General features: G+C 70.1%; 55 protein-coding genes, 1 tRNA gene and 2 pseudogenes (1 of these 58 only partly in view). 9 read left to right on the forward strand and 49 right to left on the reverse strand.

Annotation, left to right across the window (positions count from 1 at the left end):
* The 32 genes and pseudogenes from ACXJLU_RS13580 to ACXJLU_RS13735 form a co-directional block, all read right to left on the reverse strand.
* The coding region (locus tag ACXJLU_RS13580; RefSeq protein WP_457331675.1) for a LysM peptidoglycan-binding domain-containing protein at positions 1-12,526 on the reverse strand (12,526 nt) is incomplete at its 3' end.
* Between the two features lie 110 nt (positions 12,527-12,636).
* The gene (locus tag ACXJLU_RS13585) at positions 12,637-13,758 is read right to left on the reverse strand and encodes a tetratricopeptide repeat protein (protein WP_457331676.1); all 1,122 of its coding nucleotides are present in this window, start codon (positions 13,756-13,758) and stop codon (positions 12,637-12,639) included.
* 13 nt (positions 13,759-13,771) lie between these two features.
* Positions 13,772-14,137 carry a hypothetical protein gene (locus tag ACXJLU_RS13590; protein ID WP_457331678.1) on the reverse strand — a complete coding sequence of 122 codons (366 nt, stop codon included), beginning with the start codon at positions 14,135-14,137 and terminating at the stop codon, positions 13,772-13,774.
* A 7-nt stretch (positions 14,138-14,144) separates the two neighbouring features.
* Positions 14,145-14,711 carry a tetratricopeptide repeat protein gene (locus ACXJLU_RS13595; protein ID WP_457331680.1) on the reverse strand — a complete coding sequence of 189 codons (567 nt, stop codon included), beginning with the start codon at positions 14,709-14,711 and terminating at the stop codon, positions 14,145-14,147.
* 54 nt (positions 14,712-14,765) lie between these two features.
* Positions 14,766-15,527 (reverse strand): sigma-70 family RNA polymerase sigma factor, encoded by a 762-nt coding sequence (locus ACXJLU_RS13600; protein ID WP_457331682.1) that lies wholly within the window; start codon positions 15,525-15,527, stop codon positions 14,766-14,768.
* 11 nt (positions 15,528-15,538) lie between these two features.
* A complete protein-coding gene (gene fliP / locus ACXJLU_RS13605) occupies positions 15,539-16,291 on the reverse strand; it encodes a flagellar type III secretion system pore protein FliP (RefSeq protein ID WP_457331684.1) in 753 nt (250 codons plus the stop codon).
* The gene (locus ACXJLU_RS13610) at positions 16,288-16,656 is read right to left on the reverse strand and encodes a flagellar biosynthetic protein FliO (RefSeq protein ID WP_457331686.1); all 369 of its coding nucleotides are present in this window, start codon (positions 16,654-16,656) and stop codon (positions 16,288-16,290) included. The genes fliP and ACXJLU_RS13610 overlap by 4 nt, the downstream gene beginning before the upstream one ends.
* Positions 16,653-17,021: a FliM/FliN family flagellar motor switch protein gene (locus tag ACXJLU_RS13615; protein ID WP_457331688.1), complete on the reverse strand. Its 369-nt coding sequence runs from the start codon at positions 17,019-17,021 to the stop codon at positions 16,653-16,655. Before ACXJLU_RS13615 ends, ACXJLU_RS13610 begins: the two co-directional genes overlap by 4 nt.
* Positions 17,022-17,031: 10 nt before the next feature.
* Entirely contained in the window at positions 17,032-17,826 is a 795-nt protein-coding gene (locus ACXJLU_RS13620; RefSeq protein WP_457331690.1) for a FliM/FliN family flagellar motor switch protein, read from the reverse strand.
* Positions 17,827-19,002, reverse strand: coding sequence for a flagellar hook protein FlgE (locus tag ACXJLU_RS13625; protein ID WP_457331692.1), 1,176 nt, complete (start codon positions 19,000-19,002; stop codon positions 17,827-17,829).
* Positions 19,003-19,018: 16 nt separating this feature from the next.
* Positions 19,019-19,414 (reverse strand): flagellar hook assembly protein FlgD, encoded by a 396-nt coding sequence (locus tag ACXJLU_RS13630; RefSeq protein ID WP_457331694.1) that lies wholly within the window; start codon positions 19,412-19,414, stop codon positions 19,019-19,021.
* Positions 19,404-20,225: a hypothetical protein gene (locus ACXJLU_RS13635; protein WP_457331696.1), complete on the reverse strand. Its 822-nt coding sequence runs from the start codon at positions 20,223-20,225 to the stop codon at positions 19,404-19,406. The genes ACXJLU_RS13630 and ACXJLU_RS13635 overlap by 11 nt, the downstream gene beginning before the upstream one ends.
* Positions 20,212-20,688: a PH domain-containing protein gene (locus ACXJLU_RS13640; protein WP_457331698.1), complete on the reverse strand. Its 477-nt coding sequence runs from the start codon at positions 20,686-20,688 to the stop codon at positions 20,212-20,214. The genes ACXJLU_RS13635 and ACXJLU_RS13640 overlap by 14 nt, the downstream gene beginning before the upstream one ends.
* The gene (locus ACXJLU_RS13645; RefSeq protein ID WP_457331700.1) at positions 20,685-22,007 is read right to left on the reverse strand and encodes a FliI/YscN family ATPase; all 1,323 of its coding nucleotides are present in this window, start codon (positions 22,005-22,007) and stop codon (positions 20,685-20,687) included. The genes ACXJLU_RS13640 and ACXJLU_RS13645 overlap by 4 nt, the downstream gene beginning before the upstream one ends.
* Positions 22,004-22,654 carry a FliH/SctL family protein gene (locus ACXJLU_RS13650; RefSeq protein ID WP_457331702.1) on the reverse strand — a complete coding sequence of 217 codons (651 nt, stop codon included), beginning with the start codon at positions 22,652-22,654 and terminating at the stop codon, positions 22,004-22,006. Before ACXJLU_RS13650 ends, ACXJLU_RS13645 begins: the two co-directional genes overlap by 4 nt.
* Entirely contained in the window at positions 22,651-23,181 is a 531-nt protein-coding gene (locus ACXJLU_RS13655; RefSeq protein WP_457331704.1) for a hypothetical protein, read from the reverse strand. The genes ACXJLU_RS13650 and ACXJLU_RS13655 overlap by 4 nt, the downstream gene beginning before the upstream one ends.
* A complete protein-coding gene (fliF, locus tag ACXJLU_RS13660; RefSeq protein ID WP_457331706.1) occupies positions 23,181-24,671 on the reverse strand; it encodes a flagellar basal-body MS-ring/collar protein FliF in 1,491 nt (496 codons plus the stop codon). Before fliF ends, ACXJLU_RS13655 begins: the two co-directional genes overlap by 1 nt.
* Positions 24,672-24,680: 9 nt before the next feature.
* Positions 24,681-24,989: a flagellar hook-basal body complex protein FliE gene (fliE, locus tag ACXJLU_RS13665; RefSeq protein WP_457331708.1), complete on the reverse strand. Its 309-nt coding sequence runs from the start codon at positions 24,987-24,989 to the stop codon at positions 24,681-24,683.
* Positions 24,986-25,426, reverse strand: coding sequence for a flagellar basal body rod protein FlgC (flgC, locus tag ACXJLU_RS13670; RefSeq protein WP_457331709.1), 441 nt, complete (start codon positions 25,424-25,426; stop codon positions 24,986-24,988). The genes fliE and flgC overlap by 4 nt, the downstream gene beginning before the upstream one ends.
* The gene (locus ACXJLU_RS13675; RefSeq protein WP_457331711.1) at positions 25,426-25,794 is read right to left on the reverse strand and encodes a flagellar basal body rod protein FlgB; all 369 of its coding nucleotides are present in this window, start codon (positions 25,792-25,794) and stop codon (positions 25,426-25,428) included. Before ACXJLU_RS13675 ends, flgC begins: the two co-directional genes overlap by 1 nt.
* A gap of 25 nt (positions 25,795-25,819) precedes the next feature.
* Positions 25,820-26,899 (reverse strand): flagellar basal body P-ring protein FlgI, encoded by a 1,080-nt coding sequence (locus ACXJLU_RS13680; protein ID WP_457331713.1) that lies wholly within the window; start codon positions 26,897-26,899, stop codon positions 25,820-25,822.
* 67 nt (positions 26,900-26,966) lie between these two features.
* A complete protein-coding gene (locus ACXJLU_RS13685) occupies positions 26,967-27,566 on the reverse strand; it encodes a flagellar basal body L-ring protein FlgH (RefSeq protein ID WP_457331715.1) in 600 nt (199 codons plus the stop codon).
* Positions 27,563-28,216: a flagella basal body P-ring formation protein FlgA gene (locus ACXJLU_RS13690; protein ID WP_457331717.1), complete on the reverse strand. Its 654-nt coding sequence runs from the start codon at positions 28,214-28,216 to the stop codon at positions 27,563-27,565. The genes ACXJLU_RS13685 and ACXJLU_RS13690 overlap by 4 nt, the downstream gene beginning before the upstream one ends.
* A 30-nt stretch (positions 28,217-28,246) precedes the next feature.
* Positions 28,247-29,011 carry a flagellar basal-body rod protein FlgG gene (gene flgG / locus ACXJLU_RS13695; RefSeq protein WP_457331719.1) on the reverse strand — a complete coding sequence of 255 codons (765 nt, stop codon included), beginning with the start codon at positions 29,009-29,011 and terminating at the stop codon, positions 28,247-28,249.
* Positions 29,012-29,014: 3 nt separating this feature from the next.
* Positions 29,015-29,737, reverse strand: a complete 723-nt coding sequence (locus tag ACXJLU_RS13700) for a flagellar hook-basal body protein (protein ID WP_457331721.1) — start codon at positions 29,735-29,737, stop codon at positions 29,015-29,017.
* 14 nt (positions 29,738-29,751) lie between these two features.
* Entirely contained in the window at positions 29,752-31,812 is a 2,061-nt protein-coding gene (locus ACXJLU_RS13705) for a flagellar biosynthesis protein FlhA (RefSeq protein ID WP_457331723.1), read from the reverse strand.
* Positions 31,809-32,888 carry an EscU/YscU/HrcU family type III secretion system export apparatus switch protein gene (locus ACXJLU_RS13710; RefSeq protein ID WP_457331725.1) on the reverse strand — a complete coding sequence of 360 codons (1,080 nt, stop codon included), beginning with the start codon at positions 32,886-32,888 and terminating at the stop codon, positions 31,809-31,811. Before ACXJLU_RS13710 ends, ACXJLU_RS13705 begins: the two co-directional genes overlap by 4 nt.
* Entirely contained in the window at positions 32,888-33,646 is a 759-nt protein-coding gene (locus tag ACXJLU_RS13715) for a flagellar biosynthetic protein FliR (protein ID WP_457331727.1), read from the reverse strand. Before ACXJLU_RS13715 ends, ACXJLU_RS13710 begins: the two co-directional genes overlap by 1 nt.
* 10 nt (positions 33,647-33,656) lie before the next feature.
* Entirely contained in the window at positions 33,657-33,923 is a 267-nt protein-coding gene (locus ACXJLU_RS13720) for a flagellar biosynthetic protein FliQ (RefSeq protein WP_457331729.1), read from the reverse strand.
* A gap of 387 nt (positions 33,924-34,310) precedes the next feature.
* A pseudogene (locus ACXJLU_RS13725) lies at positions 34,311-34,532 on the reverse strand (IS110 family transposase); the annotation flags it as partial.
* 60 nt (positions 34,533-34,592) lie between these two features.
* A pseudogene (locus tag ACXJLU_RS13730) lies at positions 34,593-34,886 on the reverse strand (IS3 family transposase); the annotation flags it as partial.
* Between the two features lie 282 nt (positions 34,887-35,168).
* Positions 35,169-35,244 (reverse strand) — tRNA-Arg (locus tag ACXJLU_RS13735).
* A 127-nt stretch (positions 35,245-35,371) separates the two neighbouring features.
* Between ACXJLU_RS13735 and ACXJLU_RS13740 the strand changes: the two genes are divergently transcribed.
* The gene (locus ACXJLU_RS13740) at positions 35,372-35,983 is read left to right on the forward strand and encodes a c-type cytochrome (RefSeq protein ID WP_457331731.1); all 612 of its coding nucleotides are present in this window, start codon (positions 35,372-35,374) and stop codon (positions 35,981-35,983) included.
* Between the two features lie 46 nt (positions 35,984-36,029).
* On the opposite strand, the gene ACXJLU_RS13745 is transcribed toward ACXJLU_RS13740, so the two are convergent.
* From ACXJLU_RS13745 to purU, 4 genes are read right to left on the reverse strand one after another with little or no spacing between them, the layout of a single operon-like run.
* Positions 36,030-36,563, reverse strand: coding sequence for a DUF2946 family protein (locus tag ACXJLU_RS13745; protein ID WP_457331733.1), 534 nt, complete (start codon positions 36,561-36,563; stop codon positions 36,030-36,032).
* Between the two features lie 20 nt (positions 36,564-36,583).
* A complete protein-coding gene (locus ACXJLU_RS13750) occupies positions 36,584-37,573 on the reverse strand; it encodes a YheT family hydrolase (RefSeq protein ID WP_457331735.1) in 990 nt (329 codons plus the stop codon).
* 10 nt (positions 37,574-37,583) lie between these two features.
* Entirely contained in the window at positions 37,584-38,033 is a 450-nt protein-coding gene (locus ACXJLU_RS13755; RefSeq protein ID WP_457331736.1) for a YybH family protein, read from the reverse strand.
* Positions 38,034-38,047: 14 nt separating this feature from the next.
* A complete protein-coding gene (gene purU / locus ACXJLU_RS13760; RefSeq protein ID WP_457331738.1) occupies positions 38,048-38,932 on the reverse strand; it encodes a formyltetrahydrofolate deformylase in 885 nt (294 codons plus the stop codon).
* Positions 38,933-39,048: 116 nt separating this feature from the next.
* Here purU and ACXJLU_RS13765 point away from each other — a divergent pair, with 116 nt between their 5' ends.
* Both ACXJLU_RS13765 and ACXJLU_RS13770 read left to right on the forward strand, forming a co-directional pair.
* Positions 39,049-39,693, forward strand: a complete 645-nt coding sequence (locus tag ACXJLU_RS13765) for a sigma-70 family RNA polymerase sigma factor (protein ID WP_457331740.1) — start codon at positions 39,049-39,051, stop codon at positions 39,691-39,693.
* Positions 39,693-40,394, forward strand: coding sequence for an anti-sigma factor (locus ACXJLU_RS13770; RefSeq protein WP_457331742.1), 702 nt, complete (start codon positions 39,693-39,695; stop codon positions 40,392-40,394). Before ACXJLU_RS13765 ends, ACXJLU_RS13770 begins: the two co-directional genes overlap by 1 nt.
* On the opposite strand, the gene ACXJLU_RS13775 is transcribed toward ACXJLU_RS13770, so the two are convergent.
* The 11 genes from ACXJLU_RS13775 to ACXJLU_RS13825 form a co-directional block, all read right to left on the reverse strand.
* Positions 40,370-41,893, reverse strand: a complete 1,524-nt coding sequence (locus tag ACXJLU_RS13775) for a sensor histidine kinase (protein ID WP_457331744.1) — start codon at positions 41,891-41,893, stop codon at positions 40,370-40,372. The genes ACXJLU_RS13770 and ACXJLU_RS13775 overlap by 25 nt on opposite strands.
* Positions 41,894-41,918: 25 nt before the next feature.
* A complete protein-coding gene (gene waaF, locus ACXJLU_RS13780; RefSeq protein WP_457331746.1) occupies positions 41,919-42,920 on the reverse strand; it encodes a lipopolysaccharide heptosyltransferase II in 1,002 nt (333 codons plus the stop codon).
* Between the two features lie 9 nt (positions 42,921-42,929).
* Positions 42,930-43,136 carry a zinc-finger domain-containing protein gene (locus tag ACXJLU_RS13785; RefSeq protein WP_457331748.1) on the reverse strand — a complete coding sequence of 69 codons (207 nt, stop codon included), beginning with the start codon at positions 43,134-43,136 and terminating at the stop codon, positions 42,930-42,932.
* A gap of 7 nt (positions 43,137-43,143) precedes the next feature.
* On the reverse strand, positions 43,144-44,067 hold the full coding sequence (locus ACXJLU_RS13790) for a branched-chain amino acid transaminase (protein ID WP_457331750.1): 924 nt from the start codon (positions 44,065-44,067) through the stop codon (positions 43,144-43,146).
* Between the two features lie 41 nt (positions 44,068-44,108).
* A complete protein-coding gene (locus ACXJLU_RS13795) occupies positions 44,109-44,507 on the reverse strand; it encodes a hypothetical protein (protein ID WP_457331752.1) in 399 nt (132 codons plus the stop codon).
* A complete protein-coding gene (locus ACXJLU_RS13800) occupies positions 44,504-45,301 on the reverse strand; it encodes a metallophosphoesterase family protein (RefSeq protein ID WP_457331754.1) in 798 nt (265 codons plus the stop codon). The genes ACXJLU_RS13795 and ACXJLU_RS13800 overlap by 4 nt, the downstream gene beginning before the upstream one ends.
* Before the next feature lie 24 nt (positions 45,302-45,325).
* Positions 45,326-45,589, reverse strand: coding sequence for a DUF6587 family protein (locus ACXJLU_RS13805; RefSeq protein WP_457331756.1), 264 nt, complete (start codon positions 45,587-45,589; stop codon positions 45,326-45,328).
* 15 nt (positions 45,590-45,604) lie between these two features.
* Positions 45,605-47,458, reverse strand: coding sequence for a ferrous iron transporter B (feoB, locus tag ACXJLU_RS13810; RefSeq protein WP_457331758.1), 1,854 nt, complete (start codon positions 47,456-47,458; stop codon positions 45,605-45,607).
* Positions 47,455-47,715, reverse strand: coding sequence for a FeoA family protein (locus ACXJLU_RS13815; RefSeq protein ID WP_073468805.1), 261 nt, complete (start codon positions 47,713-47,715; stop codon positions 47,455-47,457). Before ACXJLU_RS13815 ends, feoB begins: the two co-directional genes overlap by 4 nt.
* 136 nt (positions 47,716-47,851) lie before the next feature.
* Positions 47,852-49,210: a DNA repair protein RadA gene (gene radA / locus ACXJLU_RS13820; protein WP_073468806.1), complete on the reverse strand. Its 1,359-nt coding sequence runs from the start codon at positions 49,208-49,210 to the stop codon at positions 47,852-47,854.
* Positions 49,207-49,518: a DUF2917 domain-containing protein gene (locus ACXJLU_RS13825; protein WP_457331760.1), complete on the reverse strand. Its 312-nt coding sequence runs from the start codon at positions 49,516-49,518 to the stop codon at positions 49,207-49,209. Before ACXJLU_RS13825 ends, radA begins: the two co-directional genes overlap by 4 nt.
* Positions 49,519-49,695: 177 nt before the next feature.
* Here ACXJLU_RS13825 and ACXJLU_RS13830 point away from each other — a divergent pair, with 177 nt between their 5' ends.
* The 6 genes from ACXJLU_RS13830 (at position 49,696) to ACXJLU_RS13855 (ending at position 55,014) form a co-directional block, all read left to right on the forward strand.
* Positions 49,696-51,159, forward strand: a complete 1,464-nt coding sequence (locus tag ACXJLU_RS13830; protein WP_457331762.1) for an aminotransferase-like domain-containing protein — start codon at positions 49,696-49,698, stop codon at positions 51,157-51,159.
* 44 nt (positions 51,160-51,203) lie between these two features.
* Positions 51,204-51,827 carry a LysE family transporter gene (locus ACXJLU_RS13835; protein WP_073468809.1) on the forward strand — a complete coding sequence of 208 codons (624 nt, stop codon included), beginning with the start codon at positions 51,204-51,206 and terminating at the stop codon, positions 51,825-51,827.
* A gap of 114 nt (positions 51,828-51,941) precedes the next feature.
* Positions 51,942-53,438 (forward strand): methyl-accepting chemotaxis protein, encoded by a 1,497-nt coding sequence (locus ACXJLU_RS13840; protein WP_457331764.1) that lies wholly within the window; start codon positions 51,942-51,944, stop codon positions 53,436-53,438.
* Positions 53,439-53,495: 57 nt separating this feature from the next.
* Positions 53,496-53,759 carry an AbrB/MazE/SpoVT family DNA-binding domain-containing protein gene (locus ACXJLU_RS13845; protein ID WP_457331766.1) on the forward strand — a complete coding sequence of 88 codons (264 nt, stop codon included), beginning with the start codon at positions 53,496-53,498 and terminating at the stop codon, positions 53,757-53,759.
* Positions 53,760-54,049: 290 nt separating this feature from the next.
* Entirely contained in the window at positions 54,050-54,502 is a 453-nt protein-coding gene (locus ACXJLU_RS13850; protein ID WP_457331768.1) for an IS110 family transposase, read from the forward strand.
* Positions 54,499-55,014, forward strand: a complete 516-nt coding sequence (locus ACXJLU_RS13855) for a transposase (RefSeq protein WP_457331770.1) — start codon at positions 54,499-54,501, stop codon at positions 55,012-55,014. The genes ACXJLU_RS13850 and ACXJLU_RS13855 overlap by 4 nt, the downstream gene beginning before the upstream one ends.
* Before the next feature lie 15 nt (positions 55,015-55,029).
* Here the strand turns inward: ACXJLU_RS13855 and arfB are convergent, their stop codons facing one another.
* Together arfB and alr are read right to left on the reverse strand one after the other, a co-directional pair.
* Positions 55,030-55,431: an alternative ribosome rescue aminoacyl-tRNA hydrolase ArfB gene (gene arfB / locus ACXJLU_RS13860; protein ID WP_457331772.1), complete on the reverse strand. Its 402-nt coding sequence runs from the start codon at positions 55,429-55,431 to the stop codon at positions 55,030-55,032.
* Positions 55,428-55,518 carry the end of an alanine racemase gene (alr, locus tag ACXJLU_RS13865; protein ID WP_457331774.1) on the reverse strand. 1,010 nt of this gene lie beyond the right edge of the window, so 91 of the gene's 1,101 nt are visible here — the last part of the coding sequence; the start codon falls outside the window, past its right edge; it ends in the stop codon at positions 55,428-55,430. Before alr ends, arfB begins: the two co-directional genes overlap by 4 nt.

Genomic DNA, 55,518 nt, shown 5'->3' on the forward strand with positions numbered 1-55,518 from the left:
GGTCGTACGGCCTGAACACATCCGCGGCGTTGCTGTTGCCCGCCACGCTCGGGATCATCAGCGACTGCCCCATGCGCAGGTCGTCGTCCCCGCCCAGCCCGTTGGCCTGCGCGATCTTCCACCACAGCTTGCTGTCGCCGTAGGCCGACCTCGCAATGCTCTGCAGCGTGTCCCCTGAGACCACCACGTAGCTGCCGCTTCCCGGCTTCGGGTACGAACCGCTGATGCTGCGGAAGCTGCTGTCGAACTCCCCGATCTCCGCGTAGATCGGGTTGCCGTTGCCGTCCCTCGGATTGTTCTCGTCCGGCCCCACCCCATAGCGGCCCAGCACCTGGCCATCCACCACCAGTTCGCGCAGCACCCTCGACTCCTGCTGCGTCTGCAGGATCACCCCGTTCGCGTCGTTGACGAACTTCTTGCTGTTGGCCGCCTTCTGGCTGTCATTGGTCCCCACCAGCCGCCCGTTCGCGTCGAACAGGTAGTCGGTGTGCCCACCGATCACGTCAGCGCTCTCCTGCTGGTACCCCTCGTAACGCTTGAGCCGGTACTCGAAGAACTCGTTGTGGCTGTCCGAGTTCACGAAGTTCTTCATCTTCACCACATTGCCCGCACCGTCGTAGGTGTAGTGCTGCCGCGTCTCCAGCCCGTTCGTCTTCGCGTTGTCGTTGTCCTGGTGCTCCAGCCGGCCCGCGCCGTCGTAGTAGTACTCGCGCACCATCGCGCGGTCGCTGTTGCCGCCGATCGCGCTCCAGTAGCTGTCGTCGATGTTCCAGATGCCCCAGCTCGGCCCGTTGCGCTTGATCCGGCTCGCCGCGTCGTACTCCCGGTGGTCGATTTCCTTGGTCCCTGCGCTATCGGCCAGGTACACGCTCGTCAGACGGTCTACGCCGTCGTAGGCATAGGTCTCGTGCACCAACCCCTGCACGCCCGCGTACGTCACCGGCTCGCCGCGCGGCTCTCGCACCACGTAGAACCGGGATTCGTCCGCGCTGCCGCCTTCGGCCGTCGGGCCATGCGTCGTGCGGCTGATCACGTAGTACAGCCCCACCGTCGTGTCGAAGCCGAAGTCGCTCTCCGGTACCAGGATCTCGGCGCCGGAATCGTCCGTCAGCCACGGACCCAGCCCCTCGTCGGGCGACTGTGGGCTCACCGTCCGCACCGCATAGCCCAGAAAGCCCCCCCCTTGTTGCTGCGCCACCAGCCCGTAGTGCAGGTCGCTGGTGCGGTTGCCCGAGGCATCGTAGGTGACGCGGTGGCCGTGCGCCTCCTGCCCGGTGGCGCCTGCAAAGATGTCGATCACGCCATAGGCTGTCTGAACCGCCGTTTCGCTGTTGCCCGTCTGCCCGGCAGCCAGCTTCACCCCTTCGGCCACGATCTGCCGGTTCTGCACGTCGTACGCCGACCAGTAGTCGAAGTCCGTGGTCTGCACCGTCCCCTGACTGTCTACCGACGTCTTGTTGAAGCGCCCCCACTGATGGATGCGGTTGCCGTTGGCGTCATACGCATACTCGATGCGCGCGCCCCCCAGCCCCGTCACCAGCCGCAGTTGCCCTGCCGCGTCGTACGACAGGCGGTTGTCCTGGTAATACTGCCCCACCGTCGGCGTGCCCGCGGTCGCCTGCCACACGCGCTCGCCCACGCGATGCCCCGCGAGGTCGTACTCGAAGGTGCTGACCTGGTGCAGCGCCTTGTCCTCGATGCGAACCACCTGGCCCGCACCGTCGTACTCGTAGTTCAAGTCCTGCCCATTGGTGTTGGCCTGCCGCTTCAGCAGCCTCAGCCCGTCGTAGGCGTAGGTGTAGACGGCGCCGCCCAGGTCGGTGTGCGCCGTCACCTGGCCGAAGTAGTCGTAGGACCAGGTGGTCGAGAAGCCGTTGCCGTCGATCTCCGCCGTCTTGTGGTGATTGGCGTCGTAGATGCTGCGGCTCGTCAGCAGGCTCGACAGCTTCTGCAGCGCCTGCCCCGGCGGCAGCGGGCCCACGAAGTTCCAGTCGCGCACGACCGCCTCTTCGGTGCGCACCAGGTTGCCCGCCACGTCGTACTGGTACTCGGTGTGCTCGCCCGCGGCGTTCACCAGGCTCAGGCGGTGCCCCGCCTCGTCGTAGGTGTAGCGCTCGGTCAGCACCTGGCTCGCCGTCACCTGCCGGGCCATGGTCACCAGGCGGCCGACACGGTCGTGCGTGTAGCGCGTCGCGAAGTGGTTCAACCCCACCACCTCCACCTGCTCGCCGAAGGCGTTGTAGCGCGTCGTGATGTGGCCCTCGCCGGCCGTCGCACCCGCCACGCTCTCACCGACCCGGTTACCGCCGGCGTCGTACTCGTAACTGTGCACGTTGCCCAGCGCGTCGATGCTCGCGCGCAGTTGCCCCAAGCCGTCGTACACCGCGCGGCTTTGTGCACGCACGCCGCCGAAGCCGTCGCCGATCGGCTTGTCTTCCACCAGCACGTGGTTCGACCAGTCGTAGGTGTAGCGCGTGATCCAGTAGGCGCTGCGGGGGTCGCTCAACTCCGTCACGTTGCCCCAGCGGTCCAGCGTCTGGTGCACCGTGGCACGCTCGGTCGCCGGGCGCAGCACATCGGGATGGAACGCGCCGAGCGGGCTCGCGCCGCTGTGCAGCACGTCACCGGCTGGCGTCGACTCGTGCAGGTACGAGGCCTCGTTGCCGGCCACGAAATGCCCCGGGATGTACGGTGGCGTCATGTCCTGCAAGGTGTAGGTCACCGGCGTGGCCGGCACCTGCACCGTCTGCGTCACCATCTGGATCTGCAGTTCCTCGTACGGGATCGACTGGATGTTCCGGAATGGCCGGTTGGGGCTGGCCGGTTCCACCCTGTAGTGCGGGCCGAAGATTTCGAGCCCGTTCTCGTCATACCCCACGACCACCGGCGGGCCGTAGGTGCCGGGTTCATTGAAATCGATGCGGAACAGCTGCGCACTCGGCGGCTTCACCCACACCAGAACCTGCGTCGGCACCTCGCGCGTCTCGGTGTGCGCCGGCTGCGCCGCCGTCACCGTCAGCACGCCGGTGCGCAGGCCGGTCATCATGCCGTCGGGCTGCGGCACGTCGTGGTAGTTGTCGAAGCGCAACTCGTACTCGTAGTGGCCCGGCACCAAGTCGGTCAGCGAGAAGTCGGTATCGGACAGCGTGCCGTCGGCCTGGCCCTGGAAGGCGAGGATCCAGTCGCTCGATCCCTGCAGCCGGTAGCGCAGCGTCATGTCGGTACCGGCGCCCGGGCCGCTCCAGCGCAGCACCGGCTCGGCACTGTCGACGCCGGTATGCCAGACGAACGGGCCGTCCTGGATCTTCGGCTCGCCCACCGGGCCCACGTAGTGCGACCCGTCGAGGTAGGACGTGATGTTGCCGGTGGCATGCGCGAATGCCAGCCGGTCGCTGCCGTGCAGGTAGACCAGCTCGTACTCGTACTGTTGCTCGTCGTCGAGTTGCTTCAGGTCCACCCACGAATGGCCGTTGCCGTCCGACTGGATCGGCAACTGGGTCCACTGCCCCCCACCCACCGTGCGGATGTGAAACTCCTGCAGCACACCGGCTTGCGGCTCGTTCCACTGCAGGATGCCGTGGCTGGGATCAGCCAGCACCGGCCCGGCGGCAATCTCGCTCAGCTGGCTGATGCCCACCTTCAGCGTGCCGCTGGCCTTCACGGCCGATGGATCCTCGATGCTCTGATCTTCCGCGGTGCGGTAGCACACCTGGTATTCGTAGGCACCCGGCTCGAGGTACGAGGTATTCAGCGAGATCGCGTCGTCGAGATCGGACACGTACTCCGAATCGAGCCAGTGCCATTCGGTGGACTGCAGCTCGCGCACACGCACCCGCACCTCGCCGAAGCTGTTGCCCCCCGGGTAGTCGCTGTCGCCGACGGTGGAGGTCGAGCGTGGAATGATCACGCGGCTGGCGAGTTCGCCCTGGTGGTAGTCGATCGCGGTTTTCCAGGTGCCGCTGCCGTCCATCTTCTCGACGCGGACGCTGGTGATCGTCCGGATGCCGGTGCTGTCGGCCCAGGTGAAGCTGGCACCGGTGGCGCCGCTGCCATTGACCATCGCGGTGCGCGAGTAGGCTCCCGAACCGTTCAGCCCCGTATAGCCGAACGTAACGCGCACCGCGCCCCCGCCAAGCAGGCTGATGTCGGGCCAAGTCAGCGAGACGGCGTTGGTGCCGATCCATGGGGGAGCCGAGCTATTGCCGGGCTGGCTGGTGGATGTGACCAGAGTCTCCACGTTGACCGCCGACGAGGTCTCGACACCGCCTGCGAAGCCGAGCGTGCTGCGCTCGGACTGCACGGTGGCCACCACGCGGCCCAGCGCGTCGTAGCGCCGGTCGGTGCGGGTGACGCCCACCAGCAACTGCGCATCAGCGGCGCGCTGCAGCGACTTCACCACGCCGGCCGAGCTGCTGCGGATCTCGGCCGTCAGGTTGCCCTGCAGGTCGTACAGCATCGCCTTGTCGACGCCGTCGCCCTGGTTGGTCTTCCACAGCCGGCCGAACCTGTCGTAGCACATGGTCTCGACGACGCTGCCGTCGAGCAGGCGCCGGTCCACTTCGCCGAAGGCATTGAAGTGCTGCTCGCGGACTGCCTTGCGCGGCGCCGTGGTGGGCACGGTGCCGCTGGCTCTCGGCGCCTCGTTGTACAACTCGACCATGGCGGCGCCCTGCTGCTGCAGGACACGCACCGACAACACGGCGCTCACGCCGCCGACCGGATCGGTCACCGCGGCCTCGGGCCAGTCGAACACGACACCGGAGACGGCGCCGGCCGCGGGAATGTCCATCGTCCGACTGAGCGTCTGCCCGCCCAGCGCGCGGTAGGTCAACTCGACCCGCACCATGCCACCCAGCGGCTGGACCAGACCGCCCCACGCCAGCTCGACGTGGTTGTTGCCCACCCACTGCAGGAAGCTTTCGTCCTGCGTGCTGCCGGTGTTCTCCCAACTCGCGGAGCCGACAGGCCCGGCCAGTTGCACTCCGGTCGACACCAGCGACCCGTCCAGCGGCTCGATGCTGCGCACCTGGCGGCCCAGCTTGTCGTACTCGAAGATCTGGAAGCTGCTGATCTGATGCCGCTCGTTGTCGGTGATCGTCTGCCATTGCTTGGCCAGCCGCCCGGCTTTGTCGTATGACATGTGGCGCACGCCGCCGGCCGCGTCCTGCACGTCCAGCACGTTGCCGCGGCTGTCGTAGCGGGTTTCCGTCGTGCGGCTGCCGCCAATCGGCGACGCGTTGCCGTTCGGCCGCAGCTCGGCTTCCCAATGCTGCGCATCGGTCACCGCCTGCGCATGGTCGATGCGCACGACCACGTTGCCGTAGGCGTCGCGTCGGAACTCGGTGACGGGCGCGCCTTCGCGCGAGATCGCATTGCTGAGCTCCGGCTCCGCCTGCACCCAGCGGCGAGGCGCGGCCACGGCCCGCACGCGACCCATTGCGTCGTAGAAGGACAGCGTCTCGCCGCCTTCGGCGTCGACGGTGCGCGTCAGGTTGCCGACCGCGTCGTACCCGTACTGCGTTTCCACGTTGCGCTGGGCCAGCTGGCCCGAGGCATCGTTGACGAGCGCGTTCATGTGCGTCTCGCGGGTCTTGCGGCCAAGTGCGTCGTACTCGCTGACGCTACTGCGGTCTGCCGCCGACGTGCGGTCATGGCGGTCCCAGCCGTCCAGCGTCACGTCGACCGCGTCGGCATACTCGCTGCTGCCGGTCTGGTTGCCGAGGGCGTCGAACTTGCGCTCGGTCAGGAACCCCATCGCATCGACCGTGCCGGTCTCGCGGCCCAGCCTGTCGAAGAAGTGGGTGGTGTCCGCCCAGATGCCGTTCGCACTGTCGAGCAGCGCCGACTGGCGCCGCAGCTCGCCGAACGCGGTGTAGACCATCTTCGCGATCTTGGTCGCCTGGCCGGCGGTGCCGGCACTGCTGTCGTAAACGTAGTCGGTGCCTTCGTCGACCTGCACGGCGCGACCCATCCGGTCGTACAGCGTCGTCACGGTGCGGTCGGCCCGCGGGTCGCGACCGGCCAGCAAGCCTTCGACGCCCTGCACCGACAGGGCCTGCCCGGCCGGCGTGCCGAGCGAGACCGGCTGCGCGTAGCGGGTGAGCTTCTGCACGTCGCCGAATGCGGTCAGCTCGTACTCGGTGACGTAGCTCTCGGCATCGACGGCATGCCGCACGTGGCCGGCCGCGTCATAGGTCTTGTAGCTCCAGTTGCCGCCGACGTCCTGGTTGGCGACCGCCTCGCCGAAGGCGTTGTAGACGGTCAGCGTGCCGAGCCGGCCGGTCTGCTCCACGCGCGGCAGCGTGGCCACGGTGGTCTGGCCGTCGGCGGCGGCGCCCAGGTAGTACCCGACCGCGGGATAGCGCACCACCACCTGACGCCCGGCGGCGTCGTACTCGTACGAAGTCTCGCGCTGCTCGCTACGCCCTTCGGCCTCGATGCGCGACTTCAGATTGCCCAGCCCGTCATAGACCAGGCGCGTGACGATGGACGCCATCGCAGGCCCGGTGGCATTGAGGTTGCCGTCGGCCTGCATCGCCGTGTTGACCAGCTCCACCTGCGGCGAGGTTTCCTTCACCAGGCGGCCGGCGGCGTCATAGTCGTACTGCCAGAGCGCGCCGTTCTTGTTCGTGAAGGTCTTCTTGTTGCCCAGTCCGTCGTAGGTGAACGACTCGCTGTGGTGCAGCGCATCGGTGGTGGTACGCACCCGTCCGGCGCCGTCGTACTCGAAAGTGGTGACGCGGTCGTGCACCGGATCCGAGGTCACCTGACCCTGCGTGGCCAGCTGGGTCACCACGGTCTGCCGGCCGAGACCGTCGTAGTCGTACAGCGTGATGCAAGACTCCGCATCGACGGTCGCGTGCAGCAGGCCGTTGCTGTAGTAGAAGCTGTAGGTGTGGCGATCGGCGTCGCCGGTGAGGAGCTGCTCGCCGATGTTGCTTTCGGTCGCGTCGGTCTGGCTGCCCAGCGAAACCTTCGATGCGTAAGCAATGGTCTGCGTGGCCTGGCCGTCGGCCTGCAATTCACGCCGTATCACCCCGCCGGCCGCATCCACGCTCAGGATGACGCGGTTGGCCTTGTCGTAGACGACGTGGCTGACGCGGTCGTTCTGCGCATCCAGCGACACCTGCGACAACGTGCGCCCCGCCTGCAGCGGCGTGGCATAGGCGATCTGGCGCAGCAGGTTGCCGTTGGCGTCGTACACCCGCTGCGTCACGCTGCGTGTGGCGTCGAGCACGAAGGTCGCTCGGTTGGCGTGGTCGTACTCGCTCAGCGTCACGCGGTCGCGCGTCGCGTCGGCAGCCACACCGTCCGGCGCCGTGCTCGCACCGATCGGGGTGGCATAGCGCGTCTCGGCGATCACGTTGCCGTTGCCGTCGCGCAGGTAGCCGACGACCGCACCGGTGCCGTCGGCGCTGAAGCTCAGCCGGCCCGCGGCGTCGTAGCTGAAGCGCTCGCGGGCGTCTTCGGCGAGAGGCATGCTGTCCGCCACCTGCTTCAGGTGTTGGAGTGATGCCGATTCGCCAGGTGCGACCAGGTTCGGCCGGGCAAAGCTGCGACGCTCACGCACGCTGCCATTGTCGTTGTAGGTGATCTCGGACAGCGCACCGGTACCGTTCACCGTGTACGCCAGCCGATTCATCGCGTCGTAGGCCTGGCGCACGTGCTCGTCCTGCACCGACGCCTGCGGCTGCGGCCGCCACTGCGGATCGTCCAACCGGGCCAGGTCGGCCAGCGCGACCGCGTAGCCGACCGTCTCAATCACGTTGCCGCGGTTGTCGTAGCGACGCTCCACCACGCCCCCGGAACCGTCGACCGAATACTGCAGCCGTCCGTCCAGGTCGTAATAGCGGGCGTCGACCTGGTCGCCGCCGATGCCACCATGGGTATAGCGCAGGTTCGGCACGACGTCGCGTACGTAGTCCAGACGCGGGGGCAGGCCCTCGGATCCCACCAGCGGCTTCGCCAGCGTGGTCTTCTTTGCCAACCGGCCTTCGGCGTCGTAGGCATAGACCGCCACGCGGTCCGTCGGATCCAGTTCGGCGAGCAGCCGGTTGTCCGCGTCATAGGCGTAGCGCGTGACCTGCTGCATCGCGTCGCGCACCGAGACCACGTTGCCGGCATCGTCGTACTCGTAGTGGCGGCGCAGGTTCAGGTTGTCGGGATCGATGGCTTCGTCGGTGCGGCGGCCGAGCACGTCGTACTCGTAGCGCGTCAGCGTGTGCCCGGGGCTTTCGACGGTGAGCACGCGGCCCTGGCTGTCGTAGCTGTAGCGGGTGGTCAGCGCCAAATGCCTGGCATCGTCTTCCGGGTGCAGCGGATCGGTCGGATCGACGGTCACCGACAGCGTCTGGCCGAGCAGGTCGGTGCGTGTGACGGTGCGGATGCCGTTGGCATCGATCGCCACCACCTCGCGTGCCTCGGGGTGGTATTCCTGGCTGGTGCGGATGGCCATGCCGTCCGGGTCGACGATGCGGTGCAGCAGCCGGTTGACGGCGTCGTACTCGTAGCGCACCACGTGGCCATTGCCGTCCTGCGTCTCGATCGGGCGATTGGCCAGGTCGAAATCGCTGTCTTCGGAAATGACCAGCGCGCCCAGGGCGTCACGCACCTCGGTGTGCGTCAGGTTGCCGTTGCGGTCGTAGCGGTAGACGGTGCGGTTGCCCTGCGCGTCGGTGACGGACGCCGTCTCGCCGTTCGCATTGAAGCTGGTGGTGACGCTGACCTGCTCACGCGTGGTGGTCGTGACGCTGTGAGCAGCGTCATCGTAGGCATAGGTGGTGACGGCCCCGGTCGCATCGGTGACCGTGAAGACGCGACCCAGCGCGTCATAGGCGGTGCGCCGCACGGCATGCGTCGGGTCTTCCACCGTGACGGTGCGGCCGGTGCGGTCGTAGCCGTAGGTGGTGAGGCCGCCGTTCGCATCCACCGATTCCTTCAGGCGCCCGAAGGCGTCGTAGGTCGCGCTGGTGCGCACGTCGCTCTGCGCCTCGTCGCGGATCACCTCGTGAAGGTGACCGCGGCGGTCATAGGTGCTGCGCGTGGCCAGGCGCTCGATCTCGCCGTCGACCTCGGTGCGCAGGTCTTCCTCACCGAAGGCGTTGTAGTGGTGCGCCAGGCCGGTGGTGGACAGCACGCCTTCCTGGTAGAGCCGGTTGCGCGTCTCCAGCGTCACCGCGCCGCGGCGGTCGTGCGTCAGGCTGGTGACCGCATCGATGGCCGGGTCGTGCAACGACGCCACCAGCGCGACGAACGGCGCCTCGGCGAGGCCGCCGTGCAGCCCGGCCAGCGTGGCCGGGGCGATCGGCGTGCCGATGCGGCGCACCTCGGTCAACTGGTTCAGCGCGTCGTAGCTGCGCTCCTCCACCTGCCCGCTCGCGTCGACGGTGTGGCTCAGCAGGCCGTCGGCCCGGTAGAAGTAGAGCGTGGCGTTGCCGTTCGGGTCGGTCTCGCGGACCATGCGGCCGGCCGCGTCGTAGCTGTACTGCGTGGCCGACGACGCCCAGATCGCGTCGATCTGCTCCGGGCTCATCTCCCAGTGCAGGCGCAGGTAGGCCTCGGGCGGCAGGCGCGCGGTCACGCGGCCCAGCGCGTCGTGGCGCGTCTGCGAGGTGCGCTGCTCCGCGGTGCCGTAGGCGCTGACGGTCAGCTCCAGCCGGCCCACTGCGTCGTAGCCGTAGACCGTGGTGACGCCGAACTCGTCGGTCGCCGAATCGAGCTGGTTGAACGCCGTGTAGGTGAAGCTGCGCACTTGGTCGGTCGGCTTGGACGCCGGACGCCACTGACTGAAGTGCAATGCCGGGTCGGCCGTGATCTCGGCGTCGTAGCGGACGATGCTCGACACGTTGCCGCGCAGGTCGTAGGTGGTTTCGGTGAGGTGCCGCTCGCCGTCGAGCACCGCCACCGCCTGGCCGCGGGCGTTGTACCAGGTGTGGACGGTCGAGGCCTTCGGGTCGCCGGCCAGCACCACCAGCAGCTGTGCCAGGCTGCCGTTGGCCCGCAGCGAGGCCTGCGTCTCGCGGGCATAGCTGACGGTCAGCGTGTTGCGGCCCAGCGCGTCGTAGCGGTATTCCACCAGGTAGCCGTCGCCGTCCAGCGTGCCGACCAGCTTGCCGTCGGCATCGTAGAGGCGGCGCGACACGCGGTCGTCGGCCGAGGCCTGCACCGCCACCTGCGACCGGTCGGGCGCATCGCCCAGGCCACCCAGGTAGCGCGGCTCGGCTCGGCGCACCGTCTGCAGCAGGCGCGATGCACCGTCGTAGGTGTATTCGGTCACCCCGCCTTCGGCATCGACCTGCACGGCCAGACGGCCGGCGGCGTCGTAGACGTTCCAGCTGGAGCGGTCGGCCGGGTCTTCGGCCAGCTGCAGCCCGGCAACGTCGATCTCGGCCGGCCGGCCCTGCGCATCCACCAGCAGCGCCACGTTCGCCTTCTGGCCGTGCGCGATGCTGCGCGTCAGGTGGTCGCCGCGGTCGTAGAGGTACTGGACCACCGTGCCGTCGGCATCGATGTCTGCCGACTTGCGGCCGGACGCGTCGTAGAGCACATAGCTGCGCACGCCCGTCGGGTCCTGCGTCATGCGCAGGCGGCCGGCGGCGTCGTAGCTGTAGGTGGTGGTGCCGAGGTCGAGTGCCCCGGCGGAGCTGTTGAACACGCCGACCAGCCGACCGGCCTTGTCGTACGTCGAGGTGGTGACCAGTCCGTTGGCCGCTTCGACGACGATGCGGCGGCCGGCATCGTCGTAGGTGGTCGCCGTGACGCGGCCGCCCCAGGCATCCAGGGCCTCGGTCATCAGGGTCAGGCGGCCCAGCCCGTCGTACACGTACTGCGACAGCACGCCGTCGTCCGGCGAGGCTGCCGACGCGCCGGAGATGGTCTGCAGCAGGTCACCCGCCTGGTTGTAGACGAAGTGCTGCACCGACGCACCGGCGAGCACGCCCACGCCGGCCGCGTCCACCTCGGCGTAGGAGGTGATGCGCGACAGCTGGCCGCGGAAGTCGTAAGCCATGTCGACGCGCTGCAGCACCGACGGGTTCTGCGCCGCAGCCCACGCGGCCAGCGTGGCCTCGGCGGGCGACACCGTGGCGCCCAGTGCGCCGGTGTCGTACAGGCCGGCGTACTGCAGCGTCGCGACGCGCAGCCCCTGGGCGTTGAAGCGGTATTCGGTGACGCGGCCCTCGGCGCTGATCGTGAAGCGCAGGCGATCGGTGGCCGAGTAGACCAGGCGAGCGGTCTGCGCGCCGCCCGGCGCACCCGCGCCGGCACCGTCCGCATCGGGCACGGTGTAGACCGTCTCCGTCAGCAGCTGGTTGAAGGCGCTGCCGAAGCTGCGAGTGATGGTGTTGCCCTGGTCGTCGCGCTGCAGCGTCTGGTTGCCTTGGGCGTCGTAGCCGAACTCGACGGTGCGGCCGTCGCCGTCGTGGACGCGCAGCACGTTGCCGGCCCCGTCGTACTCGAAGCTCATCGACGGCGCCTGGCCGTTGACGGCCGGCGCGGTCACCGCCGTCAGCTGGCGCTGTGCGTCGTACGCGAAGCGCGTCACCCGACCGGTCGCGTCGGTGACGGACGTGGTGGCAGCCGCGGTGTCGTAGCCGAAACGCGTCAGCGCGCCGGTGCCGTCGGTCAAGGTCTCGACGCGGTAGTCGCCGCCCACCTGGACGTAGGTGACGCGCAGTTCGGTGCCGTCGGTCTGCACCATCGACTGCAGCCGCGTGCTGGAGCCGTCGTAGGTGTACGTGGTCTGGTAGACGTAGCCGTCGGTGACCGAGTTGTCTTCCGGCGACAGATCGACGGTGACCTGCTGCAGGCGCTGGCTGCCGTCGTAGACGTAGTGGACGCGGGTCAGGCGCACCGGCTGGCCGTCTTCCAGCACCGTCGTCACCAGGCTCTCGAGCAGGCCGCCGGCATAGACGAACTGCGTGGTCTCGCCGCTCGCATCGGTGACCGAGCTCAAGCGACCGCCGGCATAGCCGTAGGTGACGGTGTTGCCACTGGTGTCGGAGCTGCTCAGCAGACGCCCGCTGCCGCTCGCTTCATAGCGCTCGGTGGCGCGCGTGCTGCCGTCGGTCCAGGTGTAGGTGCCGCTGCTGCCGTCGAACTGCAGCGTGTCGTGCGCGCCGTCGCCCTCGGTGCTGCGGTACAGGCCCAGTGTCGCGTCGTAGTCGTAGATCGCACTGGCACCGTCTTCGTCGGTGCGCACGAGGTGGCTGCCGGCCTGCCCGAGGCTGCCCTGCAGCAGCACCTGCTTGCGCTCGACGCCGGTGGCCCAGTTGCTGCCGCCGAAGCTGCCCTGGCTGTTGTAGGTGCGCAGCGTGCCGGCATTGACGCCGGTGCCGAGCAGGCGCTCGTCGAGGTCCTGCACGACGAGGTTGCCGTTGGCGACGTTCACGTAGGCCCGCTCGCCACTGCGCCCCTGCACCGCCGAGCCGATCACGCCACGCTGCCCCAGCGTGGCCAGCGATGACAGGCTCAGCCCCAGGCCGTTGCCGCTGACCAGACCCACACCCGCTCCGACGTTTGCAACCATCTCTCACGCTCCCGATCACTGGATTCCTGCGCAAAGACAGTTCTCTGCGTCTCGAACAAGTGATCGCGGGTTTCGGCAGCGTGTTTAGGGGTCGGGCGAAATAAAAATGATCAACGCAGGCCGGCCGCTTCGGCCAGGCTGCCACCCAGGGGCGCCGCCCGTCCGCCGAGCAGCCGGCGCGCCAGGCGCTGCAGGGCTTGCGGATCCTGCGCGTCACCGGACAGCACGGCCTGCGCATAGCGGGCGGCGAGGCCTTGCGGATCCAGGCGCAGCGCACGCTCGATCGCGGCCTCCGCCTCGTCGCGCCGGCCCTGCAGCGCCGCCAGCACGGCCAGCCCGCCATGGGTGTCGCCGAAGTTGCGGTCCAGGGCCAGCGCGTGCTCGAAGCTGCGCGCCGCGCCGGCCAGATCGCCGGCGGTCAGCTGGCACCAGGCCAGGCCGTGCCAGGTGCCGACGTGGCCGGGCATGAAGCCGACCGCCTGCTCGAACGAGGAACGCGCCGCCGCCAGGTCGCCGCCGCGCAGCTGGGCGGTGGCGCGCACCGACCACAGCCGGCCATCGCGCGGGCTGCGCGCCAGCGCAGGCTCGATGAGGCCGAGCGCGCCGGCGGCCTCGCCCTGCAGGATGGCCAGGCTGGCCAGCGTCGCGGCGAGTTCGCCGGCCTGCGCGCCGCCGCGCCGCGCCAAGTCGCTCCAGCGGCGGGCGGTCTCGGCTTGACCGGCATCGAAATACAGCAGTCCGGCGACCGCCTGGGCCTCGGGGTCGCTGTCGCGCCAAGCCTCGGGTGCTGCCTCCCAGGCCGCCAGCGCCTGCTGCGAACCGCCCTCGTGCCAATGGGCGCGCAACACCCAGGCGCGCAGGCCGGCCGGGGCATCCGCCCGCTCGACCAGCGGCTGCCAGCAGGCCAGGGCGTCGCCGAAGCGCTGCTGGCGGAACCGCGCCATGCCGAGGTTGAAGAGTGAGCCGGCGGCCAGCGGTCCGTGCTGGGCAAGGCCGAGCAGCAGATCCTCGGCCTCGCGGTAGCTGCCTTCGGCGAGCAGGACGCTGCCGGCCGTGTGCATCATCTCCGGACCTTGCCGTTGGTCGGCGGGCGCCTGTTCGATGATGCGTCGCGCTTCATCGGACGCCCCGAGGGACAGCGCGCATTGCACCGCCTCGGCGCGCAGCGGGAGATTGCGGGGATCCTGGTCGAGGAAGCGCAGGAGTTGCTGGAGAGGAGCGTGGTCGGTCATGGTGCAGAGGAGGTCAGCTCATCGAGAGCAACAGGTCGGTGGCGGATTCCATCTCGCGGCGCAGCGATTCGTCGGCGCTCATCGCACCGATCACGTCGTCGACGAGCTGCTGGAAGCCGGCGTCGTTGACAAGCGCCTGGCCGAACTCGTCGAGCAGGCGCAGCTCGATGAAGGCGCGGAACGCCTGCTGGCGACGCCTGGGGTCGTCCGGGTCGAGTGCCGCCACGCGGCGCAGGATGCGCTGCTCGAGCGTCAACGCGCCGGCCGCCGCCTGCGCCGGGCCGAGCGCCACGCCGGGCGCCACCGGCGCCGCCGGTGTGGCACGGCCTTGCTGCAGCCGCAGCAGCACCTGCGAGAGGGAGCCGAGTTTGTCGATCACGCCGGCCTCAGTGTCGCGTGTTGTTGTAGGCGGACATCGCCAGGCCCAGTTCGGGCTGTGCCTGCGGTGTCGCGCTGCCGCGGTCCGCACGCAACGATGCCAGCAGGCGCTGCATGTCGGCCTGCAGCGGCGCGTTGTCGAACGGCAGCGCCAGGCCGTCGGCCAGCTTGGCCTCGGCCGCCGGCACCTCGCCGCGGGCCAGCGCGACCAATCCGGCCCCGAAATGGAACCAGGCGCTGTCGTGCGGCAGTTGCGACAGCGGCGCCAGCGCCTGCTCCGCATGTCGCGGCGCCTTCAACGTGAGCCACAGCAGGCCCAGCTGCAGGCGCGCCGCGGCGAAGGCCGGATCCTGTTCCACGGCAATCGACAGGTGGACGACGGCATGCTCGTACTGTCGCGCCTGCGCGTATTCGGCGCCCAGCAGGTAGTGGACGCGCGGCAGCTCGTGGTGCAGGGCCACGCACTGGCGCCACAGCGCCAGCGACTGGTCAGTGCGGCCTGCGCGGCTTGCGGCCAGCGCCTGTTCGGCGAGCTGGTCGAGTTGTGCGGTCGCGGTGGAGGAAGGATCGGACATGGGCAGTGCAAGCGGTGGGGTGGCGGGGCAATCGCATCGATGGGCGCGGGCGCACTAGCTGGTGTCGTTTCGCTGCAGGCCGAGCCCGCCGACGCGCAGCCTCGCCAGCGCCCGGTGGTGGATCTGCGAGATGCGGCCCTTGCTCAGATTCTGCTCGGTGGCGATCTGCTCGAACGGCCTGAGCTGCAGGTAGTGCAGCGTGATCACCAGCCGCTCCTGCGCCGGCAACTGCTGCACCGCGTCGCGCACGCGCTGCTGCAACTGCCTGAGCTCGATCTGCTGGTAGGCATTGTCGACGGCCGGCTCGACGCCGTTCGAGTACATGCCGGTGTCCTCAAGCAGCAGGCCGAGCGCCAGCCCGATGGCCACGCCGGCCAGCCGGTCGAGCAGGTCGGCCGGACGCTGCGCCGCGGTTGCGTTCTCGCGCAGGGAGGCGGCACGCTCGCGGCGCAGCGCCTGGCGCGTCGCGATCTGGCGCTGCTTTTCGCTCAACGATTCCACGCCGTCCAGGATGGCCCCGGTGATGCGGCGCGCACCGAAGGCCTCGAAGCGCACGCCGTGGCCGGGATCGAAGCGGTCCAGCGCCTCGAGCAGCCCGACCATGCCGAACTGGAAGTAGTCGCTGAATTCCAGCTCGGCACTGAAGCGCTGCGCGAAGGCCTTGGCGGCCAGCATGCGCACCAGCTTCTCGTAGCGCCGCACCAGGGCGTCACGCAGCGCGCCGTCGGGCGCGAGGCGGTAGTGCCGCCACAGCGCCTCGTCGTCCTGCAACACGGCCGCACCGGCGTCGAGCGGAGGCTTCTCGATCAGCGCCATCGACGGCACTCTCAGGCAAAGGTGCCCATGAGCGACTTGACGACCAGGGCCCAGCCGTCGATCAGCACGAACAGCAGGATCTTGACCGGGATCGCGATGGTCGACGGCGGCACCATCATCATGCCCAGCGCCATCAGCGCGCTGGCGACGACGATGTCGATCAGCAGGAAGGGCAGGAAGATCACGAAGCCGATCTGGAACGCGGTGCGCAGCTCGGACAGCATGAAGGCAGGCACCAGGTGCACCAGCTGAACGTCATCCAGCGACTGCGGCGCCGCCGCATTGGCCAGCTCGACCATCAGCAGCACGTCGGACTCACGCGTCTGGCGCACCATGAACTCCTTCAAGGGTGCCTTGCCGCGCTCGACGGCCTGCTGCAGGTCGGCGCGGCCGGCCGCATAGGGTTGCACGGCCGCCTGGTTGATCTGCTCGATCACCGGCGACATCGAGAACAGGGTCAGGAACAGCGCAAGGCTCACGACGACGACGTTGGGCGGCGTGTCTTGCAGGCCGATCGCATGGCGCAGCATCGACAGCACGACGACGATGCGCACGAACGAGGTCATGCAGATCAGCGCCGCCGGTACCAGGCTCAGCGCGGTCAGCAGCAGGAAGACGCGCAGCGCGGACGACATCTCGTCCTTGCCGCCCAGCGTGATGGGCGCGGCGGCGATCTGCACCGGCGAGACGGCGGCCAGCGCCGGCACGGCCAACAGGCACAGCACGACGGCGCCAAGCAGCCGGCGGCGACCGAGCGGGCTCATGCCGTCTCCACCGGTGCCCGCTCAAGCACCGTCGCCGACGTCGTGGTGACGGCCAGCAGCAGCCGCTGCTGCTCGAACACCACCACCGCCAATTGCACCTGCGGATTCAGACGCAGGCTGGACTGCAGTTGCAGCGTTGCGGCCTCGGCCGCGCCGCGTGGTGCACGCCGCAGGCCCGGCCAGAAGCGGCGGGCCAGCACCAGCAGGGCGACGATCGCGACGCCGCACACCAGCAACGCGCCGACCAGACCCGGCGCCCCCGGGCTGTCGGCCTGCTCGGGCTTGAAGGGCAAGGGCGCGGCGTGGGCCGACACGCCGACGGTGGCCAGCAGCGCGCCGGCGCGGCTTCGGGCACCGGAGGTCACGGCGTGCCGCCTTGCTGCGCCGCGGCGACGACCTGCGTGACGCGCACGGCGAACTGGTCGCCCAGCACCGTCAGCTGGCCACGCGCGACCACGCGGCCTTCGACGCACAGGTCGATCGGCATGTCGACCGCACGGTCGAGCGCCAGCACCGTGCCGTCGCGCAGCGACAGCAGTTCGCCGACGCTGGCATGCGCGTGGCCGACCACGGCCGTCACCTTGGCTCGCACGTCGCCGAACAAGGCCATGCGGCCTTCGAGCACCGGTGGCTCCCCCGACGGTGCCGCCGCCAGTTCGTCGAGGTCGACCATCTGCAGGTGGCCCGGTGCGGGCCGGGCGCCCAGGGCGCCGGAGGAATCGTGGGGCATGGGGGGACTTTCAGGAGGAAGTGGAACGGGCCAGTTGGACCGCAAAGCGATCGCCACGGCGCCCGAGGTGGACTGGCAGCGCCTGGGTGGCGCATTGCAGTCGCAGCGGCTCGTGGATGGACCCGTCGAGCACGATCACGTCGCCGGGCTTCAGCCCCAACAGCTCGGACAGCGGCAGCTCGGTGTCACCGAGCGTGACCTGCGCCTGGGCCGGCAGGCCGCGCAGCGCGGCATCGCGATCCGCCCGACGCAGCGCGGGCAGGGTCGCCGAGGCCGCCTCGGCGGGCGCGTCGGACGGCCACGTCGATGCGGGCGCGCGCACCAGCAGCAGCGGCCGGCGGTGCACGCCCTCGCACAGACGCAACCGGATCCATCCGTCACCGGCCCGCGAGGCCGCGGGGACGGCCGACGTGGTCGGCGCGAGACGCGGGTCGAGCCCGTCACAGAAAGCGAGCCGCAGGGTCTCGCACGCTTCGGCCAGACTGTCGGCGGCGATCGACCCGGCGCCGGGTGCCGAGTCGGCTTGCGGCCCGAACAACAGCGCGGCGCTGCCGGCGCCGAAGCCGCACGCCTGGGCCAGCCAGGCGTGCGGTCCGAGCGCTGTCCAGGCCAGCGCATCGCAAGCCACATCGCTCGCATCCTCGTCGCGCACCGCATCGACCGCGATCAACGCGGGATCGATACCCCAGTCGCGGCACCAGACCTGCAGCGCGGCCACCACGCGTGCCTGCAGGGCACGCAGCCGGCGCTCGGGCACCAGGGTCCAGGCCCGCGGGTCCGCCGGTCCATGCAAGGTCGTGTCCACTCAGCCCCGCCCTTTCATGTCGAACAACTCCTTCAGCATGTCGTTGGCGGTGCTGACGATCTGGCTCGAGGCCTGGTAGCCGCGCTGCATCACGATGAGGTCGCTGAACTCGACGGACAGGTCGACGTTCGACAGTTCGAGCTGCCCCGCCGCCACGTCGCCGCGTCCGCCCTCGCCGGCCCGGCCCAGCCGTGCCGCCAGCGGATCGGGTGTGCTGAATTCGCTGCCGCCGGCCTGCTGCAACGAGCCGGGCACGTCGAAGCGGGCCAGCGCCAGCTGTGCGCCGTCGACCTTCTGGCCGTTGGCATACGACAGCTTCAGCACGCCCTTGTCGTCAAAGGTGGCGCCGGCCAGCGCGCCGGCCGCGAAGCCGTCCTGCTTCTCCACCGCCAGGGTCGACGCGGTGCTGGAGGCGAACGAGGTGGCCTCGGCACCAAGCTTCACGCCGACCGTCATGGCCGACGCTCCGGCCGGCGCATAGTTGAACGAGAAGCTGTCCTTGCCGGCCACTGGGTGGCCGTCGGCAAAGGACAGGCTGCCGGTGCCGACCGAGGTCGTGCCCTCCTGCACGTCGACGTTCCAGGTGGTCGTGGCCGCATTCGGCCGCTTGAACACCATCTTCAGCACGTGCTCGGCACCCGACGCATCGATCACCTTGACGCTGGCCAGCGTGAAATCGGTGATGGTGCTGGCCAGGTTGCCGTTCAGCTGGACCGAGGTGGTGGCCTTGGCCGGGTTGATGCGCAGGCCGCTGAGCGAGATCTCGCCGAGCGTGCCGGTGGCGTCGTAGCCCATCACCTTGTGACCGTTGGTGCTCGACACCAGCACCCCATCGGGCCCGAACTGGAACTGGCCGGCCCGCGTGTAGACGGGGCCGGCCCCGCTGTCGAGCATGAAGAAGCCGTCGCCGGCGATGCTGGCATCCAACGTGTTGCCGGTCTGCCGCACCTCGCCCGCCAGGTAGTTGATCGCGGTGCCCAGCGTCTGCAACCCGGTGCCCAGCTGCGAGAAGCCGCCGCCGCCCTGCGGCTGGTTCTGGTAGAACAGGTCGCCGAACTGCTGGTGTTCGCCCTTGAAGCCGGGCGTGTTCAGGTTGGTGACGTTGTTGCTGATGACGCGCAGCCCCTTCGAGAAGCCTTGCAGCCCGGTGACGCCGACGTAGAGAGAATCGAGCATGAGGATCTCCGGTGACTCAGCGCACGGCCGAGATCTGGGACAAGGTGACGTCCGGAACGACCGTGCCGCCGGACAGCTTGATGCTCAGGCGCGGCTCGCTGCCGCTCAGGTCGAGCTGCGTGACCTGGCCGCTGACGCTGCCGGACGCGAGCTGCACGTCGACGGTACGGCCGATCAAGCCGATCGACTGGCTGGCCGACTGCACCGACAGCAGCGCTTCGAGCTTGGTGTTGAGCTCACGGCTCTGCTCGAGCGAGGTGAACTGCGCCAGCTGCGACATGAACTCGGCGTTGTCCATCGGCTTCAGCGGATCCTGGTTCGTCAGCTGGCTGGTCAGGATGCGCATGAACTGCTGCAGGTTGAGTTGCGAGCTGCTGTTGCTCGTGCTGGATGCGGTGGCATCAATCGCCATGGGGAGTCCTCCTGGGAATCGTGTCGGGTGTGGGGTCGGATGAAAGGGGGTCGAACGCGATGCCGTTCCAGCGCACGCCGGTCAAGCGCATGCCGGCCGAGCGTGCCTGCGCGTCGAGGGCGGTGGCCAGCGTCCGCACTTCGGCACGATCGGCGCGCGCGTCGCGCACCCATGCGACGAGGCCGTGGGCGGTGCGTTCCAGGAACACCCTGGCGCCAGCCACGTCGGCCGTGTCGGCGGGGGCTGCATCGGTCTTGGACGATCCCGCGCTCGAGCGGGCATCGGCGGCCGGCGAGTCCGCCTGCAACGCCGCGATCGGCGCCTGGCGAAGCGCCGGAATCGGTGCCGACATCGGCAGCGACACCGGCATCGGTGGCAGGACGGCAGGCGCCGGCACCCGCGCGTCCGGTTGCAGGCGCGCGGCCAGCCAGGGCTGGGCCAGCGTCGCCGCAGTGCCGGTGCCTGCGCGAACGGCCCCTGCGCCGCCCACGGCTTCGGCGACACGCGGCAACGCGCCGTCCGCTGCTGCGAAGCGCGAGCGTGCGGCAATATCGTCATGCGCTGCGGCCACGCGCACGAACCCATCTGCCGGCGAGGGAGGTCGCGCGTCCTGCGCGCCGGCTTCCGCCGGCGGCATCGCCCCTGTTACCGCCGGCTGCGGCAAGCCTGCGTCCGGCGACGCGGGCGACGCCGCGAGCAACTCGACGAAGGCGCGTTGCAAGGCGTCGCGCCAGCCCGCCGCACGTGCACCGGAGACGGCTCGCGCGGTGCTGTCGCCCGGTGCGACGGGCGACGCGTCAATCCTGTCCATGTGGCGCTCCCGGGACGGCCACACGGGCCGCGACATGTTCATCGAGTTCACGGTATGCGGCCTGCAGCGAGGCCGTCGCCAGCGCGCCACGCACGCGGCCATGGCGTGCCTCGATCGCATCGCGCTCGGCCAGCGAACGCAACAACTGCTGCTCGAGCGTTTCGCGGTGCGCCTGCGCGCGCCGGGCCTCGGTGCAGGCCAGCGCGTGATCGGCCAGGCGATGCGCGCGGTAGCGGCCCAGGGCCAGCATTTCGCCCGGCAGCACGGCTACACCCGGCTGGAGTTGTTCGCGCAAGCGCTGATCGAGCCGGTCGAGTTCCCGCTCGATGCCGTGCTGCGCCGCCGCGGCCTGCATGGCGGCCGCGGCAGCCTCGCTGCAGGCGGCGCGCTGTTCGTCCAGTGCCCAGCCGCGCACCTGCAGCACGCGCTCCAGCACCAGGGCGGTCCGGCGCTGCGCGCTCATCGCGGCGCTCCCGCCGGCGACACCCGCTGCGACAAGGACTGCCAGGCAGCGTCCCAGCCGCAGGATTCGTCGACGCGCTGGCGCAGGAAGGTCTTCAGCTGCGCCGCCAGTTCGCTGGCGCGGTCGAGCTCGGGGTTGGAACCGGGCCGGTACAGGCCCATCTCGATCATCTCGCGGTGGCGCGCGAAGCTGGCCATCGCCGCACGCGCCTGCGCCTGGACCTGGGCCTGGGCCGGCGTGACCAGTGACGAGGACAGCCGGCTCACGCTCTGCAGCACGTCGATGGCCGGGAAGTGCCCTTCGTGGGCCAGTTCGCGCGTCAGCACGACGTGCCCGTCCAGCGTCGCGCGCAAGGTGTCGGCCACCGGCTCGTTGTGGTCGTCGCCTTCGACCAGCACGGTGTAGATGCCGGTGATCGAGCCACCGCCTTCGGCCGTGCCGGCGCGTTCGCACAGCGCGGGGATCTCAGAGAAGACGCCAGGCGTGTAGCCCCGCGCCGTCGGCGGCTGCCCCGCGGCCAGGTCCATCTCGCGGCGCGCCATCGCGAAGCGCGTCACCGAGTCCATCATCAACAGGACCTGCCGCCCCTGCGCACGAAAGTGCTCGGCCAGCGCCGTCGCGGTCAGTGCCGCGCGGGCGCGCACGACCGCCGGCTGGTCCGACGTGGCAACTACCACCACCGAACGCTGCAGCCCTTCGGCGCCCAGGTGGACGTCGATGAACTCGCGCACCTCGCGCCCGCGCTCGCCGATCAGCGCAATCACGTTCACCTCGGTGCGCATGCTGCGCGCCAGCATGCCGAGCAGGGTGCTCTTGCCGACACCGCTGCCCGCGAAGATGCCCACCCGCTGGCCGCGCCCGATCGTCAGGAAAGTGTCGATGGCGCGCACGCCGGTCTCGAGCACGCGCTCGATCGGCGGCCGCGTCAGCGGATTGAGCGCCGGCGGGCGCAACGACACCTCGGCCTCGCCAGCCCAGGCCGGCCGGCCGTCGATCGGCTGACCGAAGGCATCGACCACCCGCCCCGTCATCTGCGCCGCCACCGGCAGCACCGCGCGCGCAGGCAACGGGGTCACGCTGTCGCCCAGGCCGATGCCCGAGGCGCTGCCGAAGGGCATCAGCACCACGCGGCCGGGCTTGAGGCCGATCACCTCGGCCTCGATCGATGCCCCGGCCACGGCGCCGTCGATGCGGCAGCAATCGCCCATGCGCATCGCCGGCCCGCTGCTTTCCACCGTCGGGCCGCCCACCGACAGCACGCGGCCTTGCCAGGCCGTCAACGGATGCGAGCGGGCCACCCGCAGCAGGGCCTCTCTCATGAAGGGGCCTCGCCGGCAGTCCGGTGAACGGCCAGCAGGCCGTCGCGCAGTTGCTGCATCTGGCGATCCAGGCGCGCGTCGAGCGTGCCTTCGCGCGCCTCCAGCACGCACCCGCCGGCACGCAACACCGGGTCGGGCAGCACCTGCACGGCGCCGCCAGCCGGCCCGAGCAGGCGCTGCACCAGTTCGGCATCGCGCGGGTGCACGCGCAGCGTCAATGCCGTCATGTCGCGCGCCTCGGCCAGCGCCGCCTCGGCCATCGCGGCAACACCGGCCGCGGACACCGCGGCCGACCCGACCACGCGCAACGCGACGCCGAAGGCGAACTCGGTGGCGAACTCGACCCATTGCCGCTGCTGCTGCGCCCAGGCCTGTTCGATCTCGCCGCGCAGCCGCGCGAGGCGAACCAGTTCGGCCTCGGACTGGCGCTGCGCCGCCTCCAGCCCCTGCTGGTGACCGGCCTCGAAACCGCGCCTCTCGGCGTCCTCGCGCCAAGCCTGCAGCACCAGCGCGTCGGGCGCCGGTGCAGCGGCGGCCGGCATCGCCATGGACAGCGCCGCTGGCGCGGACGGCTCGTGCCGGCGCGCCGCAGCGCGCAGTGCCACGCGCGGCACGCCCATCGGCACGTCCTTCAGGATGTGCTTCATGCGAAGCGCCTCCACCACCGCGCCCGCGGTGGCGCTGCATGTTCTTTGACGGGCATCGCGGGCACCGAACGCAGGCGCTCGACCACACACCGGCAGGCGTGCGCCTCGAACCGCGGCGCGGCGCACCCGGTGAGGTCCGGCACGGGCAGGCCATGCGCCTGCGCCACCTGCGCCGCCCACGGCCAGTCGCGGCAGGCGAGCAGCTTGGCGACGAAGGCGGGCGGCTCGTCCCGGAGGACCGACGCGACCCGCCCGGCCGGCTGCTGCGCCAGCCAGGCCGCGTCGCCCGGCTCATCCACGCCGCCGGCGTCACGCACAGTCGCGGACAGGTCCGGCACCGCCGGCGGCGGCAACGCGTCGCGAAGCGACGGCAGCAGCGCGGGATCGCGCGGAATGCCGAGCTGCCGCAGTTCCTGCAGCAGGCCGGCCAGCCGCTTGCGCTGAGGGGGCGGCAGGTGCGACAGCACCCATTCGCGATCCGGCGCCGCCAACGCATGGACCAGCAGCGCGGCCTGCTTGCCGTCCATCACCGCTCCCCGCCGCGCAGCGGCGCGGCCTCGTTCGACAGCCAGTCCTGCACGCGCGCCAGCACTTCGTCGCGCTGGCGCACGTCCAGCACCGCCGCGGCCCGGCCGGGGCCGCTCGCGCGCAGCCGCCGCATCACCAGCACGGTCAGCAACAAGCCGCCGGCCAACAGGCCGGCCCCTGCCACCAGCGTCAGCGCCGTCGGCCGGCCGGAACCGTCCGCCCGCGGCGCGGCGATCGGCGCCACCGCGTCGTCGACCGGCGGCGCATCGGCCACCGTCGCCGACACCGGCACGGACACGGGCGCGGCCAGCAGCGCCATGGATTGCACCGAGATCACATCGCCCCGTGCCCGATCCAGCCCGACGGCAGCCGCCGCCAGTTCACGCACGCGCTCCATCTGGCCATCGTCGAGTGCGCGCCGCACCACCACCGCCACGTGCAGCCGCTTCAGCTGGCCGGCCGGCGACACCACCTGTTCCGTACGCTTGCCGGTCTGGTAGTCGGTCTCCTGGGTCGTGTAGCCGGCGGACTTGTCCGCACTGGCCGCGGCAGCATCCCGGCTCGACGTGCGCTCGCGCACGATCACGCCGGCGGCCGGCGCGTCGCCGCTGCCGCGCGCCGCGATCACCTCCTCGGTGGTGACCTTGCTCTGCACCTGTCCGAGTTCCACGTCGACGCTGACCATCGCCTCGCCGGCACCGAGCAGGCGCTCGACCACGCCGGTGGCCTTGCGCGCCAGGTAGGCCTCGGTGCCCTGTTTCAGGTCGAGCCCCGCACCGGCGGCGGGCGCTACACCCTCGTCGCCGCCGGCGGCACGCGACAGCACGACGCCGTGCTGGTCGAGCACCGCGACATCCGCCGGCTGGATATCGTTCACCGACGCCGCCACCAGCCGCTGGACGCCCAGCACCTGCTCGGGTGCCAGCGTGCGTCCGTTCTTCAGCTGCAGCGTGACCGAGGCCTTGGCCCGCGCGCCTGCCTTCTTGAACAGCCCCTGCTCCGGCAGGGCCAGGTGCACGCGCACGTTCTGCACCTCGTCGAGCGACAGGATGGTGCGCGTCAGCTCGCCTTGCAGCGCACGCTGGAAGTTGATCTTCTGCGCGAACTCAGTCATCGCGAAATCGGCGTTGTTGAAGAGCTCGAAGCCGACCGCGCCGTTCAGCGCCACCGGCGAACCCATCAGCTTCAGGCGCAGCTTGTGCACCTGCTCGTGCGGCACCAGCAGCGCATGCGTGCGCTCATCGACACGGTAGGGCTGCTTCTGCTTGTCGAGCTCGCCGGCCATCGCCGCCATGTCGCGATCGGACAGGTCGGCGAACAGCACGGCGTAGTCGGTGCGCAGCAGTGCCACGCCGAGCGCGACCATGGCGGCAACGATCGCCAGCGCACCGATCGCCAAGCCGACCCGCCCGCCGGGCCCGCGCCGCGGCGCACCGTCGCCCGCCGGTCTGCCGAGGCTGCTCCAGAAGTCTTTCCACGCTGATGTCATTCACCCACCTCAGGCCTGCATGCGCATGATTTCTTGATAGGCCTCCAGCACGTGGTTGCGCAGTTGCACCACCAGCTGGAAGGACAGGCGGGCTTCCTCGGCCCGCATCATGACTTCGTGCAAGCTCACCGCATCGCCGGCAGCCAGCGAACGCAAGCCCTGCTCCGAGGCCTTGAGCTGGCCGTCGACTGCCGCCAGTTCGCGGTTGAACCACTGCGCGAAATCGACGCCGCCGGACGCCGGCGCCGCGCCCGCATCGACGGTCCCGGCGGCGTCGAGCGCCGCCAGGTTCGAGACGGCTGCGATCGGTTCGCTCATGACTGCCTCCCGCCGATCTCGAGCGCGCGCGCCGCCAGTGCGCGCGTGACGCCCGCGGCAGCGACGTTGGCCTCGTAGGAGCGCAGCGCCGTCATCAGCGTGACCATCTGGGCCGTGTGGTCGATGCCCGGGTAGGCCACCATGCCGTGCTCGTCGGCATAGGGGTGGCCGGGCTCGTGCACCAGGCGCGGCGCAGCGGGCGTCGCCACCACCTGCGCCTGCGGCAGCGCGCCGATCGCCGCGGCGGCGCCGGCGGCATCCATCAGCCCGGCAAAGCCGGTGCCGGCCTGGGTGATGACGGTGAGCGGCTTGTACAGGCCCGCTTCGGTGCGCGCCGTGGTGTGCATGTTGGCCAGGTTGAGCGCGGTCGTGTCGACCCGCAGCTTCTCGACGGCCATGCCGGCGGCGCTGATCTGGAACGCGGCGCGGTAGTCCATCAGCGCTTGCCTCCATCCAGCGCCAGGCCCATCAACGCGTACTGCTTGTTGAGCAGGCTGACGAGCGCCTGGTAGTGCAAGGCGTCCTCGGACATCGCGCGCACCTCCTGGTCGAGCTGCACCTCGGCGTCGCCGCTGGCGACCACTTCGGCTGCACTGCCCGCGGACGCCGCCAGCGCCGCGCCGTCGGCCGACGGCGCGGCCTGCCGGGCTGCCTCGAGGTTCTCTTCGAAGCGCACGCGCCGCGGCACGTGCCCGGACGTTCCGGCCAGCGCGATGTTGCTGGCATGCACCGCCTGGCGCAGCGCGCCGGCGTTCAGCGCGGCGCCCACGAGGGCGCCGGTGGCGGGGTCGATGGCGGAAACCATGGCTGTCCTTGTCATGAGAGGTGGTTCACTGCACCACCAGTTCGGCGTGCAGCGCCCCCGCCGCCTTGACGGCGTGGAGGATGGAAATGATGTCGCGCGGCGGGGTGCGCATGCGTGTCAGCGCCTGCACCAGGTCGGCCACGGTGTTGTTGGTGGGCGCGACGTAGACACCGGCCTGCCCCTCGTCGACGGCGATGCGGCTGTTCGAGAGCGACTGGGTGCGGATGCCCTCGCCCGGGCGCACCAGCAGCGTCGGCTGGGACACGCTGTTGTCGGTGACGACCGACACCTTCAGTTCGCCGTGCGACACCGCAACGCGCGAGATGCGCACGTCGCCGCCCGCGACCACCGTGCCGGTGCGCTCGTTGACGACCACGCGGGCGCGCAGGTCGGGCGTCACGCGCACCGACTCGATCGCGGCCAGGAAACGCGGCACCTGGCGCAGGTAGGCGTCGGGCACGCGGATGTCGATGCCGGCCGCATCGTGCACCTCGGCCAGCGGGTTGCCCAGGCTGGCGTTGATCGCGTCGGCGACGCGCGCGGCGGTGGTGAAGTCGGGCTCGCTGAGCACGAAGGTCACGCTGCGCGGTGTCTCGCCGGATTCGGGGGCGGCCGCTTCGACGTGCGCACCTGCGGCAATGGTGCCGACGGTCGGGTGGTTCTTCTGCGACTGGTTGCCGTTGGCGTCGTAGCGGTAGCCGCCGACCGACACCTGGCCCTGCGCCAGCGCATACAGCCGCCCGTCGGCGCCCTTCATCGGCGCCAGCACCAGCGTGCCACCGGCCAGGCTGCGCGCGTCGCCGATCGACGTGACGGTGACGTCCAGCGTGTCGCCGCCGCGCGCGAACACCGGCAGGTTGCCGGTGACCATCACCGCGGCGACGTTGCGCGTGTTCACGTCGTCGGCCGGCAGCGCCAGGTCGAAGCGGGACAGCATGTTGGCCAGCGACTGGCGCGTCGCCTTGCTGCGCGCGCTGTCGCCGGTGCCCGCGAGCCCCGTGACCAGCCCGTAGCCGATCAGTGCGTTGTCGCGCCACCCGGACAGCCGGCCCAGGTCCTTGATGCGTACCGGCTCGTCGGCGGCGTGGGCGGCCTGGGCGGCCATGACGAGGCACGCCAGGGCGGCCCGGAGCAGGCGTCGTTGCAGGGTTCGGAAACTGAAGATGTCCATGTCAAAGCCCCAGTGCGGTCAGCAGGCGCTGCCACCAGCCAGGCTTCTGCCGCTCGCCGACGACGCCCTCGCCGACGTAGCTGATGCGGGTGTCGGCCAGGCGCCACGACAGCACGGTGTTGTTCTCCTGCAGGTCCTGCGGGCGGATGCGGCCCTCCAGGCGGATCTGCTGCCGCTCGTCGTTGATCTCGATCACCTGCTCGCCGGCCAGGCGGAGGTCGCCGTTCGGCAGCACCTCCTGCACCGACACGGTGACCTGCGCCAGCAGGTGGCCGGTGCGCTCCGTGCGGCCGCGCCCCTCCATCTCGTTGCCGACGCCGATCGTGGCCCGGTGGCGCCGCGACGTCGTGCCCACGTCCAGCGAGACCGCCGCGTTGCGATCGGCCTGCGTGTCGGCGCTGCTGGTGGCGCTGCTGGTCTCGAGGATCTGCACCGTGACGAGGTCGCCGACGCGGGACCCCTTGCGGTCGGAGGTCAGCGCCTGGAAGGTGCTTTCCTTGTAGAGGCTGTCGGTGGCCTGCGCCGCGCCGGCGGCGTTGAGTGCCGCGAGCAGCAGAACCCCGCTGCGCGCGAGGCGGCCCGGGAACGGCAGGCGGTTCATGGCTGCACCTCGACGAGCCGGTCGACGGCGAGCCGGCCCAGCACGGCGTCGGTCGCGCCGCCGGCGGGCGACACCCGCAGCAGTTCGCCCGGCCGCGCATCGGCCAGCGCCGTGCCGCGGCCCTGCAGTTGCAACGCCCCGCTGCGGTAGACCACGTCGACGACATCGCCGCGGCGCACCCCGGCCGCCGGGCCGACATCTCCGGCGCGCAGCACGCTGCCGGCCGCCAGCGGGCGCCGCGGGCGCCACGCCGCGGCGTCGAATCCCACGCCGGCGGGCAGCGCATCGGCCTCGCCGATTGCATCCACTTGCACGCGCTCCAGTTGTGCCGCCTGCAGCGGCGAGGCGGGATCGGCCGGCGCCGTCAAGCGCCACGCGCTGCGTTCGGCCTGCACCTGGAAGGCCTGCCGCCACCGGCGCGAACCGCCGGCATCGGGCTGTTCCAGCGTGACCCCCATGCGGCGACGCAGGTCGCTGTCGACCGAGCGCACGCGGCAGTCGGCACCGGGCGGCAGGCCGGCGGCCGGCGCATCGGCGGTGAGCGTGAACACCGTTTCGGGCAGCGCCCGTTGCAGGCTCGTCGCCAACGCGGCGCGCGCAACCTCGGTGCAGGACGGCTGCGCGGCCTGCGCCGCGACACACGACAGCATGGCAGGAACCATCAGGATCATGCGCATGGTTCAGCGACGCAGGTTGTTGCTCATGCCGAGCATTTCGTCGGCGGCCTGGATGACCTTGACGTTCATCTCGTAGGCACGCTGCGCGACCATCAGGTTCACCATCTCGTCGACCAGCTGCACGTTCGAGCCTTCGACGAATCCCTGTGCGAAGGTGCCGCTGCCGGCCTCGCCGGCGCGGGCGGCCATGGCTTCGCCGGACGCTTCGCTCGCACGGTAGAGCTTGTCGCCCAGCGACTCGAGGCCGGCCGGGTTGGCGAAGTTCGCGAGTTCGATGCGCCCGAGCGACACGCTGCGGCCGGTGCCGGCATCGGTGCCCGACACACTGCCGTCGGGCGCGACGGCGAGGTTCTGGATGTCGCGGCCGACGTGCACTGACGGGTGCAGCACCAGGCCTTCGGTGGTGGCGAGCAGCCCGTCCTTGTTGACGGTCAACGTCGCGCCCCGCGTGTAGGCGCTGCCACCGTCGGCGAGCTGCACCTCGATGAAGCCGTCGCCACGGATCGCCAGGTCCATCGGCGAGTCGGTGCGGCGCAGTTCGCCGGCCCCGAAGTATTTCGGCGTGCCGGCGATGGCCACGCCGACCGGCCTGGGCGCCGCGAGGCCGCCGGCAGCGGCACCCGCCTCGTGACGCATCAGGTCGTGGAAGTTCACCGAACCGCGCTTGAACCCCGGGGTGTTGACGTTCGCCAGGTTGTTGGCGATCGTCTGCACATTGGATTGCTGGGCTTCGAGCCCGGTGGCGGCGATGTAGAGCGCGTCGTTCATGGATCAAACCTCTCCGAATTTGCGAATGGCTTTCTCGATGGCTTCGTCGTAGCCCTGCAGCAGCTTTTGCATCGCCTCGAAGTGGCGCGATGTCTCGAGCAGGGCCACCATCTCCTGCGTCGACTGCACGTTCGACGCCTCGACGTAGCCGCTGCGCACGGTGGCGGCGCCGTCGGCCAGCCGGACGGCGGCCGGCACGGGCTGGCCCTCCTGCGCAATCTGGTATTGCCCGTTGCCCATCGGCTGCAGCGCCTGCGCATCGTCGAACTGCACGATGCGCAGGCGTCCCAGCGGCTCGTCGCCGGCGAAGGCCATGCCCTGCGCGTCGATGCGCAGCACGCGCCCCGGCGCCGGCGCCTTCAGGTCGCCGGCCACCAGCTGCAGCTTCGCGCCGGAGGCCGTGGCGATGTCGCCGTCAGCATCGATCTGGAAGCTGCCGCCGCGGGCGTAGCTCAATCCCGACGCCGAGCGCAGCTCGAGCCAACCGCCTTCGACGACGAGGTCGAGCGGCTTGCCGGTGGTGCGCAGCGAGCCGGGGCTCATGTCGACGCGCGATGCGCCGGCCAGCGCATCGTCCACATGAGCCGCGAAGGCGGCCTGCGGCGCGCGCACGTGCATCACCCGCTTGTAGCCCGGTGTGCTGACGTTGGCGAGGTTCTGGCCGATGCCGGCGAGGCGGGTCTGGTCGGCCTGCATGGACAGGAGGGCGGTCTCTAGCGTGTTCATGGCAGGGGGGAGCCTCAGGAAGCGGACGTGAGTGCCGGCACCGCGACGGTGCCGAAGGACTGCAGCGCTATGCTGTTGGGAACCTCGGTAAGCGCCAGCACGCGCATGTGCGGCACGGCGCGTTCGATCAGCAGGCGCAGGTGGCGCCGCAGCTCGGGTGCGCACAGCAGCACCGGCAGCAGGTTGGCGCGCATCATCTGTTCAGCATGGCTGGCCAGTCGGGCGAGCAGCTGCTCGCTGAGCCGCGGCTCCAGCGCCAGGCCGCTCGCCGTCTCGGCGCGCCGCACCTGCTGCGTCAAGGCTTGCTCGACCGCCGGGTCGAGCGTCAGCACCTGCAGCGCCGGTGCATCGCCGATCAGTTGCTGGCAGATGGCCGCGCCCAGTCGCTGGCGCACCAGTTCGGCCAGCGCCGCCGGATCCTTGTGGCTGCGGCCGGCATCGACCAAGGTCTCGACGATGGCCTCCAGATGCCGCACCGACACCTTCTCGCGCAGAAGGTGCTGCAGCACCTTCTGCACGTCACCCAGCGGCAGCACGGTCGGGACCAGTTCCTCGACCAGGCCGGGATGCGACTGCCGCAGCCGTTGCACCAGCCGCTCGGTCTCGGCGCGCGTGACGAGCTGCGACGCATGCTGGCGCAGGGCTTCGCTCAGGTGCGTCATCACCACCGTCACCGGATCGACAAGCGTGTAGCGCGCCGCGCGCGCGGCATCGCGCTGACCGTCCTCGATCCACAGCGCCGGCAGCTTGTAGGTCGGCTCGCGGGTTTCGATGCCGGGCACCAGGCGCGTGTCGCCCGACGGGTGGATCGCCAGCACCCGGTCGAGGTAAAGCTCGCCCTTGCCGATCAGCGCACCGTGCAGGTGGATCTCGTAGGCCCGCGCGCCCAGCCGGGGCGAGGGCAGCGTCGCGAGCGACGGCAGCACGAGCCCGAGGTCCTGCGCGAGCTGCTGGCGAAAGCTGGCGACGCGCTCGGCCAGCAGCAGGCCGTCCGCACGGCCGAGTGACTCGAGGGCACTGCCCAGCCGCAGCTCCAGCGGCTCGACCTTCATCGCCGCATACAGGTCGCCGGCCCGTGCGGCCTCCGGTGCTTCGTCGGCCGACTCCGGCAGCGCCGCCACGGACCGCCCGCGGGCATGCCAGGTCACCAGGCCCAGCACGCCCAGCAGGCACAGGCCGGGCCACACCGGCAGACCCGGCAGCAGCATCAGCATCAGCAGCGCCAGCATCACCAGCGCCAACGCCTTCGGATGCGAGGTGACCTGGCGGAACACCTCGGCACTCAGGTTGCTGTCGGCGGCGGACCGCGTCACGATGATGCCGGTGCCCACCGCGATGACCAGCGCCGGCACCTGGGTCACGATGCCGTCGCCGATGGTCAGCAGCGTGAAGGTCTGCAGCGCCTGGCCCCAGCTCATCTGCTGCTGCATCACGCCGATGATCAGGCCGCCGATGATGTTGATCAGCAGGATGACGATGCCGGCGATGGCATCGCCCTTGACGAACTTGCTGGCGCCGTCCATGGCGCCGTAGAAGGCGGCTTCCTTCTCCAGGGTCTTGCGGCGGCGCTGCGCCTCGGCCTGGTCGATGAAGCCCATGTTCAGGTCGGCATCGATGCTCATCTGCTGGCCGGGCATGCTGTCGAGGGTGAAGCGGGCGGCGACCTCGGAGACGCGCTGTGCGCCGCTCGTGACCACGACGTACTGCACCACCACCAGGATCAGGAAGACGATGAGCCCGATCACGTAGTTGCCGCCGACCACGAAGGAGCCCACCGCCCCGATCACGTGGCCGGCGTCGGCATCGCTCAGGATCAGGCGCGTGGCCGCCACGTTCAGCGCCAGCCGGAACAGGGTCGCGATCAGCAGCAGCGACGGAAAGGTCGAGAAGTCGACCGGTCGCGCCATGTAGAAGGTCAGCAACAGCAGCAGCAGTGCGAAGCTGACGTTGGTCAGGATCAGCAGGTCGAGCAGGCCGCTCGGGATCGGCGCGAACAGGATCGTCATCACACCGACGACCATCAGCACCAGCACGATGTCGGTGTGCCGGCCGAAGAACTGGCGCCAAGTGGTCATGCCGGGCTCCCGGCGCGTTGCGCGCACCCCGCATAGACCCAGACCAGGATGCGCGCGAGCACCGGGTACCAGGCCTCGGGCACCGGGCTGTCGATGTCCATCTGGCGGTACAGCGCTCGTGCCAGCGGCGCGTTCTGCACGATGGGAATCGCGTGGCGGGCAGCCACCTCGCGCATCTGCCGCGCCAGGCCGCCGGCACCCTTGGCCACCAGCGTCGGTGCAGCCTGCGTCCGGCGGTCGTAGCGGATGGCCACGGCCAGGCGCGTCGGATTGGTGATCAGCACATCGGCGCCGGGCAGGCGGCGCATGGCCTGCGACTGGCGCAGGCGCTCGACGCGCAGCTCGCGCAGACGCCGCTTCAGGCGCGGATCGCCTTCGCGGTTCTTGGCTTCGTCCTTGATCTCCCGCGCGCTCATGCGCATCTGGCGCGCGAATTCCCACCGGGTGTAGATCAGGTCGACCAGCGCCAGCACCAGCAGCACCAGCCACAGCTTGGCCAGCAAACCACCCATCAGGTCGGGCAGGCGCAGCAGCGAGGCCTTGGCCGGCAGCCACGACAGCGCGAGAAAGCTGCCCCACAGGGCTTGCAGGGCCCACCAGAACACCGACACCAGCAGCGCGAGCTTGATGACGCTGCGCAGCGCGAGGTACAGCGTCTTCAGCGACATCAGGCGCTTCAGGCCCGCCATCGGGTTCAGGCGCTCCAGGTCAGGCTTCAGTGGCTCGGTGGAGAACACCGGGCCGGTCTGGACGAGGTTGGCGAGAATGGCGACCACGGCCAGCGCCAGGCACAGTGGCGCCAGCAGGCCGGCGGCGGCCAGGCCGAATTCGGCCAGCAGCGTGCCCACCCGCTGCACGTCGAGCGGCAGCCATGCATGGGCGTCCCACCAGCGTTGCGGCCACCGGCTCCAGTCGCGTACCGCAGGCAAGGCCATCGCGTAGCACCACACCAGCGCGACGGCCAGCAGCGCCACCTGCGTGACGTCGGCACTGCGCGGCACCGAGCCGCGCCGGCGCGCCTGCTCGAGCTTGTGCGCGGTCGCCTCGTGGCTGCGGTCGAGGTCCTGCTCGGCCATCAGCGCAGCACTCCTTGCCAGTACGCGAAGACGTCGGCATAGCCGCGGTTCATCAGCGGCGCGAACTGCCGCGACGCGAGGGCCAGCAAGCCCAGGCCGAGTGCGATCTTCAACGGCATGCTGACGAAGAACACGTTCATCTGCGGCAGCGCCCTGGACACGACCGCGAGGCCCGCATCCAGCAGCAGCAAGGCAACGATGACCGGCGCGCCGAGGGTGACGCCCAGCGTGAACAGCAGGCCGAAGGCGCGCACGATCTCGACCAGTGGGTAGCGCATCAAGGAAGTGCCCGGCGGCACGGCCTCGATCGACCAGGCCAGCCCGCGCAGCAACGCATGGTGACCGTCCAGCCCGAAGAAGACGATCAGTGCCAGCCATTGCAGGCCCATGACCAGCGCCGAGGTTTCCGAGCGCGTTGACGGATCGTAGACGCCGCCAACGCCGAATCCCACCTGCAGGTCGACCAGCCGTGCGGCGAGTTGCACCGCAGCGAACGCGGCATGCAGTCCGAAGGCCAGGACGGCGCCGAGCAGCACCTCCGACAGCGCCGCCAACGCCAGCGCGACAGGGTCGTCGAGCCGCACCGTGGACGTGGGCCCGCCCGCGGCCAGCATCGCCGCCAGCGACAGCGTGAACAGCAGGCGCGCGCTGACCGGCGCCTTCATCAGCGTCATCAGCGGTGTCAGCATCAGCAGCACCCCGAGTCGCAGCGACAGGAATGCAGCAGCCGCGACCCAGTGCGGGTCCATCACGATCATGTCGCTTCGCTCAGAGGTAGTGAGGAATGTTGGAGATCAGTCGCGTGGCGTACTCGGCCAGGCGGCGCAGCATCCAGGGACCGGCCACCACCAGCACGACGACCGCACCGATCATCTTGGGGATGAAGGTCAGCGACATCTCCTGGATCTGCGTGACGACCTGCAGGACGCTGACCAGAACCCCGATCAGCAGGGTGCACAACAGCAGGGGTGCTGAGATCAACAAGGCGTTGATCAGCAGCTCGCCAAACAGCTTGGCGGCTACATCGGATGTCACGAACGGCTCCCTCGAAGATACGGACGAACAAGATCTGGCGGCTGCTCTGTGGCAGGCCTCATTGCGGCGCGCCCCAACGCGCCGGCCGATCCGTCATCCTTCGTGGGAGTGCGGTCTCGGTGAATGAATTACACCGGATTTGTCGATGTGTGACAAGGCGTTCGCGGCGCTGCAACACCCCGAATCTTGGGGAAGCGCAACCGGTGCAAGCCGTGGTATCGCGCGAGAGATCCGCGGCGTGCGAAGCATGCAGACAAGCTATCGCGGATTTCCGGAGGTGGTTTACCGTATCCGCTATGGAAGTGCTCGGCCAGCGCCTCCCGGCCGACCTCGATGGCCGTCTTGCTCGTGATGGTGACCTCCCTGATCGCGTCCAGGGCGAAAGAGGACGAGCAGGCGGAAGGTACCAGGCAACTCGTTCTCGGCATCTTTGATGAGCGGCGGCACACGCTGAGCGATGTAGGCGATTCCCTGCGGCACCACCAGGCCATAGGGTCTGACGGTCGGGCCACCGCTTCGCAAATTGCCTCGGCATCCGCCGCGTCGTTTTTCTTGCTCTTAACGTACGGCTTGACGAACTGAGGCGCCATCAGCCCGAACCGTGTGGCCCAGCGCTGGCTGTCGTGGTCAAGTCTTTTCGGACAGTCAATGAGTTGGTTGGGTTGAATCTCAGTGGGTGAGTTCGGCGTGTCGCTCATGCTCAACAGGCGAGCGATAGCCGAGTGTGGAATGGAGCCTGACGGAGTTGTAGAAGCAGGCGATGTGGTCGGCGACATCGATCATTGCTTCGGTGTGATTGGCGTAGTCGCGCTGCCACACGCGTTCCATCTTCAGGTTCAGGAAGAAGAGTTCCATCACGGCGTTGTCCCAGCAGTTGCCCTTGCGGCTCACGCTGGCAATCAGGTTGTTGCTCTTGATCAAGGCAGCACGCTTGTTGCTGGCGTATTGGCCGCCGCGATCGGAAGCTCGACCGATCTCTTGGCTACCTCCGAAGTCCTGCAGCGTCGCCATCGAGGCGGCAAGCGGACGGTCGGTAGCCCAAGCGACAGACAGCAACCGCTGCACAGCTGCCGCGCGTACCTGCCAGCGGCTGGCCGCGGCAAGTCCGGCTGACCTCGCTCTCAGCTCTTGCTTGTACAGTCGGAGTGAAGCAAAAGCTGGCCGCGAATAAATCGCGTTAACTCTGTCCAAACGGCCAGAACATGTGCAAAGGCACATATCAGTCCGCTGCGCGAAGTGAAGCGGTGGTGCGCCCGGCTGGGATCGAACCAGCAACCCCTGCCTTCGGAGGGCAGTACTCTATCCATTGAGCTACGGGCGCGAAGTGCGCGATTCTACAGTGGTCGCCGACAGCCCCGGGTGAGCCCGATGGCGCGTGCAAGGGCGACCTCTATAATCCCGCGGTTTTGCCAGCACCGGCAGCCAACGGATACGCCTCGAGGAACTCCATGAGCGATGCCCACAGCACCCCCGAACACGACGCCCCGCACGAGGGTCCGATCAAGACGCCCAAGCAGTTGATCCTCGCGGTGTTCTTCGCGTTCGTGATCCCGATCCTCGCCATCATCCTGCTCGTCAGCTATGTCGAGGCCGACCACCAACCCGCCGCCGGCAGCGATGGCCTGAAGGCCGAGGCCGTTGCCAAGCGCATCCAGCCGATCGCCGCCTACGAGGTCAAGGACCTGTCCGACCCCGCGTCGCTGAAGACCGGCGAACAGGTCTTCGCCGCCCAGTGCACCGCCTGCCACACCGCCGGCGTCGCAGGCGCTCCGAAGTTCGGCGACAGCGCCGCCTGGGGCCCGCGCATCCCGCAGGGCTACGAGGTGCTGCTGACGCACGCGCTGAAGGGCAAGGGCGCGATGGGCCCGCAAGGCGGCGGCGATTTCAGCGATGTCGAGATCGGCCGCGCCGTCGTCTTCATGGCCAACAAGGGCGGCGCCAAGTTCGCGGAACCCGCAGCGGCACCGGCTTCCGCTGCCGCCTCCGCGGCCACGGCCGAGGCCGCGCCGGCCGCCTCTGCTGCGGCCCCTGCCGCCTCGGCGGCATCCGCCGCAAAGTAAACCGGGCGCTCGCCCACCCGTCGAAGCCGGCCTCGCGCCGGCTTCGTCATTCCAGGCGTTGCGGACTCAGGCAGACACCGAAGCGCTGCAGCAGCGCCGCATGGCCGATCGCCTGCGGCGCCCACCAGCCGCGCTCGACGGCATCGGCCGCCGCTTCCATGTCCAGCGTGTGCACGATGCCCAGGCCCAGGTCGGTGCCGAGGTACAACCGCCCCGCTTCATCGAGCCAGGCCGTGTCCATGCGCGCCGCGCGGCCGGTGTGCGATTCGAGCTGCGGCGCGGCATCGGCCTGTGCCGCCAGCCGCCACACCCACGGCGCCGCTTCCAGCTCGACGAACACCTGCTGCGGCCCGTTCTGGAAGAACCAGCGGCCGCGCGCATCGCTTTCGTAGTTGCGACCGATGAACTCGCGCAGCTTGTCGTGCCGGATCACGCTGCCCTTGACCTGCGGGAACGCGCCCGCCGCCTGCACGCGGTCGTCGCGCATGTACCACTCGCCGCGCGCGTCGAGCGCGAGCCAGCCGACGCAGGCCGGCACGTTGGGCCACTTCTTCAGCGCGGCCTTGACCATCTCGTCCATCGCGGCTCCTTTAGGGTGGGTCAGCCGGCCACGTGGGGCGCGAGCCAGCCCATGACCTGCTCCGGCAATGTCATCACATGCCCCGGCCACGCCCCCGCCGGGAATCCCACGTGCCCGCCATGATGCGGCTGCCACAGCGTGACGAACGGGCCGACATCGGCCTGCCGCGGCAGGCTGTGCGCCGGCACGAACGGGTCGTTGCGCGCGTTCAGCACCAGCGCCGGCACGCGGATGCGGTGCAGGTGCGGCTTGGCCGACCCGCGCTTCCAGTAGTCGTCGGTGTCGCGAAAGCCGTGCAGCGGCGCGGTGAACACGTTGTCGAACGCGTACAGGTCACGCGCCGCGCGCAGCCGCTCGCGATCGAACAGGCCCGGGTGCTGCTCCCACTTGCGCAGCGCCTTCGGGATCATCGTGCGCAGGAACATGCGCGTATAGACATGCCGGTTGAAACCGCGCCCGATCGCCTGCCCGCCGGCCGCCAGGTCGATCGGCGACGAGATCGCGCAGACCCCGCGCACGACGGCCGAGGCCGTCTCGCCCGCCTCTTCGGCCCAGCGCAGCAGCGCATTGCCGCCGAGCGACACGCCGACCGCGACGATCGGCCCGGCGTGCCGGGACCGCAGCGTTCGCAGCACCCAGCCGATCTCCTCGAAGTCGCCGGAGTGGTAGGCCCGCGGCGCAAGGTTGATCTCGCCCGAGCAGCCGCGGAAGTGCGGCACCGCGTAACGCCAGCCGCGCTCGCGCGCCCAGTGCGCGAAGGCCTGCGCGTAATGGCTCGCGGACGAACCTTCGAGGCCGTGGAACAGCACCAGCATCGGCGCCTCGCCCGACTCGACCCCGACCTGGAAATCCACGTCGATGAAGTCGCCGTCGGGCGCGGTCCAGCGCTCGCGCCGATAGACCGGCGCCGGCCCGTGGTAGCGCTTCGAGTACAGCGCCGGCCAGATCGTCTGCAGGTTGCCGCCGACGGCACCGCGGCCGCCGAGCCAGCGCGGGGATGGGAAATCCATCAGCGTCGCCTCAGTGCAGGACTGCCGGCGTCTCGCCGACCTCCTGCACCTCGCCGGCCGACCCCGGGCTCGCATGGTGCGCGACCATGCGCCAGCCGAGTGCCGTCTTCACGTACACGTTGGTCGCGACGACCCAGGCCGCCTGCGGGCCTTCGTTGGTCATCACCTGCACCCGCTCGAGCACGCTGTGCACGGCCGTCGATTCGCTCTCGAGCCGGCGCACCTTCTCGGGGTGCGCATCGATCGTGCCGTTCGAGAACATCGATTCGAACGCGGCACGGATCGCCATCGGCCCGACCACCCGCGGCCCGCCCGGGTGCACGCAGGTGATGTCGTCGTCGTCGGACCAGACCGCCATCAGCTTCTCGATGTCGCCGCGCTGCAGCGCCTCGTAGAACTGCTGCTCGGTGTCATCGGGCGAGGACAGCAGCGCGGCAGCGGGCGGTTTGGGACGGGCCATGTCGACAGGGTTCCTTATCGGAAGACAACGGTCTTCTGACCGTTCAGCAGCACACGGTGCTCGACGTGCCAGCGCACCGCGCGCGCCAGCACCATGCACTCGACATCGCGGCCGACCGCGGTGAAGTCCTGCGCGCTCAGCGAATGGTCGACGCGGGCCACGTCCTGCTCGATGATCGGCCCCTCGTCGAGGTCGGCGGTCACGTAGTGCGCGGTCGCGCCGATCAGCTTGACGCCGCGGTCGTGCGCCTGGAAGTACGGCTTCGCGCCCTTGAAGCTCGGCAGGAAGCTGTGGTGGATGTTGATCGCCCGGCCCTTCATGAAGCCGCAGAAATCGGCGCTCAGGATCTGCATGTAGCGCGCCAGCACCGTCAGGTCGACGCGCTCGCGCTCGATCAGCGCCTCGACCTGCTGCTCTTGCGCACGCTTGGCCTCGGGCGTGCTGCCGGCCGGCAGCGGCAGGTGGTGGAACGGGATCGCGTAGCGCTCGGCGAGGCCGGCGAAATCGGGGTGGTTCGAGACGATGGCCGCGATGTCGACGCTCAGTTGCTGCGAATGCCTGCGGTACAGCAGGTCGTTCAGGCAGTGGCCGTGCTGGCTCACCATCAGCAGCAGGCGCGGGCGGCGCGACAGGTCGTGGAAGGTCGCGTCCATGCCGTACTGCTCGCGCACGCTGGTGAACAGCCGCTCGAGCGTGGCGCCGTCGGCCAGGTGGGCCGGCGCCTCGAAGTGCACGCGCATGAAGAACAGGCCGGTCGCCGACGCTTCGCCGATGTCGCCGAACTGCTGCGAATCCAGGATGTTGCAGCCGGCCTGGTACAGCAGGCCCGACACGGTGTAGACGATGCCCTTCGTGTCACGGCACGACAGGGTGAGGACGAATTCACGGACAGGCTGCATGGGCGCAGATTGTACGGACGGGGTGGACCCCGGGTAGCGCACGGGCACGCCGTACCAGCACGCCGCACGGGGTGCCGCATAGAATCGCCGCCACGTGAACCTCGTCACGCCCTGTCGTGACCCCCAGCACCATGGCCGTTGCACCCGCTGAGTGGAGTGATCGAAGCAAGGAGCTGTCGGCGCTGCTGGCCCGCAGCGGGCTCGGCGACCGCCAGGCCTTCGCGGCGCTGTACGAGCGCACCAGCGCGCATCTGTTCGCCGTCGTGCTGCGTATCAATCGAGACCGGGCACAGGCGGAAGACGTGCTGCAGGAGGTGTATGTCAACGTCTGGCGTGCCGCGCAGAGCTTCGATGCGGCGCAGAGCCAGCCGCTGACCTGGCTGACCAGCGTGGCACGCAACCGCGCGATCGACAGCCTGCGCCGCAAGCAGACCGAGCCGCAAACGCAGCCCGCGCCAATCAACGACGACGAGGACAAGGACGTGTACGACGATGTGGCTGACGACGCGCCGACGCCGCTCGAGATGCTGAGCCGGGCCTCGGATGCCCGCGCGCTCGCGCAGTGCATGGAGGGCTTGAGCGCGCCGCAGCGGCAGAGCGTGGCGCTCGCGTTCTACGACGGCCTGAGCCATGCCGAAGTCGCCGACCAGATGCGCCAGCCGCTCGGCACCGTCAAGTCGTGGGTGCGGCGCGCGCTGCTCTCGCTCAAGTCCTGTCTCGACAGCGCCGTGCTGCGCGACGGCCGCGCGCGGGGTGCCTGATGGACTACAGCCGGCCTGAACGGGCCGATCGCCTCGGCGCCGAATACGTCGCCGGCACGCTGCGCGGCCCGGCGCGGCGGCGTTTCGAATCCCTGCTGCCCGGCCACCCGGCGTTGCGCGGCGCGGTGCAGCGCTGGCAGGAACGGCTGATGCCGCTGACCGTCACGCTCGCGCCGGTGACGCCGCCGGCGCGGGTGTGGCGGCGCATCGAGGCGCGCCTCGGGCTGCGGCCCGCCGAGGCGCCGTCGCAGGCCTGGTGGGCGCGCCTCGCGTTCTGGCGCGTGCTGAGCGGTGTCGCCACCGCCGCCACGCTGGCGCTGGCGTTCATCGTCGCGAGCCCGCCGCCGGCCCAGGCGCCGATCGTCGTCGTGCTGTCGGCCGCCGCACCGGCCGACCAGCCGAATGCGGTGACGCCGGCCCGCTTCGTCGCCAGCATCAGCGCCGATGGCCGCGCGATGGTGACGCGGCCGCTGACGCCTGTCAGCGTGCAGGCCGACCGCTCGCTCGAACTGTGGGCGCTGCCGCCGAGCGGCGCGCCGCGCTCGCTGGGCGTGATCTCGGCCAGCGGGTCGACGGTGGTGCGCCGCGGCCAGGTGCTGCAGGGCACCGCGGCGCTGGCCGTCACGCTGGAGCCGCCGGGCGGGTCGCCGTCGGGCGCGCCCACGGGCCCGGTGCTCTACGTCGGCAAGCTGAGTTCGTAGCCGGCGGGCAGCGCCACGCTGAAGGTCGAGCCCACGCCCGGCGCGCTCTCGACCTCGATGCGCCCGCCCATCAGCACGGTCAGCGCGCGCGTGATCGCGAGGCCGATGCCGGTGCCCTGGATGCCGCTGCGCTGCTGCGCGAGCCGGTTGAACGGCTCGAACAGCTGCGGCAAATCCTTGGCCGCGATGCCGACACCGTCGTCGATCACCTGCAGCAGCACCTCGCCGTCGCGGGGTTCGGCGCGCACCCGCACCGAGCCGCCGGCGCGGTTGTACTTGACCGCGTTGCTCAGCAGGTTCAGCACCACCTGGCGCAGCCGCGTCGGGTCGGCACGCACCTGCAGGGCCTGCGCACCCTCGATCGGCAGCAGCGTGACACCGGCCTCGCCGGCTTGCGGCGCCAGCATGTCGAGGCATTCGCCGAGCAGCGGTCCGAGCGCGACGTTCGCCGATTCGACCGAGAGCTGGCCCGCCTCGATGCGCGTGTGGTCGAGCAGGTCGCCGATCATGCGCAGCAGGTGCTCGCCCGATTCGCGGATCAGCCCGACGCGCCGGCGCTGCGCGACGCTGAGCGGCTCCTCGTCGAGCTCGAGCAGCTGCGCAAAACCGAGCACCGCGTTCAGGGGCGTGCGCAGCTCGTGGCTCATGCGCGACAGGAACTCGGTCTTCGCGCGGTTCGCCGCATCGGCCGTCACGGCGGCGGCGCGCGCCTTCTCGAGCTCGCGGTATTCGGTGACGTCTTCCAGGTAGCCGTGCCACAGGATCGAGCCGTCGGCGGCGCGCCGCGGCGACGACACCGCCTGCATCCAACGCAGGCTGCCGTCGGGGTGGTGGTAGCGGTACTCGGTGCGCTGCGTCGCCTTGCTGCGCGCCCAGTTCGACACCGCGGCCAGCAGCTCCTCGCGGTCGCTGCGCGCGATGCGGCGGAACATCTCCATCGCATCGCCCATCAGCTGCTGCGGCGTCAGCCCGAGCACGTCGAGGCAGCGGTCGCTGACGAACGGGATCTCGGCGCGCCCATCGGGCCACAGCCGGTACTGGTACAGCACGCCGGGCACGTGCCGCATGATCTGCTGCAGCCGCTCGTCGCGCTCGGCGGCCTCGCCCTGCGCCTGGCGGCGCAGCGTCACGTCGCTCAGCGTGCCGACCATGCGGCGCGGCCGGCCGTCGGGCCACCATTCGACGATGCGCCCGCGCTCGGACAGCCAGCGCCAGCTGCCGTCCTTGTGGCGCGCGCGGTACTCGCTCTCGTAGGCCGAGATCTCGCCGCGCGCATGGCGCAGGTAGGCCGCGTGGTTCAGCGGCCGGTCGTCGGGGTGGATCACGGCGTCCCAGCCGGCCTGGTTCGGCGGCATCTCGCCGACCGCATAGCCGAGCAGCGCGACGCTGCCGTCCATGCCGCTGAGCACGTCGCCCTCCATGTCCCAGGCCCACACCGAGGTGCCGGCGCCGACCAGCGCCTCGCGCATCAACCGGTCCTGCTGAAGCTCGGCGGCCATCGCGGTGCTGCTGTGTGGCCGTGCGTCAGGCGAGACGCAGGCGGTCGGCGAGCGCGGCTTCGACCCGCTGCGCGCTGACTCCCGTCAGGCAGCGGGTGTGGCCGAAGCGGCAGGTGCGGTCGAAGCAGGGCGCGCAGTCGAGCTGCAGCTCTTCCTTCAGCCAGATCACCTGCGCGCGCGGGTTCAGCGGCGGCGTGTGCTCCGGGCTGGTCGAGCCGAACACGGCGACCTGCGGGACGCCGAACGCCGCCGCGACGTGCATCAGCCCGGAATCGTTGCTGACGACGCCGCGGGCGCCGGCGATCAGCGCCATCGCGTCGATCAGCGTGGTCTTGCCAGCGAGCACACGGCAGGCGCCGGGCGCGGCGGCGGCGATCTCGTCGCACAGCGCGACCTCCTTGCCTGAGCCGAGCAGCACGATCGGCAGGCCGTGGGCGGTGTGCAGCGAGCGCGCGAGCTCGGCGTAGTGCGAGGCGGGCCAGCACTTGGCCGGGCCGTACTCGGCGCCCGGCGCGAAGGCCCAGTACTGCTGTGGGGCGAGGTCGGCTGCGGTGGTCACGCGTTCGAGCGTCGCCGCGTCGAACTGCAGCCGCGGCCGTTCCGTCTCGACGGTGCCCCCGGCCAGCGCGCTGTAGAACGCCACCATCGGCGGGCGCCCGCCCGGGTTCGGCAGCCGCTTGTTCAGCAGCAGCGGCCGGCCTTCGCCCTGGTAGCCGATGCGCTGCGGGATGCCGGCGAAGAACGGGATCAGCGCCGACTTGATCGAGTTCGGCAGCACATAGGCGGTGTCGAAGCGGCCGCGCAACGTGGCCGCGACGCGGCGCCGCGCCGACCAGTCGAGCCGGCCGTGCGCGAACGGCAACTCGATCACCTCACGCACGCCGGCCATCGCCCTGTACACCGGCGCGACCCACGGCAGCGCGGCCACCGTCAGCTCATCGCCGCGCGCGGCCAGCCGGCCGACCAGCGGCTGCGACATCACCGCGTCGCCGATCCACTGCGGGGCGATCAGCAAGGCGCGGTTCATGCCGTCCGGTCAGTGGCTGTGAAGTTTCTCGCCGGCCTTCAGGCGGTAGACCGTGCCGCAGTACGGGCACTTGCCTTCGCCGGTCGTCGCGACGTCGATGAACACCTTCGGGTGGGTGCTCCACAGCGTCATCTTCGGGTTCGGGCAGAACACCACGCCGGGGCCCTGCACGTCGTGCGCGGTCACTTCAACCACTTCCTGCTGTTTGCTGCTCATGGGGTCCTCAGACGGCGGTCAGCCATTCGGCGTATTTGGGATTGCGGCCGTTCACGATGTCGAAGAACGCGCTCTGGATCTTCTCGGTGATCGGCCCGCGCGAGCCGCTGCCGAGTTCGATGCGGTCGAGCTCGCGGATCGGCGTGACCTCGGCGGCGGTGCCGGTGAAGAAGGCCTCGTCGCTGATGTAGACCTCGTCGCGGGTGATGCGCTTCTCGACCAGCTTCAGGCCGAGGTCGTTGCAGATCGCGAAGATCGTGTTGCGGGTGATGCCGTTCAGCGCACCGGCCGACAGGTCGGGCGTGTAGACCACGCCGTTCTTGATCACGAAGATGTTCTCGCCGGCGCCTTCGCTGACGAAGCCGGAGGCATCGAGCAGCAGCGCCTCGTCGTAGCCGTCCTCGGTGGCTTCCATGTTGGCGAGGATCGAGTTCGTGTAGTTGCTGACCGCCTTGGCCTGCGTCATCGTGATGTTGACGTGGTGGCGGGTGTAGCTGCTGGTCTTCACGCGGATGCCGCGCCGCAGGCCTTCCTCGCCCAGGTAGGCGCCCCAGGACCAGGCGGCGACCATCAGGTGGATCGTGTTGCCCTTGGGGCTCACGCCCAGCTTCTCGGAGCCGATCCAGGTCAGCGGGCGCAGGTAGCAGCTCTCGAGCTGGTTCTCGCGCACCACGGTGCGTTGCGCGTCCATCACCTCCTGCTGCGAGAACGGGATCTTCATGCGCAGGATCTTCGCGCTGTTGAACAGACGCTCGGTGTGCTCGCGCAGCCGGAAGATCGCCGTGCCGTTCGCCGTCTTGTAGGCGCGCACGCCCTCGAAGGCACCGCACCCGTAGTGCAGCGTGTGGCTGAGCACGTGGATCTTGGCGTCGCGCCAGTCCACCAGCTGCCCGTCCATCCAGATTTTTCCGTCGCGATCGGCCATCGACATGGCAGGCTCCTGTGTGGGGAAATGAGGCTGAGCCGGCGATTTTACGGATGCGGGGGCTCGACCGTGTCGGCCGGCCTCACCAACGTCCATTTCGCGAGCTTGCCGCCCTTGAATTCGAGCGTGACCTCGCTGCCGCCGTCGTCGGCCCAGGCCCAGGTGTCGCCGTCGGGATCGATCCTGCGACCGAGGCTGCGCGTCATCGTGACCACCTGCATCATCGTCAGGCCGGCGCTCAGCTTCGAGTTCAGCATCACGGTGCTGCCGACGTGGCCGACCGGCGCTTCGCCGGCGTTCTTCATCACGCGCAGCGCGCGGCTGAACTGGATCAGCAGCCAGAACACGATCACCGACACGGCCATCACGACGCCCTGCCAGCCATAGGCCTTCCACCCTGCCGCCACCGCGATCACCGCGAGGCCCCACCCGACGATTGGATTCATGCGCGCGATGTTACGGGGCGGATCGGGGCGCCGGCCTGTGCAGTTTCCACAACGAAGCCGGTTCGCAGCGCGCCGGCCCAGTCCTGCCTGCCATGTCGATCGGCCAGCCGCGCGGCCGGTTCGGCGTCGTAGGGCACGGCGCGCCACTCGACCTGCCAGCCCGCCGGGCGGCGCGTCAACAGCGCGTAGCGGGCGTGCGGCGTGCCGTTCTCGACGACGTGCGGATGCGGGTGCGCATCGTCATAGGCCTGCAGGCCGACGCTGCCGGGGTTGACGACGAGACGGCCGTCGGCGAGCCGCAGCCCGCGCGGCACGTGGGTGTGACCGCACAGGATCACGCCGTGCGGCACGCCTTGCTGGGCGCTGCCGGCGCGGGCCGTCGCCTCGGCCAGCGTGGCGGGGCGCATGCCGCCGGGGGCCACCGATTCGAGGAAGTAGACGAGGTCGTTGTCGGGCGTGCCGTGGCAGCAGAACAGCTCGTCGCTCAGCTGCAGCGTGGCCGGCAGCGCGGCGAGCCAGGCCCGGTGCTGCGGCAGCAGCCGTTCGGCGGCGAACGCATCCGAGGCGCCCATCGCCGCGATGTCCGGCGCCAGCGCCTGGCGCTCATGGTTGCCGCGGATCGTCGGCAGGCCGAGCGCCATCAGCCGTTCGGCGGTCTCGGTGATCCACAACGGGCCGGACAGGATGTCGCCGAGGTTGACCGTCAGGTCGGCGCCGGTGGTGGCGATGTCGGCCAGCACCGCGTCGAGCGCGTGCAGGTTGCCGTGGATGTCGGAGAGGGCGGCCAGTCGCATGCCGCCATTGGACTACGGAACCGGTCAGGAACGGCGGTGGATCCGGATCGCCTGCGCCTTGCCGGCCTGTGCCGCCGCCGCGGCCTTCGCGGGCACGTCGCAGCCGTCGCAGCCGCAGCCGACCGGCACCTGCGCGGCCCGCTGCAGCCGTTGCGCGATCGGTGCCGGCCACGCCGGCCAGCGCGCGAGGCGCCCGGCCACCGTGCGGCGCAGCGCCGCCGGCATCAGCGCGTTGACCGCGTAGCCGAAGCAGACGAGGACGATCAATCCGACGATCAGGTCTTGCATGGCGGACCTCTCAGTTCAAGCGCCGAGCCAGAGGGTGACGCGGTAGGTGATGAAGGATGCGATGTAGGCGAGCGCGAACAGGTAGCCCGCCATGATCAGCGGGTAGCGCCACGAATTGGTCTCGCGGCGCACCACCGCGAGCGTCGACATGCACTGCGGCGCGAACACGTACCAGGCGAGCAGCGAGTAGGCGGTCGCGATCGACCAGCTCTGCGCGATCACCGGCGCGAGCGAATCGGCCACCTCGCCGGCCGCCGACATCGCGTACACCGTGCCGAGCGCGCCGACCGCCACTTCGCGTGCGGCCAGCCCCGGCACCAGCGCGATCGAGATCTGCCAGTTGAAGCCGATCGGCGCGAAGATCACTTCGAGCGCCCGGCCCAGGTAGCCCGCCAGGCTGTACTGGATGGCCGGGCCGGTGGCGCCATCCGGCGGCCCGGGGAAGCTGGACAGGAACCACAGCACCACCGTCAGCGCGAAGATGATCCCGCCGACGCGGCGCAGGAAGATGCGCGCCCGCTCCCACAGCCCGATCGCGAGGTTGCGGACGTTCGGCAGACGGTACGGCGGCAGCTCCAGCATCAGCGGCTGGTAGCTGCTCTTCATCCACGAGCGCTTCAGCACCCAGGCCACCGCCATCGCCGACACGACGCCGGCCACGTACAGCACGAACAGCGTCACGCCCTGCAGGTTGAACCAGCCGATGCTGCGCTTCGGCACGAAGGCGCCGATCAGCAGCGCGTAGACCGGCAGCCGCGCCGAGCAGGTCATCAGCGGCGCGACCATGATGGTGGCAAGCCGGTCGCGCCAGTTCGGGATGGTGCGCGTGGCCATGATGCCGGGGATCGCGCAGGCAAAGCTCGACAGCAGCGGGATGAAGGCGCGGCCCGACAGCCCGACCTTGCCCATCACGGTGTCGAGCAGGAAGGCGGCGCGCGGCAGGTAGCCCGAATCCTCGAGCACCAGGATGAACAGGAACAGGATCAGGATCTGCGGCAGGAACACCAGCACGCTGCCGGCCCCGGCGATCACGCCGTCGACCAGCAGGCTGCGCAGCGCACCCTCGGCCATGTGGGCGTTCAGGAACTCGCCGGCCGCGGCCATGCCGTCCTTGATGGCGTCCATCGGCACGTTGGCCCATGAGAACACCGCCTGGAACATCAGGAACAGCAGCCCCGCCAGCAGCACCAGGCCCCACACCGGGTGCATCACGACCGCGTCGATGCGGTGGTTGAAGCGCTTGAACTGCATCGCGCCGGGCACCGCGACCGCCAGGATGCGGCGCACCTCGCGCTGCAGCTCGGGCAGCGTCGGCGTGTCGGCGACGGCCGGCGGCGTCAGCCATTCGGCCTGTTTCTCGAGCTGGGCCAGCAGCGCCTCGTGCCCGCGGCTCTGCACCGCGACCGTCTCGACCACCGGCACGCCGAGCTCGGCCGACAGCTTGGCGACGTCGATCTGCAGGCCGCGCGCGCGGGCGACGTCGGCCATGTTCAGCGACACAATCATCGGCCGGCCAAGGCGGCGCAGCTCGAGCACCAGGCGCAGATTCATCGGCAGGTTGGTGGCGTCGACCACCGCGACCAGCGCATCGGGCGCGGCCTCGCCGGCGCGCAGGCCCATCACCATCTCGCGGGTGATCTCTTCATCGGGCGTGGCCGGCGTCAGGCTGTAGGCGCCGGGCAGGTCGATCACCGACACCGTGCGGCCGTTGCGCAGCGTCGCGCTGCCGACCTTGCGCTCGACGGTGACGCCGGCGTAGTTCGCGACCTTCTGGCGCGCGCCGGTCAGCAGGTTGAAGAGGGCCGTCTTGCCGCAGTTCGGGTTGCCGACCAGGGCAATCCGAAGGGCCTGGAGAGCTTCGGTACTCATGACGGCAGCCCTTCGAGCTGGACCTCGACGCACTGCGCCTCGATCTTGCGCAGCGCAAAGAAGGTCTCGCCGATCTGCACCGCGAGCGGCTCGCGCCCGCCCGGGCCGCGGCGCAGCAGCTGCACCGGCTCGCCGGGCAGGAAACCCAGCTCGCTCAGGCGGTGCAGCATCTGCGGATCGGGCGAGCCCTCGGCGCGCAAGCCGATGACGGTGCCGCGGGCACCGGCGGGCAGGTCGGAAAGACGGGGAGCGGTCATACGGGCGGGAGCAATCACGGCAGGGCGAAAGCCGCCCGATGCAAATGATAATAGCTCTTGTTTGGCCGCACGACCGCAGGGGCGCTCCCACCCCTGGCGTGTCACGGTGTGACGCTTTGCGCGATGTCAGCTCGGCTCAGCTCAGCGTGCGCAGCAGGTCGATCGCCTCCTCGATGCGCTCGACCGGGTGGATGGTCAGCCCCTCGATGGCCTTCTTCGGCGCATTCGCCTTCGGCACGACGGCGACGCTGAAACCCAGCTTGGCGGCCTCTTTCAGGCGTTCCTGGCCGCGTGGCGCGGGCCGCACTTCGCCGGCCAGACCGACCTCGCCGAACGCGATGAAGCCGCGCGGCAGCGGCCGCCCGCGCAGGCTGCTCTGGATCGCGAGCATCACCGCCAGATCGGCGGCCGGCTCGCTGATGCGCACGCCGCCGACGGCGTTGACGAACACGTCCTGGTCGAGGCACGCGATGCCGGCATGGCGGTGCAGCACCGCCAGCATCATCGCGAGGCGGTCGCGGTCGAGGCCGACGCTCAGGCGCCGCGGGCTCGGGCCGCCGGAGTCGACCAGCGCCTGGATCTCGACCAGCAGCGGCCGCGTGCCCTCCAGCGTGACCAGCACGCAGGAGCCGGCGACCGGCTCGCCGTGCGTCGACAGGAAGATCGCGCTCGGGTTCGCGACGCCCTTCAGCCCCTTCTCGGTCATCGCGAAGACGCCGATCTCGTTGACCGCGCCGAAGCGGTTCTTGATTGCGCGCACCAGCCGGAAGCTGCTGTGGGTGTCGCCCTCGAAATACAGCACCGTGTCGACGATGTGCTCCAGCACGCGCGGGCCGGCCAGCGCGCCCTCCTTGGTGACGTGGCCGACCAGGATGATCGTGGTGCCGCTGCTCTTGGCCACGCGGGTCAGCTGCGCGGCGCATTCGCGCACCTGGGCGACCGAGCCGGGGGCGGAGGTGAGCTGGTCGCTGTAGACGGTCTGGATCGAATCGATCACGCAGATCGCCGGCTGTTCGGCGTCGATGGTGGCGGTGATCTTCTCGAGCTGGATCTCGGCGACCACCCGCACCTGCGAGCCGTCGAGCCCGAGCCGGCGCGAGCGCAGCGCGACCTGCGCGCCGGATTCTTCGCCGGTGACGTACAGCGCGCGCATGTTGCGCGACAGCGCATCGAGCGCCTGCAGCAGCAGCGTCGACTTGCCGATGCCGGGGTCGCCGCCGATCAGCACGACGCCGCCGGCGACGATGCCGCCGCCGAGCACGCGGTCGAGTTCATCGATGCCGGTGGGTTGGCGGTCGACGTCCGAGGCCTCGATCTCGGACAGCGTGGCGACCGGCTGCGCGCCGGCCAGCGATTGATAGCGGTGCCTGGTCGGCGCCTCGGCGACGCCTTCGACCAGCGTGTTCCAGGCATTGCACTGCGGGCACTTGCCCAGCCATTTGGGACTGGTGCCACCGCACTCGCTGCAGGTGTAGACGGATTTGGGTTTGCTCACCCCGCGACTGTAGCGGCCGGCCGGCGGTTGCCTGCGATGCGGCGCCACCACGGTGTCGACGGCAGCACGGCCGCCGCGGGTGTGAACAGCCGCAGGCTCGCGCTGGACTGCGCCTCGATCAATGCGAGCGCCCCGCGGCGCAGCGGCAGCGTGTCGCCGGCCGCCAGGAAGTGATCGTCCTCGTCGCCGCTTTGCGTGACCCACACGCGGCCGGCCAGCACCTGCAGCTCGACCGGGCCGGCCGAACGCCAGCGGCGCAGTTCGCCGACGGCGAGTTGCAAGTCCAGGGTGTGGAGTGTCTTCGTCATGGTGATCGTGCCGTGAGTTCCTCAGGGCACCAGTGTTCCGGCAAGCCCCGGTGCCGACCACATCCAGAGCGGCATGAACTGCACCGGCACAGATGCCCGCCGCGTCGACTGTGCTGGTGACAACTGCCCGGTTCTGTACCTGTGCTGCCGCGCAGGCCACGGCGACAATCGCTCCCCATGGAAGAGGCCTTGCTCGATGTCGACGCGCCGCTGCAGTTGTTGCAACCGTCCCCGCTGTACCAGGCGGTGGCCGGCGGGCTGGAGAAGGCGATCGCCTGCGGCAGCCTGCGCGGCGGCGACCGGCTGCCGTCGGTGCGGCAGCTGTGCCAGCAGCACGGGGTCAGCGCCTCCACCGTGACGCTGGCCTACCGCTGGCTCGAGAACCGCGGCCTGGTCGAGGCCCGGCCCAAGTCCGGCTACTTCGTCGCGCCGCGCCCGCAGCCGCTGCCCGAGCCCGAGCTCGACGCGCGCATGAGCAAGGCCGATTTCGTCACGCCCGACGGCCTGACGCGCCAGTTCCTGCTGGTCGCGAACGAGCCCGGCGCGATGCCGTCGTTCCGCGTGCAGGCCGGCCGCAGCCTGCTGCCCGAGGCCAAGCTGCGCCAGCTGACGGCCAGCATCAACCGCCGCCACCCCGAGTACGCATCGCGCATCGAGAGCGGCGGCAGCCCGGCACTGCGCCGCGAGATCGCCCGCCGCGCGATCCACAGCGGCGTGCGACTGCACCCCGACGAGATCCTGCTGACCAACGGCGGCATGGAGGCGATGCACCTCGCGCTGCGCTCGGTGGCGAAGGCCGGCGACACGATCGCGCTCGAATCGCCGACCTACTTCATGCTGCTGGAGGTGATCGAGACCCTGGGCATGCGCTCGCTGGAGATCCCGTCGCACCCGCGCGACGGCCTGTCGATCGAGGCGCTCGACCTCGCCACGCGCACGCCCGGCGCGGTGCGCGCCTGCGTCGTGATCCCGAACTTCCAGAACCCGGTCGGCAGCCTGATGCCGATCGAGAACAAGCGCCGCCTGGTCGCGCTGGCCGCCGAGCGCGGCATCTCGCTGATCGAGAGCGACATCTACGGCGAGCTGCATTTCGGCGACGAGCGCCCGCCGGTGCTGAAGAGCTTCGACGCGCACGACGACGTGATCCTGTGTTCGGCCTTCACGAAGGCGGTGGCGCCCGGCTACCGCGTCGGCTGGATGGCGCCGGGCCGGCACCTGCGCGAATGCCAGTCGATCAAGTTCCGCACCTCGTCGCCGGGCGTGCAGCTGCAGCAGGAGGTGATCGCCGAATTCCTGGCCGACGGCGGCTACGACCACCACATGCGCCGGCTGCGCGCGGCGCTGAAAGCCCAGGCGCAGGCGATGGCCGATGCGATCGCGCGATACTTCCCGCCCGGCTGCCGCCTGAGCCGGCCGCGCGGCGGGCTGGCGCTGTGGATCGAGTTGCCGCCGCAGGTGGATTCGCGCAAGGTGTTCGAGCGGGCGTGCGCCGAGTTGATCGGCATGGCGCCGGGCGCCACGTTCACCTGCAGCGCGCGCTTCGACCACTTCATCCGGCTGCACTACGGCGACCCGTGGACGCCGCTGCTCGAAACACGCTTGAAACGGCTCGGGCAGATCATCGCGGAGCAGCTCGGCTGAGCGGTGCCCTCTCTTCACTTCATCGTTCACTTCATCGACATCTCATGGAATTCGCCATCTGGCTTCGTTTCTTCGCCGCCGCCTGGGCGATCAGCCTGTCGCCCGGGGCCGGCGCGGTCGCCGCCATGAGCGCGGGCGTCAACCACGGCTTCGCGCGCGGCTATTTCATGACCTTCGGCCTGGTGCTGGGCATCTGGACGCAGGTGGTCGTCGTCGGGCTGGGACTGGGGGCGCTGATCGCCGCCTCGAGCCTCGCCTTCGCTGCCGTCAAGTGGGCCGGCGTGGGCTACCTGGTCTGGCTGGGCATCAAGCAATGGCGCGCGCCGCTCACCCCGGTGGTGGTCGCCACGGAGGAGGGCCAGGTGACGCGGCGCACCCTGGTGCTGCGCGGCTGGATGGTCAACGCGGTCAACCCGAAGGGCACGGTGTTCCTGCTCGCCGTGGTGCCGCAGTTCCTCGACCTGGCGCAGCCGCTCGCCCCGCAGTACGGCGTGATCGGCGCGACGCTGATGTTCACCGACCTGGTCGTGATGGCCGGCTACACCGCGCTCGCGTCGCGGCTGCTGCGCTTGCTGAAGTCGCCGCTGCAGATCCGCGCGCTGAACCGCCTGTTCGGCAGCCTGTTCGTCGCCGCTGCGGCATTCCTGGCACTCTTCAAGCGCGCCTGACCCGCGCGGTTTGCACGCGGCGCGGCAGCGCCTGTACGATCGCCCGACCGCCCGGGCCGACCGGGTGGCAACACCAATGGGGGGCGGATGGACGTGCATCGCAGTGGGGGGCCGATGGGCCCGGGAGTCACCGCATTCGGCAGGCTGGGGCTCGGCGCGAAGCTCTCGCTGTTGGCCATCGGCTGTGCGCTGCTGGGGGCGGCCGCGCTCGGCGCCTGGGTGCAGCAGCACGGCTGGACGCACTGGGGCAGCCTCGCGTTGATCGCGGTCGCGGTGCTGCTGGCCTACCTGCTGCTCGCGCTGTACCTGCAGATGGCCGGCGCGCTGGGCGCCCTCGAAGGCGCGGTGTCACGCATGAAGCAGGGCGACCTGTCGCGCCGGGTCGAGATCCGCGGCGACGATGAATTTGCCCGCATCGGCGCCGCGCTCGATGCGGTCAACGAGACGCTCTCCGGGCTGGTGGCCGACATCCGCAGCAGCACGCTGCTGGTCACCGCGGCCAGCGCCGAACTGACGGCCGACACCGCCGACCTGTCGAGCCGCACCGAGCAGCAGTCGGCCAACCTGGAGCAGACCTCGGCCAGCGTGCAGCAGCTCGATGCCACGGTGCGCCAGAACGCGAGCGACGCCCGCGAGGCCGAGGCGCTGGCCTCGCGCGTGCACGAGCTGGCCGGCTCGGGTGGCGGCGCGATGCGCGAGGCGGTCGAGTCGATGCACGCGATCAAGACCGGCTCCGAGAAGGTCGGCGACATCATCGGCGTGATCGATTCGATCGCGTTCCAGACCAACATCCTCGCGCTCAACGCCGCCGTCGAGGCAGCGCGGGCCGGCGAGCAGGGGCGCGGCTTCGCGGTCGTCGCGGCCGAGGTGCGCGCGCTCGCGCAACGCAGCGGCGAGGCGGCGCGCGAGATCAAGCAGCTGATCGAGCAGTCGGGCGCCGAGACCGCCAGCGGCGTCGGCCACATCGACCGGGTGAGCGGCGTGCTGTCGCAGATCGTCGACGGCATCGCCGAGCTGGCCGGGCGGATGGGGCGCATCACCTCGGCCGTCGGCCAGCAGAGCGACGGCCTCGCGCAGGTGTCGCAGGCGATGACGCAGCTCGACACGCTGACGCAGCAGAACGCGCAGATGGTCGAGCAGGCCTCGCGCGCCTGTGCCGGGCTGGGCGAGCGAGCGCAGCAGCTGTCGGCCGCCGCAGGCGGCTTCCGGCTGCGCCAGGGCACGGCCGACGAGGCGCAGGCGCTGGTGCAGCGCGCGGTCGCGTATTACAACGAGCGCGGCGGGCCGGCGGCGCTGCCGGGCATCACCGAACCGGGCAACGGCTTCAACGACCGCGACATGTATGTCTTCGCCTGGGACCGCCAGCTCGTCTACCACGCGTTCGGCGGCAAGCCGGCCAACGTCGGCAAGAGCGCGAAGCAGATCATCGGCACCGACGTGACGAAGCTGACGCACGACGTGTGGGCCGCTGCCGCGGCCGGCGGTGGCTGGGTCGACTACGACTTCCTGAACCCGGCCAACGGGCAGGTGCTGCCGAAGACCTCGTACATCGTGCCGGTGGCGCAAGACCTGGTGCTGGGCTGCGGGATCTACAAGACGCGGCGCTCGTAGCCCGGATGCCAATCCGGGGTGCTCTCCTTACCGCCATAGGATCCAAGGATCGTTCCGATGTACGCCAAACTGACAAGCAAGGGACGGATCACGGTCCCGAAGGAAATCCGTGACCGGCTCGGGCTCGATGCGGGTTCAACGCTGGACTTTCAGCTGCTGCCGGACAACACGATCACGGCGCGGGCGGTCAAGCCAGACGCACGCAACGTGCGTGGCATCCTGAAGTCCCCTCACGCCGCGCCACCGACCGTGGGGCAGATGGACGAAGGCATCTCGAAGCTGCTGCGCGAGGAGCACGCGCCTGGCGAACGCATGTCGTGAGAACGACCCGGATTGGCATCCGGGCTTGTATGTTCCGACTGCACCCCCAGACGCAGCGGATGAGGGTGTCGGGATGGAGGGACGATCCGGGCTATCTGCCGTCAGCAGCGGACAGACCACCGTAGTGAATTCCCCATTTCGTTTGCTCGAGCGTCGATTAGGAACGCATCCGCAGCAGTCCCGGTCGTGAGACCGGGAGATGCTGACGGCCCATAGATGCAAGCCAACGCCAGCGCAAACGCCCACCCCGACCGATCCAGTCTAGCCGCTGCATGCATTGAGGCTCAAGCATGCAAGACCGCAACTTCGACCCCGCCAAGGCCATCGGCGCAGACGTCAGCAAAAAGCTGCTGGTGATCGTCTCGGCCGAGCCCGGCAAGCCCGTCGTCTCCATCCCCAATACCCCGGCGGGTATCAGCCGCTGGCTCAAGTCGTTGCCCGAGGGATGCCACATCGGCATGGAGGCCACCGGCTCCTGCCACCGCCTGCTGGCCGACCTGGCCGTGGCCTGTGGCCACACCGTGTGGGTCTTCAACCCCTCACACATCGCCAACTACCTGCGCAGCCAGAACGTGCGTGGCAAGACCGATCCCCAGGACGCGCGCGGCATTGCGCGCTACGTCCTCAACGAGGCCCATCGCTGCCACCCTTACACCACGCCCAGCGCCCTGCACGACCGCTTGCACCGGCTCATCCAGCGCCGCCACCAGATCACCCCAAGCAGCGCGCCAGCCTGCGCATGAGCCTGGTCGATCTGCCCGGCTGCGAGACCCAGGCCCGTCAGCTCTTCGCCGCCTTCAACGCCCTGCAGGCCCGCATCGACGCGCTCATCAACCTCAGCTTCGACGGCGAACTCCAGCTGCAGGCTCAGCGCACCCGGCTGCGTTCGATCAACGGCTTCGGCCCCCTGGTCAGTGCGGCCGTCGCCGCTCGCCTCAGCCGCGCCCCCTACGCCACCAGCGACGCCGTCGTCGCCGCCTTCGGCATGGACCCCAGGCCTCGCGACTCCGGCTCCTACAAAGGCTTGCGCAAGCTGTCCAAGCAGGGCAACGCCGAGGAGCGCCGCCTCATCTACTGCGCCGCCATGACCGCCTGCCGATCCCCCGTCTTCAAGGCCATCCGCGACAAGCTCCTCGCTCGCGGCTTCTCCAAGATCCAGGCCTATTGCGTCATCGCTCGCAAGCTCTTGCGCATCGCCTTCTCCGTCTGGCGCTCCCAACAGCCCTTCAACCCTCAACTCGTCGGAAAGGCTTGACCCGCGACATAGAACCTACGAATCCTTGACCTTGCCGCGCGTGGCCTTCAAGTCGCCGCGCTGCGACTTTCCCTCGAGCCGCCGCTTCTGCGACCCGCGCGTCGGCTTGGTCGCACGCCGCGGCGGCGCCACCACGGCCACGCTGTCGACCAGCTGCTGCAGGCGCTGCAGCGCGTCCTGGCGGTTCATGTCCTGGCTGCGCGAGGTCTGCGCCTTGATCACGACGACGCCTTCGCCGGTGATGCGCTGGTCGGACAGCGCCAGCAGCCGCTCCTTCAGCGGCTCGGGCAGCGACGACGCACGGATGTCGAAGCGCAGGTGAATCGCGCTCGAGACCTTGTTGACGTTCTGCCCGCCGGCCCCCTGCGCCCGGATCGCGCTGAACTCGACCTCGGCAGGATCGACCTGGGGGATCACGGCACGGCGTGCGTCGGCACGCGCGGCGCGAGCGCGCACATCAGCTCGTAGCCGATCGTGCCGGCCGGCCGCGCCACCTCGTCGATC

The organism is Rhizobacter sp. P5_C2 (assembly GCF_054049715.1).

Excerpts from the sequence above, each read along its gene's own strand:
- ACXJLU_RS13585 (WP_457331676.1), bottom strand. The coding sequence starts at position 13,758 with ATGACCGACCACGCTCCTCTCCAGCAACTCCTGCGCTTCCTCGACCAG.
- ACXJLU_RS13595 (WP_457331680.1), bottom strand. The coding sequence starts at position 14,711 with ATGTCCGATCCTTCCTCCACCGCGACCGCACAACTCGACCAGCTCGCC.
- ACXJLU_RS13600 (WP_457331682.1), bottom strand. The coding sequence starts at position 15,527 with ATGGCGCTGATCGAGAAGCCTCCGCTCGACGCCGGTGCGGCCGTGTTG.
- fliP (WP_457331684.1), bottom strand. The coding sequence starts at position 16,291 with ATGAGCCCGCTCGGTCGCCGCCGGCTGCTTGGCGCCGTCGTGCTGTGC.
- ACXJLU_RS13615 (WP_457331688.1), bottom strand. The coding sequence starts at position 17,021 with ATGCCCCACGATTCCTCCGGCGCCCTGGGCGCCCGGCCCGCACCGGGC.
- ACXJLU_RS13625 (WP_457331692.1), bottom strand. The coding sequence starts at position 19,002 with ATGCTCGATTCTCTCTACGTCGGCGTCACCGGGCTGCAAGGCTTCTCG.
- ACXJLU_RS13630 (WP_457331694.1), bottom strand. The coding sequence starts at position 19,414 with ATGGCGATTGATGCCACCGCATCCAGCACGAGCAACAGCAGCTCGCAA.
- ACXJLU_RS13635 (WP_457331696.1), bottom strand. The coding sequence starts at position 20,225 with ATGGACAGGATTGACGCGTCGCCCGTCGCACCGGGCGACAGCACCGCG.
- ACXJLU_RS13640 (WP_457331698.1), bottom strand. The coding sequence starts at position 20,688 with ATGAGCGCGCAGCGCCGGACCGCCCTGGTGCTGGAGCGCGTGCTGCAG.
- ACXJLU_RS13645 (WP_457331700.1), bottom strand. The coding sequence starts at position 22,007 with ATGAGAGAGGCCCTGCTGCGGGTGGCCCGCTCGCATCCGTTGACGGCC.
- ACXJLU_RS13650 (WP_457331702.1), bottom strand. The coding sequence starts at position 22,654 with ATGAAGCACATCCTGAAGGACGTGCCGATGGGCGTGCCGCGCGTGGCA.
- ACXJLU_RS13655 (WP_457331704.1), bottom strand. The coding sequence starts at position 23,181 with ATGGACGGCAAGCAGGCCGCGCTGCTGGTCCATGCGTTGGCGGCGCCG.
- fliF (WP_457331706.1), bottom strand. The coding sequence starts at position 24,671 with ATGACATCAGCGTGGAAAGACTTCTGGAGCAGCCTCGGCAGACCGGCG.
- fliE (WP_457331708.1), bottom strand. The coding sequence starts at position 24,989 with ATGAGCGAACCGATCGCAGCCGTCTCGAACCTGGCGGCGCTCGACGCC.
- flgC (WP_457331709.1), bottom strand. The coding sequence starts at position 25,426 with ATGGACTACCGCGCCGCGTTCCAGATCAGCGCCGCCGGCATGGCCGTC.
- ACXJLU_RS13675 (WP_457331711.1), bottom strand. The coding sequence starts at position 25,794 with ATGGTTTCCGCCATCGACCCCGCCACCGGCGCCCTCGTGGGCGCCGCG.
- ACXJLU_RS13680 (WP_457331713.1), bottom strand. The coding sequence starts at position 26,899 with ATGGCCGCCCAGGCCGCCCACGCCGCCGACGAGCCGGTACGCATCAAG.
- ACXJLU_RS13685 (WP_457331715.1), bottom strand. The coding sequence starts at position 27,566 with ATGAACCGCCTGCCGTTCCCGGGCCGCCTCGCGCGCAGCGGGGTTCTG.
- ACXJLU_RS13690 (WP_457331717.1), bottom strand. The coding sequence starts at position 28,216 with ATGCTGTCGTGTGTCGCGGCGCAGGCCGCGCAGCCGTCCTGCACCGAG.
- flgG (WP_457331719.1), bottom strand. The coding sequence starts at position 29,011 with ATGAACGACGCGCTCTACATCGCCGCCACCGGGCTCGAAGCCCAGCAA.
- ACXJLU_RS13700 (WP_457331721.1), bottom strand. The coding sequence starts at position 29,737 with ATGAACACGCTAGAGACCGCCCTCCTGTCCATGCAGGCCGACCAGACC.
- ACXJLU_RS13705 (WP_457331723.1), bottom strand. The coding sequence starts at position 31,812 with ATGACCACTTGGCGCCAGTTCTTCGGCCGGCACACCGACATCGTGCTG.
- ACXJLU_RS13710 (WP_457331725.1), bottom strand. The coding sequence starts at position 32,888 with ATGGCCGAGCAGGACCTCGACCGCAGCCACGAGGCGACCGCGCACAAG.
- ACXJLU_RS13715 (WP_457331727.1), bottom strand. The coding sequence starts at position 33,646 with ATGATCGTGATGGACCCGCACTGGGTCGCGGCTGCTGCATTCCTGTCG.
- ACXJLU_RS13740 (WP_457331731.1), top strand. The coding sequence starts at position 35,372 with ATGAGCGATGCCCACAGCACCCCCGAACACGACGCCCCGCACGAGGGT.
- ACXJLU_RS13745 (WP_457331733.1), bottom strand. The coding sequence starts at position 36,563 with ATGGACGAGATGGTCAAGGCCGCGCTGAAGAAGTGGCCCAACGTGCCG.
- ACXJLU_RS13750 (WP_457331735.1), bottom strand. The coding sequence starts at position 37,573 with ATGGATTTCCCATCCCCGCGCTGGCTCGGCGGCCGCGGTGCCGTCGGC.
- ACXJLU_RS13755 (WP_457331736.1), bottom strand. The coding sequence starts at position 38,033 with ATGGCCCGTCCCAAACCGCCCGCTGCCGCGCTGCTGTCCTCGCCCGAT.
- purU (WP_457331738.1), bottom strand. The coding sequence starts at position 38,932 with ATGCAGCCTGTCCGTGAATTCGTCCTCACCCTGTCGTGCCGTGACACG.
- ACXJLU_RS13770 (WP_457331742.1), top strand. The coding sequence starts at position 39,693 with ATGGACTACAGCCGGCCTGAACGGGCCGATCGCCTCGGCGCCGAATAC.
- ACXJLU_RS13775 (WP_457331744.1), bottom strand. The coding sequence starts at position 41,893 with ATGGCCGCCGAGCTTCAGCAGGACCGGTTGATGCGCGAGGCGCTGGTC.
- waaF (WP_457331746.1), bottom strand. The coding sequence starts at position 42,920 with ATGAACCGCGCCTTGCTGATCGCCCCGCAGTGGATCGGCGACGCGGTG.
- ACXJLU_RS13785 (WP_457331748.1), bottom strand. The coding sequence starts at position 43,136 with ATGAGCAGCAAACAGCAGGAAGTGGTTGAAGTGACCGCGCACGACGTG.
- ACXJLU_RS13790 (WP_457331750.1), bottom strand. The coding sequence starts at position 44,067 with ATGTCGATGGCCGATCGCGACGGAAAAATCTGGATGGACGGGCAGCTG.
- ACXJLU_RS13795 (WP_457331752.1), bottom strand. The coding sequence starts at position 44,507 with ATGAATCCAATCGTCGGGTGGGGCCTCGCGGTGATCGCGGTGGCGGCA.
- ACXJLU_RS13800 (WP_457331754.1), bottom strand. The coding sequence starts at position 45,301 with ATGCGACTGGCCGCCCTCTCCGACATCCACGGCAACCTGCACGCGCTC.
- ACXJLU_RS13805 (WP_457331756.1), bottom strand. The coding sequence starts at position 45,589 with ATGCAAGACCTGATCGTCGGATTGATCGTCCTCGTCTGCTTCGGCTAC.
- feoB (WP_457331758.1), bottom strand. The coding sequence starts at position 47,458 with ATGAGTACCGAAGCTCTCCAGGCCCTTCGGATTGCCCTGGTCGGCAAC.
- ACXJLU_RS13815 (WP_073468805.1), bottom strand. The coding sequence starts at position 47,715 with ATGACCGCTCCCCGTCTTTCCGACCTGCCCGCCGGTGCCCGCGGCACC.
- ACXJLU_RS13825 (WP_457331760.1), bottom strand. The coding sequence starts at position 49,518 with ATGACGAAGACACTCCACACCCTGGACTTGCAACTCGCCGTCGGCGAA.
- ACXJLU_RS13830 (WP_457331762.1), top strand. The coding sequence starts at position 49,696 with ATGGAAGAGGCCTTGCTCGATGTCGACGCGCCGCTGCAGTTGTTGCAA.
- ACXJLU_RS13835 (WP_073468809.1), top strand. The coding sequence starts at position 51,204 with ATGGAATTCGCCATCTGGCTTCGTTTCTTCGCCGCCGCCTGGGCGATC.
- ACXJLU_RS13840 (WP_457331764.1), top strand. The coding sequence starts at position 51,942 with ATGGGCCCGGGAGTCACCGCATTCGGCAGGCTGGGGCTCGGCGCGAAG.
- ACXJLU_RS13845 (WP_457331766.1), top strand. The coding sequence starts at position 53,496 with ATGTACGCCAAACTGACAAGCAAGGGACGGATCACGGTCCCGAAGGAA.
- ACXJLU_RS13850 (WP_457331768.1), top strand. The coding sequence starts at position 54,050 with ATGCAAGACCGCAACTTCGACCCCGCCAAGGCCATCGGCGCAGACGTC.
- ACXJLU_RS13855 (WP_457331770.1), top strand. The coding sequence starts at position 54,499 with ATGAGCCTGGTCGATCTGCCCGGCTGCGAGACCCAGGCCCGTCAGCTC.